The sequence below is a fragment of the Clostridium sp. genome, assembly GCF_036642255.1.
GTDB lineage: Bacteria > Bacillota > Clostridia > Clostridiales > Clostridiaceae > Clostridium_J.
In genome coordinates, this window is record NZ_JAVWDJ010000011.1 from 1 (window position 1) to 57,671 (window position 57,671).

50 protein-coding genes (1 of these 50 running past the window's edge) are annotated in these 57,671 nt (G+C 29.0%); 15 read left to right on the forward strand and 35 right to left on the reverse strand.

Going from position 1 to position 57,671, the window contains the following annotated elements:
- The coding region (deoC, locus tag RR409_RS08055; protein ID WP_332557226.1) for a deoxyribose-phosphate aldolase at positions 1-381 on the forward strand (381 nt) is incomplete at its 5' end.
- 502 nt (positions 382-883) lie between these two features.
- Positions 884-2,359 carry a Na+/H+ antiporter NhaC family protein gene (locus RR409_RS08060; RefSeq protein ID WP_332557227.1) on the forward strand — a complete coding sequence of 492 codons (1,476 nt, stop codon included), beginning with the start codon at positions 884-886 and terminating at the stop codon, positions 2,357-2,359.
- A 156-nt stretch (positions 2,360-2,515) separates the two neighbouring features.
- Here RR409_RS08060 and RR409_RS08065 read toward each other — a convergent pair whose 3' ends face one another.
- The 15 genes from RR409_RS08065 to RR409_RS08135 all read right to left on the reverse strand — a co-directional run bounded on the left by RR409_RS08065 (position 2,516) and on the right by RR409_RS08135 (position 16,370).
- On the reverse strand, positions 2,516-3,397 hold the full coding sequence (locus tag RR409_RS08065; protein WP_332557228.1) for an SDR family oxidoreductase: 882 nt from the start codon (positions 3,395-3,397) through the stop codon (positions 2,516-2,518).
- Positions 3,398-3,525: 128 nt separating this feature from the next.
- The gene (locus tag RR409_RS08070; RefSeq protein WP_332557229.1) at positions 3,526-3,783 is read right to left on the reverse strand and encodes a DUF1292 domain-containing protein; all 258 of its coding nucleotides are present in this window, start codon (positions 3,781-3,783) and stop codon (positions 3,526-3,528) included.
- Positions 3,784-3,829: 46 nt separating this feature from the next.
- On the reverse strand, positions 3,830-5,206 hold the full coding sequence (locus RR409_RS08075) for a polynucleotide adenylyltransferase (RefSeq protein ID WP_332557230.1): 1,377 nt from the start codon (positions 5,204-5,206) through the stop codon (positions 3,830-3,832).
- 104 nt (positions 5,207-5,310) lie between these two features.
- Positions 5,311-5,988 (reverse strand): deoxynucleoside kinase, encoded by a 678-nt coding sequence (locus RR409_RS08080; protein WP_332557231.1) that lies wholly within the window; start codon positions 5,986-5,988, stop codon positions 5,311-5,313.
- A gap of 341 nt (positions 5,989-6,329) precedes the next feature.
- Positions 6,330-6,494, reverse strand: a complete 165-nt coding sequence (locus RR409_RS08085; protein WP_332557232.1) for a hypothetical protein — start codon at positions 6,492-6,494, stop codon at positions 6,330-6,332.
- 32 nt (positions 6,495-6,526) lie between these two features.
- Positions 6,527-6,766, reverse strand: coding sequence for a DUF1292 domain-containing protein (locus RR409_RS08090; RefSeq protein ID WP_332557233.1), 240 nt, complete (start codon positions 6,764-6,766; stop codon positions 6,527-6,529).
- Between the two features lie 59 nt (positions 6,767-6,825).
- The gene (locus RR409_RS08095; protein WP_332557234.1) at positions 6,826-8,007 is read right to left on the reverse strand and encodes an alanyl-tRNA editing protein; all 1,182 of its coding nucleotides are present in this window, start codon (positions 8,005-8,007) and stop codon (positions 6,826-6,828) included.
- A gap of 280 nt (positions 8,008-8,287) precedes the next feature.
- Complete coding sequence (locus RR409_RS08100; RefSeq protein ID WP_332557235.1) at positions 8,288-9,661, reverse strand: replication-associated recombination protein A; 1,374 nt, start codon at positions 9,659-9,661, stop codon at positions 8,288-8,290.
- 63 nt (positions 9,662-9,724) lie between these two features.
- A complete protein-coding gene (locus tag RR409_RS08105) occupies positions 9,725-10,891 on the reverse strand; it encodes a glycosyltransferase family 4 protein (protein WP_332557236.1) in 1,167 nt (388 codons plus the stop codon).
- Positions 10,892-11,236: 345 nt separating this feature from the next.
- Positions 11,237-12,256, reverse strand: a complete 1,020-nt coding sequence (locus tag RR409_RS08110) for a molybdopterin-binding protein (RefSeq protein WP_332557237.1) — start codon at positions 12,254-12,256, stop codon at positions 11,237-11,239.
- 275 nt (positions 12,257-12,531) lie between these two features.
- Positions 12,532-12,834 (reverse strand): hypothetical protein, encoded by a 303-nt coding sequence (locus tag RR409_RS08115; RefSeq protein WP_332557238.1) that lies wholly within the window; start codon positions 12,832-12,834, stop codon positions 12,532-12,534.
- A 103-nt stretch (positions 12,835-12,937) separates the two neighbouring features.
- The gene (locus tag RR409_RS08120) at positions 12,938-13,636 is read right to left on the reverse strand and encodes an MgtC/SapB family protein (protein ID WP_332557239.1); all 699 of its coding nucleotides are present in this window, start codon (positions 13,634-13,636) and stop codon (positions 12,938-12,940) included.
- Between the two features lie 117 nt (positions 13,637-13,753).
- Positions 13,754-14,863, reverse strand: a complete 1,110-nt coding sequence (locus tag RR409_RS08125; protein WP_332557240.1) for an Ldh family oxidoreductase — start codon at positions 14,861-14,863, stop codon at positions 13,754-13,756.
- 138 nt (positions 14,864-15,001) lie between these two features.
- Positions 15,002-15,943 (reverse strand): SPFH domain-containing protein, encoded by a 942-nt coding sequence (locus RR409_RS08130; protein ID WP_332557241.1) that lies wholly within the window; start codon positions 15,941-15,943, stop codon positions 15,002-15,004.
- A gap of 1 nt (position 15,944) precedes the next feature.
- Positions 15,945-16,370, reverse strand: coding sequence for an NfeD family protein (locus tag RR409_RS08135; RefSeq protein WP_332557242.1), 426 nt, complete (start codon positions 16,368-16,370; stop codon positions 15,945-15,947).
- 1,035 nt (positions 16,371-17,405) lie between these two features.
- Here RR409_RS08135 and RR409_RS08140 point away from each other — a divergent pair.
- On the forward strand, positions 17,406-17,984 hold the full coding sequence (locus tag RR409_RS08140) for a hypothetical protein (RefSeq protein ID WP_332557243.1): 579 nt from the start codon (positions 17,406-17,408) through the stop codon (positions 17,982-17,984).
- Between the two features lie 158 nt (positions 17,985-18,142).
- Here RR409_RS08140 and RR409_RS08145 read toward each other — a convergent pair whose 3' ends face one another.
- Together RR409_RS08145 and RR409_RS08150 are read right to left on the reverse strand one after the other, a co-directional pair.
- A complete protein-coding gene (locus tag RR409_RS08145; protein ID WP_332557244.1) occupies positions 18,143-19,258 on the reverse strand; it encodes an amidase domain-containing protein in 1,116 nt (371 codons plus the stop codon).
- A gap of 374 nt (positions 19,259-19,632) precedes the next feature.
- Positions 19,633-20,196, reverse strand: a complete 564-nt coding sequence (locus RR409_RS08150; RefSeq protein ID WP_332557245.1) for a hemerythrin domain-containing protein — start codon at positions 20,194-20,196, stop codon at positions 19,633-19,635.
- Positions 20,197-20,609: 413 nt separating this feature from the next.
- Between RR409_RS08150 and RR409_RS08155 the strand changes: the two genes are divergently transcribed.
- Complete coding sequence (locus RR409_RS08155; protein WP_332557246.1) at positions 20,610-21,062, forward strand: ferritin-like domain-containing protein; 453 nt, start codon at positions 20,610-20,612, stop codon at positions 21,060-21,062.
- Positions 21,063-21,149: 87 nt separating this feature from the next.
- On the opposite strand, the gene yfcE is transcribed toward RR409_RS08155, so the two are convergent.
- On the reverse strand, positions 21,150-21,692 hold the full coding sequence (gene yfcE, locus RR409_RS08160) for a phosphodiesterase (protein ID WP_332557247.1): 543 nt from the start codon (positions 21,690-21,692) through the stop codon (positions 21,150-21,152).
- A gap of 754 nt (positions 21,693-22,446) precedes the next feature.
- On the opposite strand from yfcE, the gene RR409_RS08165 reads away from it, so the two are divergent.
- The 5 genes from RR409_RS08165 (at position 22,447) to RR409_RS08185 (ending at position 29,395) form a co-directional block, all read left to right on the forward strand.
- Entirely contained in the window at positions 22,447-24,186 is a 1,740-nt protein-coding gene (locus RR409_RS08165; protein ID WP_332557248.1) for an ABC transporter ATP-binding protein, read from the forward strand.
- A 1-nt stretch (position 24,187) separates the two neighbouring features.
- Positions 24,188-25,975 carry an ABC transporter ATP-binding protein gene (locus tag RR409_RS08170; RefSeq protein WP_332557249.1) on the forward strand — a complete coding sequence of 596 codons (1,788 nt, stop codon included), beginning with the start codon at positions 24,188-24,190 and terminating at the stop codon, positions 25,973-25,975.
- 296 nt (positions 25,976-26,271) lie between these two features.
- A complete protein-coding gene (locus RR409_RS08175) occupies positions 26,272-26,526 on the forward strand; it encodes an NAD(P)H-dependent oxidoreductase subunit E (RefSeq protein WP_332557250.1) in 255 nt (84 codons plus the stop codon).
- Positions 26,517-28,223: a [Fe-Fe] hydrogenase large subunit C-terminal domain-containing protein gene (locus RR409_RS08180; protein WP_332557251.1), complete on the forward strand. Its 1,707-nt coding sequence runs from the start codon at positions 26,517-26,519 to the stop codon at positions 28,221-28,223. Before RR409_RS08175 ends, RR409_RS08180 begins: the two co-directional genes overlap by 10 nt.
- Entirely contained in the window at positions 28,220-29,395 is a 1,176-nt protein-coding gene (locus RR409_RS08185; protein ID WP_332557252.1) for a SpoIIE family protein phosphatase, read from the forward strand. The genes RR409_RS08180 and RR409_RS08185 overlap by 4 nt, the downstream gene beginning before the upstream one ends.
- 253 nt (positions 29,396-29,648) lie before the next feature.
- Here the strand turns inward: RR409_RS08185 and RR409_RS08190 are convergent, their stop codons facing one another.
- Genes RR409_RS08190 through RR409_RS08200 form a run of 3 tightly spaced genes read right to left on the reverse strand, consistent with a single transcriptional unit; the run spans position 29,649 to position 32,881 of the window.
- Complete coding sequence (locus tag RR409_RS08190) at positions 29,649-30,599, reverse strand: LicD family protein (protein WP_332557253.1); 951 nt, start codon at positions 30,597-30,599, stop codon at positions 29,649-29,651.
- 57 nt (positions 30,600-30,656) lie between these two features.
- Positions 30,657-32,198 (reverse strand): murein biosynthesis integral membrane protein MurJ, encoded by a 1,542-nt coding sequence (gene murJ / locus RR409_RS08195; protein ID WP_332557254.1) that lies wholly within the window; start codon positions 32,196-32,198, stop codon positions 30,657-30,659.
- Complete coding sequence (locus tag RR409_RS08200) at positions 32,195-32,881, reverse strand: TIGR01906 family membrane protein (RefSeq protein WP_332557331.1); 687 nt, start codon at positions 32,879-32,881, stop codon at positions 32,195-32,197. Before RR409_RS08200 ends, murJ begins: the two co-directional genes overlap by 4 nt.
- A 1,033-nt stretch (positions 32,882-33,914) precedes the next feature.
- On the opposite strand from RR409_RS08200, the gene nhaC reads away from it, so the two are divergent.
- Together nhaC and RR409_RS08210 are read left to right on the forward strand one after the other, a co-directional pair.
- Entirely contained in the window at positions 33,915-35,318 is a 1,404-nt protein-coding gene (nhaC, locus tag RR409_RS08205; protein WP_332557255.1) for a Na+/H+ antiporter NhaC, read from the forward strand.
- A gap of 260 nt (positions 35,319-35,578) precedes the next feature.
- A complete protein-coding gene (locus tag RR409_RS08210; protein ID WP_332557256.1) occupies positions 35,579-36,019 on the forward strand; it encodes a hypothetical protein in 441 nt (146 codons plus the stop codon).
- Between the two features lie 251 nt (positions 36,020-36,270).
- Here the strand turns inward: RR409_RS08210 and RR409_RS08215 are convergent, their stop codons facing one another.
- On the reverse strand, positions 36,271-36,720 hold the full coding sequence (locus RR409_RS08215) for a hypothetical protein (RefSeq protein ID WP_332557257.1): 450 nt from the start codon (positions 36,718-36,720) through the stop codon (positions 36,271-36,273).
- A gap of 207 nt (positions 36,721-36,927) precedes the next feature.
- Between RR409_RS08215 and RR409_RS08220 the strand changes: the two genes are divergently transcribed.
- The 3 genes from RR409_RS08220 (at position 36,928) to RR409_RS08230 (ending at position 39,954) form a co-directional block, all read left to right on the forward strand.
- Positions 36,928-38,193, forward strand: a complete 1,266-nt coding sequence (locus RR409_RS08220; RefSeq protein ID WP_332557258.1) for a patatin-like phospholipase family protein — start codon at positions 36,928-36,930, stop codon at positions 38,191-38,193.
- Positions 38,194-38,362: 169 nt separating this feature from the next.
- On the forward strand, positions 38,363-38,818 hold the full coding sequence (locus RR409_RS08225) for a CBS domain-containing protein (RefSeq protein ID WP_332557259.1): 456 nt from the start codon (positions 38,363-38,365) through the stop codon (positions 38,816-38,818).
- A 224-nt stretch (positions 38,819-39,042) separates the two neighbouring features.
- Entirely contained in the window at positions 39,043-39,954 is a 912-nt protein-coding gene (locus RR409_RS08230) for a DMT family transporter (RefSeq protein ID WP_332557260.1), read from the forward strand.
- Positions 39,955-40,086: 132 nt separating this feature from the next.
- Here RR409_RS08230 and thiI read toward each other — a convergent pair whose 3' ends face one another.
- The 3 genes from thiI to RR409_RS08245 form a co-directional block, all read right to left on the reverse strand.
- Complete coding sequence (thiI, locus tag RR409_RS08235; protein WP_332557261.1) at positions 40,087-41,229, reverse strand: tRNA uracil 4-sulfurtransferase ThiI; 1,143 nt, start codon at positions 41,227-41,229, stop codon at positions 40,087-40,089.
- Positions 41,226-42,365 carry a cysteine desulfurase family protein gene (locus tag RR409_RS08240; protein WP_332557262.1) on the reverse strand — a complete coding sequence of 380 codons (1,140 nt, stop codon included), beginning with the start codon at positions 42,363-42,365 and terminating at the stop codon, positions 41,226-41,228. The genes thiI and RR409_RS08240 overlap by 4 nt, the downstream gene beginning before the upstream one ends.
- 345 nt (positions 42,366-42,710) lie before the next feature.
- A complete protein-coding gene (locus RR409_RS08245; protein WP_332557263.1) occupies positions 42,711-43,019 on the reverse strand; it encodes an HNH endonuclease in 309 nt (102 codons plus the stop codon).
- Positions 43,020-43,384: 365 nt separating this feature from the next.
- Between RR409_RS08245 and RR409_RS08250 the strand changes: the two genes are divergently transcribed.
- Complete coding sequence (locus RR409_RS08250; protein WP_332557264.1) at positions 43,385-44,149, forward strand: YdcF family protein; 765 nt, start codon at positions 43,385-43,387, stop codon at positions 44,147-44,149.
- A gap of 249 nt (positions 44,150-44,398) precedes the next feature.
- On the opposite strand, the gene RR409_RS08255 is transcribed toward RR409_RS08250, so the two are convergent.
- From RR409_RS08255 to glsA, 10 genes are all read right to left on the reverse strand, one after another.
- Positions 44,399-46,606, reverse strand: coding sequence for a heavy metal translocating P-type ATPase (locus RR409_RS08255; RefSeq protein WP_332557265.1), 2,208 nt, complete (start codon positions 46,604-46,606; stop codon positions 44,399-44,401).
- Positions 46,607-46,626: 20 nt separating this feature from the next.
- Entirely contained in the window at positions 46,627-48,039 is a 1,413-nt protein-coding gene (locus RR409_RS08260; RefSeq protein ID WP_332557266.1) for a glycosyltransferase, read from the reverse strand.
- Positions 48,040-49,254, reverse strand: coding sequence for a HEAT repeat domain-containing protein (locus RR409_RS08265; RefSeq protein WP_332557267.1), 1,215 nt, complete (start codon positions 49,252-49,254; stop codon positions 48,040-48,042).
- A complete protein-coding gene (locus RR409_RS08270) occupies positions 49,247-51,406 on the reverse strand; it encodes a family 2 glycosyl transferase (protein WP_332557268.1) in 2,160 nt (719 codons plus the stop codon). Before RR409_RS08270 ends, RR409_RS08265 begins: the two co-directional genes overlap by 8 nt.
- Before the next feature lie 550 nt (positions 51,407-51,956).
- Complete coding sequence (locus RR409_RS08275; RefSeq protein ID WP_332557269.1) at positions 51,957-52,454, reverse strand: hypothetical protein; 498 nt, start codon at positions 52,452-52,454, stop codon at positions 51,957-51,959.
- 511 nt (positions 52,455-52,965) lie between these two features.
- Positions 52,966-53,820 (reverse strand): AmmeMemoRadiSam system radical SAM enzyme, encoded by an 855-nt coding sequence (gene amrS, locus RR409_RS08280; protein ID WP_332557270.1) that lies wholly within the window; start codon positions 53,818-53,820, stop codon positions 52,966-52,968.
- A gap of 21 nt (positions 53,821-53,841) precedes the next feature.
- Entirely contained in the window at positions 53,842-55,245 is a 1,404-nt protein-coding gene (gene amrA, locus RR409_RS08285) for an AmmeMemoRadiSam system protein A (RefSeq protein ID WP_332557271.1), read from the reverse strand.
- Positions 55,246-55,851: 606 nt separating this feature from the next.
- Entirely contained in the window at positions 55,852-56,556 is a 705-nt protein-coding gene (locus tag RR409_RS08290) for a hypothetical protein (protein ID WP_332557272.1), read from the reverse strand.
- A 97-nt stretch (positions 56,557-56,653) separates the two neighbouring features.
- A complete protein-coding gene (locus tag RR409_RS08295; protein WP_332557273.1) occupies positions 56,654-57,127 on the reverse strand; it encodes a hypothetical protein in 474 nt (157 codons plus the stop codon).
- A 153-nt stretch (positions 57,128-57,280) separates the two neighbouring features.
- Positions 57,281-57,671 carry the 3' end of a glutaminase A gene (gene glsA, locus RR409_RS08300; RefSeq protein WP_332557274.1) on the reverse strand. Its footprint extends 524 nt past the window's final position, so the window shows 391 of its 915 coding nt (coding positions 525-915); the start codon falls outside the window, past its right edge; the stop codon is at positions 57,281-57,283.

Genomic DNA, 57,671 nt, shown 5'->3' on the forward strand with positions numbered 1-57,671 from the left:
TTAAAAGATAAAAATTATGATTTAGTTTTAAATGATATAAAAGAAGTTGTAGAAACTGCTAAAGGAAAGGCAATTGTAAAAGTTATACTTGAAACTTGTTTATTGAACCAAGAAGAGAAAGTAAAAGCTTGCCAATTGGCTCAAGAAGCTGGAGCAGATTTTGTTAAAACCTCAACTGGTTTTAGCACAGGTGGAGCTACTGTTGAAGATATAAAACTTATGAGAGAAACTGTAGGTCCTAATATGGGTGTAAAAGCTTCCGGTGCTGTTAGAACAAAAGAAGATGCACTTGCAGTTATTGAAGCTGGTGCAAATAGAATCGGCGCTAGTTCTTCTATTGCTATAGTTGAAGGATTAAATAACACTAGTTCAGGTTATTAAAATTTAAATAATATTATATTTTACTTATAAGAGCATAATATATTTCTATATTATGCTCTTTTTAAGATTACTAATCTTTGATAAGTCTCTCTCACTTTTAATAAACAATTCTAATAAAAAAAAGATAAACAATACAAGATTTTGATTATTAAATTACTTCTCGTATTCCTTATTGAATAGAATTTTTTTAATAATTAGTAACTTTTTATGATGCTTTTTTTAATCAGTATCTAAATTGAATTTAAATATTTTACTGGATATAGTGATTTTTGAAACTTTCTTTGATACTCTTTTAACAAATAAAATATCGAAATATTTAGAAAATTTGAATTATATTAATATTTTTAATAAAATAATTCAAAATACTTATCAGATTTTTCAAAATATGTTGAAATATATGCAAAATTTAGATATAATAAGTATGAACTAAATAATTGATTTGTAGAAATGTTATCATAATAAAGAAAACGTTTTGACAAGTCATATGGGGGGTATCATACAAATGATAGCATTATTAAAAATTTCCCCTGTCTTTTTAATGGCAGGACTAATGATGAGCAATGTAGATGCATTAGTAGCAGCACCAATAGCTACTATATATGCAGCAATCATTGCAACTCTAACTGAAAAATTAAAATTGAATGATATTGTAGATGCTGCAGTAGAAAATGTAAAACATTTACAATTAGTTTTCTTTATTCTTATGTTTGCATATGCAATGGCGGAAGCCTTCATGGCAACTGGCGTTGGTGCCGCTATAGTTAACATGTCTCTTTCTCTTGGACTAACTGCAAGAACTGTTGCATTAGTTGGATTTTTAGTAACATGTGCTTTATCAGTAGCTACTGGAACTTCTTGGGGAACCTTTGCAGCATGTGCTCCAATTTTCTTGTGGTTAAACCATATCGTTGGAGGAGATATTCTATTAACAACTGCTGCAATAGCAGGTGGTGCATGCTTTGGAGATAATATAGGTTTAATTTCTGACACGACTGTTGTTAGCTCAGGGATTCAAAAAGTTGAAGTTATCCACAGAATTAGACATCAGGGAGTTTGGTCTATCTTATGTTTAGTTATTACAGCTATCTTATTTTATGTAGTAAGTAATGTTATGGGGCTTCCAACAGAAGCTTCTACAGCTACACAAGCTATTGAAGCGATTCCTCAATCAGTTTGGGGACCACTTGAAGAAGCAAGACCTTCAGCCGTTTTACTACTTAACCAAGTTAAAGACGGAGTGCCTGTATATATGGTTATTCCACTTCTTCTTGTTATTGGATTTGCAATCAAAGGAGTGTCAACTCTTGCCTGTTTAGGACTTGGAATTGCATCTTCTATTATACTAGGATTTTTTGCAGGAACAGTTGAATCAATGGGAGCTTTCCTTAGCATGATGGAAACTGGATTCTCTGATGCTGGTTCTTGGGTTATTGTAATGATGATGTGGGTTGGAGCTTTTGGTGGAATCATGTCAAAAATCAATGCCTTCAGACCATTATCAAATCTAGTATTAAAGATATCTGGAAATGTAAGACAATTAATGTTCTGGAATGGAGCCCTATCATTAATTGGTAATGCAGCTCTAGCTGATGAAATGGCGCAAATAGTTACTGTAGGACCAATTATAAAAGAACTTGTGGAAGAAAACGTTGAAGGTAGCGAAGAGGCAATGTACAAGCTTCGTTTAAGAAATGCTACATTCTCAGATGCTCTTGGAGTATTTGGTTCTCAATTAATTCCATGGCATGTTTATATTGGATTCTATGTGGGAATAGCAACATCTGTTTATCCACTACACCAATTCGTTGCATTAGATATAATAAAATACAACTTTATGGCATACGTTGCTGTAATCTCAATCTTACTTTTAACTTTAACTGGTTTAGATAGATTAGTACCTTTATTTGGTCTTCCAAGAGAACCAGAAGTTAAGTTAAAGAAAAAGTCAGCTTCTAATAATAATTCAATATCTGCTTAATAATCAAAGACCTTCGCCTCTGGCGAAGGTCTTTTCTTTTGTGTTTCTATAATGTTTAATAACTTAATTATGATTATAATTAAGTTATAATTTTTCCTTCTTACTTATTTTTCTTGTTTATTACATATTCTTTAATAAGGGGCTTTTGCTATAGAATTAACTACTTACCATTATACCCCCATTAACATGGATAACCTGACCAGAAACATAAGAAGCTTCATCACTGGCAAGAAATACATAGGCTCCAGCCAATTCTACTGGTTGCCCAGGCCTTTTCATTGGTGCTGTACTACCAAATTGACCTACCTCAGCAGCAGAAAAACTCGCTGGGATTAGTGGTGTCCAAATTGGTCCTGGTGCTACAGCATTTACTCGAATGTTTTTTTCTACTAAGTTCATATGAAGGGATCTTGTAAAAGTTACTAATGCACCTTTAGTACAAGAATAATCTATCAAAGTCTTATGCCCCTCGTATGCAGTAACTGAAGTTGTGTTTATTATACAGCCCCCACTTTTCATATATTTTAAAGCAGCCTGTGTCATGTAAAACGTTCCAAAGATGTTTGTTTTAAACGTTCTTAATAGTTGATCACTTGTAATTTGTTCAATAGAATCTTGAGTATGCTGTTCGGCTGCATTGTTTATTAAAATGTGTATGTCTTTGAATTCAGATATTACCTTCTCTATTGCATTTTTGCAGAATTCTTCGTCACCAATGTCTCCAGGTATTAGAATACATTTAGCACCATAGTTCTCAACAATAGTTTTAGTTTCATTAGCATCCTCATGTTCATCTAAGTACATTATTGCTAGATTTGCACCCTCTTTTGCATAAGCTACTGCTACAGCCCTTCCAATACCACTGTCTCCCCCAGTAATTACTGCAACTTTATCTACCAATTTACTCGATCCGACACAGTTTGTATCTTCGAAAATAGGTCTAGGATTCATAACTTTTTCGATACCTGGTTGTTTATCTTGATGCTGTGGAGGCAATGCTTTAGGAAAATCTAAAGGATTTAATTTCTTCGGTCCCATATATATCTCTCCTTAATAAGTCTTCAAAGATATTATGCGTACATTTTATAGAAATTAAACGAAAGCAACTACGTAATTTAATAAAAATTCTTATTTTTATTAAATTAAAAAAACCTTGCAATGCAAGGTTAGTTTTCCATTTCTTCATCAAATAATCTATCGTATTCTCCAACTACTGAATCAAATTCTTCTTCGTCTTCTACCATTTCATAAGATGCATCTGCGCCTTCTCCAACAACTCTATAAACAAATGCCTCATCATCATTATCTAGTGGTGCAAGAAGAGCATATTCTTTGCCATTTACAGTTAACTCCTCTATAATTTCAAGTTCAAGTTTTTCATTTGTATCTGGGTCTGTTAAAGTAATTATGTGTCTATCATCCATTTTTGTATCTCCTTCCAATTTTGCGTATAATTTGAAACTAAACTAATTATAAATTATTTTCCTTTACTTTACAATGTTTCTTTGCAAGTTCTAGTAATATTTCTTTTTTATTCAAATCAGGATTCTGCAATACTTCTAATAGCAAGTAATTAAGTGTTTCACCTATAAGCTTGCTTTTTGGCAACCCTAAATCAATTAGGTCATTACCTGAAATTAATAAATCTCTTACATATAAAGGTTCCCTATTTTCTAATATTTCATAACATATATCTTCAACTTTTCGTATATTTTTATAATGAAAATCATTGTTAGTGGTACACTTTATATCTGCAAAAACTAAATTGAAAAAGTACTTTAGATTTTCTTCACCAATTTTTATTATAAAGTTTTTAATTTCTTTTTTAGAGTTAAGATTCTGTGGAAGCATATATTCTTTTACTAGTAAAGAAACTCTATTTATTGTTAAATTATCAAACTTTAATTTTATTAAAACTTCTCTTGAAATTCTCTCACTCACTAAATTATAACCTTGAAAATGCTCAGAAGTACTTTTATCATCAATTAAAGTTTCAAGTTTACCTATATTTAAGAGAAGTGCACTAAGTCTTAATGCCAAGAAATTTTCTACATTATCCAATACATTCATAGAATGAGAATAAATATAATTATTACCATCTTTATTATTTTGATTAAATTCTCTAAGTGTTAGAATTTCTGGAATTATATAGTTCATTAATTTTAATTTGCACAGCTTTTCTATGCCATATGAAGGTAAAGGTGATACTACTATCTTAATAAATTCATCTCTTATTCTTTCTGCACTTATACTTTTTAGTAAACTATAGTTGTTTTTAATGGCTTCTTCTACATCTCTAGGTATTGAGAATTTTAAGGTTGAGGAAAACCTAATAGCTCTAAGCATCCTGAGAGCATCCTCTGTAAATCTATCTTCTGGATTTCCTACTGTACAAAGTATTTTAGCTTCTAGATGTTCTAATCCTCTGTAAAAATCCACTAATCCAACTTTATCATTATAAGCCATTGCATTAATAGTAAAATCCCGTCTTAACAAATCTTCTTTTAAATCATTTGTAAAGATAACTTCACTGGGTCTTCTATTATCCAAATAGTCTCCATCAATTCTATATGTAGTAATTTCATAAGGCTCCTTATGAATTAATACAGTTACTGTTCCATGTTTTACTCCGGTTTCTATAACTTTAAACCCTTGATTTTCAAATATAACCTTTACATTCATAGGGTTTGCATTTGTGGTTATATCCCAATCTGATGGAATTCTTCCCATAAGGGAATCACGAATACAACCACCCACAGCGAAAGCTTCAAAGTTGTTATCATACAAATTATTTATTATAGTTGTAACATTAAGTGGTAGTTTTATTTTTCTTTCTAGATTAATCATACTAATTATCCCTTTAGCTCAATTTTTATTAAGAAAACTATTCAAAGCGCATAGGTGAAGCTCGAATTATTTTAGTGGCCATTAAAAATAAACTTATTAGTTATTTAAGCTGTGACTTCTTCTATATTATGGATTTCTTTTAGCTTGTTATGTATTAATTTTAATAAATATGATCTATGTTGTGGATTATTTTCAAAGTCCATATTATCTACATTTATTTTTAAAATAGGTGAAATACTATATTTTTCAAAATAATTTCTATAATTGCTATTAAGCTGTTCCCAGTATTCTCTTTCAACTACTTTTTCATAGTCCCTTCCCCTTCTATTAATTCTTCTCATAGCTTCATCTACACCAACTTCAAGATATACTAAAAGCTTCGGTGCCTTGCAATGCTCAATCATATTTTCAAAGAGCTCTATATATAAATCAAATTCTTCATTCGACATCTCACCAGAATCATTTAACATTTTTGCAAATATAATGTCTCCATATATACTTCTATCCATTACAGCATTTTGAATCTTTGATGCATCTTTAATATTTTTAAATCTTTTATTTAAGAAAAATATTTGAAGGGGAAAACTGTATCTTTCTCTATCGTAATAAAATTTCTCCAGTATGGGATTATCTACCACTGGCTCTTCAAAAGGAATATACCCTTCTTCTTCTAAAATATTCATAAGTGTACTCTTCCCTACACCAACAACTCCATCAATAACTATCATATCCCAACATCCTCCTTGTCCAATTTTACTTAAGCAACTTTCGTAAAACTCCATGTTTTTAACTCCTTATGATTCATATATAATTTACAACTTCTACACAATGAAACATTCACCTTACAAACTTTAACTATTAAGTAACCTTATTAATATGATTACTTTCATAAAAATAATATTTTTTAATTTTATTATAAACACAAATTAGTTATATGTATATATAATATAGTTGATTTATTACAATTAGAAATATTCGTCACTAGGCAGTATAGCAAAGTTTTAAAATGCATGCATTTATAAGTATGAAAACATATTGACTCTTTTTCAAGTACAAAGTTAAATATATCGGTTATATAAAAATTCAAGGTTTGTTAATTATTAACAAACCTTGAATTTTACAATTATATTTTATAACCGTCTTTACGAGTGTATTCTACTGATTTATTTAATTCTGGTTCCTCAATGGTGGAAACAAATTGATTATTACTAATTTGCTCCTGGCTTTTCATTCCTTTTTTTATGAAATCTCTATTATTATCTGCTTTTGCTTCTTTTCTTGTTTTCATTGATTTATACCTCCATCTTTAGATTGATTAACTTAATGCCCTTGAGAATTAAACTTTTCTAAAACCCTATTAAATTCTGCCCCTGCTCCAATAGACATGTATTCAATTTCATTGTTATTTTTGCTAATAGCTTTGTATGCATAAGCTTCATTAGAATTTCTAGGACCAGCTATAACATATTCATTTGAACCTATACTTACAACATCAATAAGCTCTAATTGGACCTCTTTACCCATATCATTGTAAACAGTTAAAATTTCATTATGCTTCATCTTATAACCTCCTATTTTATTTTTACATTTATAAGATGTGCACAAATCCTTTTTTATATTTATACTTTTTTAATATTACTTATATAATTTTCTACGAAGTTATAAAACCTTAAAAGATCTTCTGTTGTAGAAAAATTTCCTTGAGCACGGTTATTGCTTCCTCCACCCTTACCGTTAAATTCCTTAATATAATTCTTAAATAATTCACCACAGTTAATAAAACTCGTTTTAGGAATTATAAGCAAAATCCTATTTTCCATAGTTGTACATAATAACACGCTTAAATTTTTATGAGAAATTAATTTACCTATACAATCTATTTCCTCAAAACTTTTATCCGAAAACACATTCTTGTATATTTCACCATGAAATTCTTGCATCAACTTATCTGTTTCAATTTTGTATATTCTCTCCTTTAGCTCTCTAATTGTTTTACTATTTTCTTTAACTGCATTATTTAAATTTCCTACACTATTTAAAATATTACTTTCATCAGATGATAGTAATTTCATTAATTCTGTTATTGTATAATGTTTATTAGAATAATCCTTTAGAGCTCGCTCACCACATTTAAAGTATATTCTAGTATTTCCTTTATATTTTTCAGTTTTAATAATTTTAATTAATCCAATTTCCCCTGTTGTATTAACATGAGTGCCACAGCAAGCACTATAATCTACTTTACTTATTTCAACTATTCTTATATCTTCTGAGATAGCTGTCTCTTTTCTTATTGGAATTTTACTTAGATCGTCTCTTTCTATAATATAACACTTTATAGGTATATTTTTATATATTATTTCGTTTGCATTAGCTTCAACCATCTTAGCCATGTCCTTTGAGAAGTTTGGTATAGAAATATCTAATGTGACATAATCTGTTCCTAAATGAAATCCCACATTCTTACCATTATATAACTTAAGTAATATGGATGATAATAAGTGTTCTCCACTATGCTGTTGCATATGATCGAATCGTCTTTTAAAGTCAACAGTACAGAATATACCTTCCCTACTTACATTTTCATTTAATACATGATATACAGCATTATCTTCTTCATAAACATACTCAACATTTATTCCATCAATTTCTCCTAAGTCGCAAGGCTGGCCTCCTCCCTCGGGATAAAAAGCTGTCTCCTTTAAAACTAAATGATACTTATTATCTATATATTTTGTATGAATTACCTCTGTTGTAAACTCAGTTATGTATGGATTATTATAAAATAACTTAATAGTCATATTTTATCCTCCCTTTATAATTTCTATGGTATATTCACTAAAATTAAAAATTAAAGTTATAATATAATTTTATTATATTACTAAACATTGCTGAAATAAAAAGATGACTAACTCTCTAAACGCTAATCATCCTAAAAATCTTTTATGTATTAATACTATTATATTAGTTGAGCATTTGAGTTTATGAAACTAATAAAGATCAACTGTAATATTGTGCATTCTAGTTTTAAAATTGAAAATGCTATAATTATTATTTTAACTTATGTTTTATTAAAGTAAATTATTTACTTGTTTTAAGAAAATTAATTCTTTCTATGATCCTTTTTTCATACCCAGCATTGGTAGGTTCATAATATATTACATTTAAAAGTTCAGTTGGCATATATTGCTGCTTAACATAATGATTAGTATAATCATGAGGATACTTATATTCTTCCCCATTTCCTATTTTATGAGCAACGCTATAACTCTTATTTCTCAGATGTATAGGAACTTGTCCGATGATCCCTTTTTCTACATCCTCTAATGCTTTATTTATAGCATTATATGCAGCATTACTTTTAGGAGCAGAGCTTATATATGTAACAGCTTGTGCAAGTGGTATTCTGGCCTCTGGCATACCTATATTTTTAACAGCATTCATAGCAGCATTTGCTACTAAAAGCGCATAGGGATCTGCATTTCCTACATCTTCAGAAGCAGCAATAACTAACCTTCTAGCAATGAACTCCGGATCTTCTCCAGCGTATATCATTCTAGCCAAGTAATGAATAGCAGCATCTGCATTACTGCCTCTCATACTTTTTATAAATGCGGAAATTACATCATTATGATTATCACCAGTTTTATCATAGTTAATATGTTTTTTCTGCATACATTCTTCCATGACTTTTAGGTCTAAGTTTATAATTCCATCATTGCTTCTAGTAGTTGTTAAAACGCCTATCTCTAAAGCATTCAATGCTCTTCTTGCATCACCGTTTGAGTTTTCGCAAATAAATCTTAGCGCTTCAGCAGTTAAATTAATGTTGGTGTTTCCATATCCTAATTCTTTATTACTAAGTGCATTATAAATTATCTTTTTAATATGTGATTCATTAAGTGGTTCAAGGCTAAAAATCATAGATCTTGACAATAATGCCTTATTTACTTCGAAATATGGGTTTTCCGTAGTGGCACCAATTAAAATTATAGTGCCCTTCTCTACATGTGGAAGTAGTGCATCTTGCTGACTTTTGTTAAATCTATGAATTTCATCAATAAAAACTATTGTTTTTTCATTTCTCATTCTTAAATTATTAAAAGCAACTTCTACCACTTCTCTAAGTTCTTTAAGCCCGCTAGTTACGGCATTCAATTCAATAAAATTAGATTTTGTTGTATTTGCAATAACTTTAGCTAAACTAGTTTTTCCTATACCAGGAAGTCCGTGAAGAATTAAAGATGTTAATCTATCACTTTTAATAGCCCTATAAAGTAGCTTATCTTTGCCCAATATATGTTCCTGTCCAATATAATCCTCCAAAGTAGAAGGTTTCAATCTTTGTGCTAAAGGTACATTTTTATAATTATTAAAAGCATCTTCATCATTAACAACAGGAATACTCTGATGCTCTAGTTGAAATAATGAAATATTCTCAAAGCCTTTTTTCATATGATTCACCTTATGATTATTAATATATTTTGTAAATTTTTTATATAATTATTATGAAAATGTTTATTTAGCTAAAGGAAATTTAATTACTTTAACTAATTCATACTGTTCACTTACTTTTTCACCAAATACTTCTTTTGAAAACTCTTTTGCTTTACTCAAAGCATTCTGACTTAATTTATTTCTATAAGCAGCATCATTTAGAATTTTTAATGCTTCATTAATAAATTCTTCTTTTGTCCTATAAGCATATCCATTATATGTATTAACAATTACATTATCAATACATTGGTCATATTTACAAAGCACCGGAAGCCCACAACTTAATGCTTCCACATAGGTGAGACCTTGTGTTTCACTTGTAGATGCTGTAACAAAGACATCTCCTATTTTATAGTACTTATAAATTTCTTTTGGAGTTACCATTCCTGTAAAAATAATTTGATCTTGTATCTTATTTTCAATGGCAACACCTTTTAGTATTTCTAAATATGGTCCTCCACCTACTATAATTAATTTCACTTTCTTATCTATGTTATATAACTCTGAAAAATTAGTAATAACCTCTTCTATGTTTTTTTCTTCTCCAATTCTTCCAACATAAACAACAACCTTTTCATTTCTTTTAATATTAAGCATGCTTCTTAACATTTGTTTTTCCTCATCATAAATATCTATCATAAATTTTGATAAATCAATACCACTTGGAATAACAGAAATATGTGTGTATACTCCATAATTTATTAATGTTTCTTTTACTTTTACTGTGGGTGCAATTATTAAATCCATTTTATTTAATAATCTTCTTACAATTTTTTTTAAGTTTTCTTTTTTCAATAACTTACCTTTAAATATATATTTCAAGTAATCTTCATACATAGTATGGTATGTGTGCACATGCGGAACAGAAAGCTTTTTTACAATATATCTTGCATACACTAAAGTTGAAAATTCAGTTTGCGAATGAATAATATCTGGCTTCCATTGTATTATATTCTTAAGTAATTTATCATTAATAGTAGCACCTATTCTAGCTCCAGGATAAACTCTTACTGCAACAGATTTTAGATAATATATATCATTTTCAACATAAGATTTTCCTGTATTTGAAAGTGTCAGCACCTTCACATCATGTCCTTGCTTCTTCAACTCTTTATACAAATTTATAGTAGAAGTGACAACACCATTGACCATTGGTGAGTATGTATCACTTGTTATTAGTATTTTCATTAATATACCTCCGCAAAATCCTTACAACCTTTAATAATAACATTAATCATAAAGATATATTAAAAATATAGCTTTAAATATATTATTTAAACTTAACAAATTCCCAATACAATATTACTATATTTATTTGATCTATGTGAAATATTATACCACTACCACTATATGGAATCAATTATTGTTAATCATAAATGTATCACATATTACAATAAACCAATTATAAGGATAGCACATTTTCTTTAGGAGTTTAATCTTTATTATTTTTTTAGTACATTTTTAAATAAAACTGAGTTTTGTCTAACATTTATACTATAACCCTTAACTAAACTAAGGTATAAGAATGAAAGTTTATTTTCCGAATGGGCAAACGGGATATTTGCACACTTCGCATTTTAAACACAGTCCTCCATGTGCCAATCTATTAATTTCTCTTTTACTAATTCTATCTTTAGCCATTACTCTAGGTAGTACTAAATCAAATACTGTAGTTTTATTAAACATTCCACAAGCTGGCAATCCTATTATTGTTGCAGATTTAGAATAAGCAAGCATAAACATTGCACCTGGTAAAACAGGTGAACCATAGGATATTACTTCTTCACTACACTCTCTTATAGCATTAGGTGTTACATCATCTGGATCTACTGACATTCCTCCAGAAGTTATTATCACTTCTGCTCCGTCATTAATAAAATCTTTAATGGCTGATGTTATATTATTAAGGTTATCTGGAACAAAAGTTTTTCCCATAATACTACAATCATATGAATTTAGCTTATCTTCAATTACAGGTGCAAATTTATCTTTAATTTTTCCTTCATATACTTCTGTTCCTGTTATCACTATACCAACCTTTTGATGTTTTAATGGCATGATAGAGATAACATTATTACAATTTTTACAAATATTTTCAACTTCTTCTATATACTTCTCTTCCAATGCTAATGGAATAATTTTAGTACCCGCAACTATAGTATTTTCATCTACAATGGAATTATTATGTAAAGTACTTAAGATGATATTATCAATATCATTTATTTTATCTAAAGCATCTAAGTTTATTTTAAGAATACCTCTTTTTTCTGCTTTTATATTTACCTTCCCTTCACTAGGATCTTCGAAAAAAGTTCCACTTCCTGTGATCGCTTGTCCTATTCTTAACGCACATTGATCCTCATGTAAGAACCCATTAGATAAATTTACTACATATATATGGTTTTTGCCTATTTTCTTTAAGTCTTCAATATCTTTTGGAGTTATTATATGTCCTTTTTTAAATGCAACTCCTTTAAATTCTCCTGGTACTATTTTTGTTAAATCATGCCCAATTATCATGCCAATTGCATCTTCTACTTTCACTTGTTCCATATAAATACCCCCTAATATTATACACAATTATTATGATAATAATATCATAAATGGTAATATTTGTATATATTCACCAAAAAAACTTCTTACTAAGTAAGAAGTTTTTATAAGTTTAGTAGAGTATAAAAGACTTTGTTAATTATAAAAATACACTTAATTTAAATTAATTGTTTCTTAGATTAATGTTTATATTATTATAATAGGACTTTCTTAACTTATTATTTTAAAATTCTTCAGAATAAGAAAACAAAGTATTTTAAATCTTTATAATAATATTATTTTTTATTATTTATTAGAATTAAATTATTAAATTGTATATTCTTGCTTGTTATTCTTAGAATATCTTTGTATACCTTTTTATTTTTTACCTCTACTATTTCACCCATTTTTATTTTTTCAACAATACGCTCTAATTTTTCAGGTGGATTAACCTTTCTATACGGATTATTTTCCCAAACAATTAGATGTTCAACTTCTTCTAATGTTAAAACTTTTCTGTGCTTATCTTCAAACCTTTTTAAAAGAATTATAATACTATATAGTGTTATAATTAAAACCACAAAACTGGCATACTCCATAAAATTCTCTCCTTTGTTAAACTCCATTATATTTTGCCCAAATATTTAGTGAAAATACGATAATTTTTATTAAACATCTGTTCAATTAATTTTTGCCTTCACCCTAGCATAATACTTTACAATAGTTAGTTTCTTTTATTAAACTAAGATTACTTATTAAAGAAGAGGTTGATAATGAACTAGGTACACTAATAGCATACTCAAATTTAAAAATTTTATTCTCATGATTTTCCATACTCATAGTAACGTGTAAAATGTCAATAGATAATTCTTCAAAGTATTTACAAAGCTCTTTATTTCCACTAATACCATCATAGAATTCAATATATAATTTTAAGTTCCTTTTTTTATAAATCAACTTGTCTTCAAATTTCTTAAATATTATGAGAGTTATAAATATTATTAAAGCAGAAGTTGTTGCTAAAAAGTAGTAACCTAAGCCCACAGCAAGTCCTATACAGGCTACCGTCCAGATAGTGGCAGCTGTTGTTAATCCTTTAACTGATCCCTTTAAATGAATAATTGTACCAGCCCCTAAAAAACCTACTCCAGTAATAACTTGCGCTCCCAGTCTTCCATAATCTATTTTTAGAACTTCTTTTAATGATTCGTTATTTAGCACTTGTTGCATCACAGATTCCCCTATAGAAAGTTGTATCATCGAAACAACAGCAGCTGCAACACAAACTAAAACATGAGTTCTAAAGCCAGCTGGTCTTTGTTTATACTCTCGCTCATAACCAATTAATCCACCTATTAATACAGCAACTAATAATCTAATAATAATTTCATTATGACTCATAGACTTCACCCTTATATATTTCTATTATACAACATAAAATAACTGTTATATAATAGAATATACAAAATTATCATTTTTGCTAATTTATTATTTAATTTTGGGATAAATGATTATTATTTAATTTTCAAAGGGAAATTGATAGTTATATAATTTAAGCTCCTCTTTCATAGAAAGTATGTCCGCTTGCAATGATTTATTTATAGGGATACCTTTATCTTTTCTTGTGAGCCAGGCCTCATATTCTTTCTCGCCAGCTGTGTAAATTCTTTGCTTGTCTGGAGCCTTCTTTGAGTTTCTTAAAGTTCTTAATATATCTCCAGTGATTTGCTTAAACTTACTGATTTCTGTAAAGAATTCTACATTTATAGCTATGAAAAAATGTCCCAACTTATAAGGGACTTTTTTACCATTTTCATATCCTAACAACCCCTTAAGATAAGCTCCATGTTGAAGCGCAGAAGAAAGAATTTCTACCACAGTGGCATAACCATAACCCTTATACCCTGCCCCCTCTTCCCCTATACCACCAAGAGGTGTAAGTGCTGCTGTACCATTTATTAGATCCTTTAAAATTTCATGAGTATCAGTTCTTGTATTTCCCCTATCATCTATTACCCAACCTGGGGGAATCTCTTTACCTTCCCTATGAAAAACTTCTATCTTACCTCTTTGACTGGTTGATGTAGCGCAATCTAGTATAAATGGAAATTCCTCATCTGTGGGTATTCCAAAGGTTAATGGATTTGTACCTAACATATTTTCAATTCCAAAGGTTGGTGCAATTGATGGCCTTGCATTAGTCCCTGTGACACCTATCATATTTTCTTTTATAGCCATATTAGCATAGTATCCTGCAATTCCGTAGTGAGAAGAGTTTCTAACCGCCACCATTCCTAATCCATACACTTTAGCCTTTTTTATAGCAATTTCCATAGCCGCTTTTCCAATAACATGTCCCATCCCATTATTCCCATCTAACACTGCTGTGGTAAAGGTTTCCTTCACGATATCAATTTTAGTATTAACACTTAGTATTCCATCCTTTATTCGATCATAATAAATATGTTTTAAACGCCCGATACCATGAGAATCTATACCCCGTTTATCTGCTTCTATAAGTACCTCGGCACAGATTTTAGCATCTTCTTCTGACATATTTAGACCCTTGAACACATCAATCATGAAGCTTTCTAAGTATTTAAAATCTAACCAAAATATTGAATTCACTTATCCCACACTCCTAATTATTTTTGGTGAAATCCTCACTTGAACTTTATAATATTAATATATGTTTCTTTCTATTTTAGGCCAGTGAATATTGTATTAATAATAAAAAAATAGACGGTTTACACCGTCTATTCACGTTTATTTATTCATTTTTAAAGTTTCAGCTATTGCAGAAATACTTCCTAAAGAGGATAACATATCAACTGGAAGTATTAGCTTATTAGCAGGATTCTTAGAAAGTTCAGTTAATGCCTCAATTTGTTTTAAGGCAATTACAGTTGAGTCAGTTCCTGACTCAATTATAGCCCTGTTAACTTTATCAATTGCAATAGCTTCTGCTTGTGCAATTATATCAATAGCTTTAGCTTTACCTTCTGCCTCAAGTAGTTGGGATTCTCTAAGACCTTCAGCCCTTCTAATATTAGCTTGTTTTTCAGCTTCAGCTTGGAGAATTTTTGATTGTTTTTCCCCTTCGGCTCTTTCAATTGCGCTTTGTCTTTCACCTTCTGCATTTAGAATCGCAGCTCTTTTACTTCTTTCAGCCTTCATTTGTTTTTCCATAGCGTCTTGAATTTCTGCTGGTGGGACTATATTTTTGATTTCTACAGATAATATTTTTATTCCGTAAGCATCAGTTACATTATCAACAATTTCAAGTAGCTTTGAATTAATAAAATCTCTTCCTGCTAGAATTCCATCTAGAGTCATATCTCCAAGGATATTTCTCATATTAGTAACAGTAGAATACATAATACCGGAAACATAGTTTTCTATATTATAAACTGCATCCTTTGAACTTAACACTTGATAAAAAATAACATTATCTACCGAAATATTTACATTATCTTTTGTAATAACATTTTGTGGCGGAATATCGAGTATTTGTTGTTTCATCGATACTTTTCTTCTAACAAAATCTGCAAAAGGAATTGTTAGATGCCAACCTGGTTCTAAAACTTTATAAAACTGACCAAATCTTTCTAAAACATAAACATAGCCTGTATTTACAACTTTTACTGATGCAATAATCAAAATCAATACAAGTGCTAATACTACTAAAAACCCAATAAATGGTGCCATATTATTCATCTCCCTTTTTTATTATTAATTTATTATCTCTAATTTCTAAAACCTTAAAGGATTCACCTTTTTCTATCTTTTCACCAATATTTTTTACGCCCCAGAACACTTCGTTTATTTTTATTCTTGTTTCTTTGTCAATAGTTTCATTTGCAATAAATTCTCTTCCCTCATACTTTCCAAGTAGTAACTTTTCTTGGATTATATTTGTATTAATATACTTCTTTGAAAATTTAAGACCATAAAGCAAAGAAACTACACCAATAACTAGTGCAATTACTACCTGAATTTCAAAGCTTAAAAAGAAGCCAAGAAAGAATGCAGGTATAAATCCTAATGCAAGCCATGAGTAAGTAAAATTGCTTGTTAGTAAATCTACTATTAAGACAAATATTATCAGCGCAAACCAAATCCAGTTCAATCCCACATTAATCACCCCACAATTTTAAATTTGTAATTTTAATCAGAAAGTATAAATCTGTAAAATATTTCTAATATTATTATATCAAACTTTTTTAATTACTACCAGTAAATACTTAATATTTTAAAAGTATATTCAGTAATATGAATATATATTACTTACATAAACTATAGTTAAACAAAAGCACTTTCTTTTTTATTTTGTTAAAGTTAGTTGCTAAATTTAGTGTATCTCTTTAGATTTCTTCATTACCATTGTTAATAATTTAATTACTTTTGTTAGAAACAATTTTCAAATTTGCTAGAACAATATGTTATAGATTCCATAAAATGAACTAACAATTCAAATTAATGGTATATTGGGTGATAACATGAGAAAACTTTCTAATAAAATATTCATAAATCTTATACTAATTATTATTACCATGATAATCAGCTATTTTTATAACTTAGTAACAGAACATTCTATGTGACCAAACATGGAATGTTCCATTTTTTAATCCACCAATGGATCATTCTATTGATATATGTTCTTGTTCTGTCTATTACCACTCTCATTTCATTTGTTTTAGTGTTCCCCTAACACTAAAACATTGAAAAAAAGCAAATAATCTTTTAACACATGTAGTGCTATGAACATAAGACACACTTAAAATTTTACTTGATGCCTTCTAATTACATTTTTACAATTTTTAATTTAACAATTTACTAACCTTTTGACACCATTTTTTTCTGCTCATTATAACTCACATCCATAGGTTTTAACTTATTATCTTTGCAAAACTAATAAGATATCATGTAATAGGCTTGTAAATAATATTTAACGTCTAATCAAAAATTGAATTATTGAGTTTAATAAGTAAAGATTTCAGAAAAAAAGGTAAGAATACTTGATTTTTTCTTTTTATGGACTATAAAAAGAATATTAATACATGGGGAAATATATGTGAGCATATGGTTTGTAATGAAATAGATACATATTTTTTGCCAATTGGGCAATACTGTTTCTGAGATAAATTAATATTAACAAGGAGGACTTTCAATGAAAACTAAATCAGTAGCAGTAACATTAGCTCTATTATCTTTTTTAATTTCTGGTACTGGCTGCGGTAATAATCAAACTGAGCCAAATCAACCTGCCCCATCACAAACAACTCCAGCAGAAACAACTCCTGACGTAAAAACAACGGCTTCCATTGTAAATGAGGCAGCTGCTTTTGAGAAGGCAATAAGCAATACAGGTACATGGATTATTGCAACAACAAAGGATTTAACTATCGATAAAGATCTTGTACTAGATGGCGAATTTAAAAATGGCAAAAAAGACGATGCTGGAAAAGATATTATACAGCGTAAAATAGCCCTATATGCTCAAGATGAAAATAAAAAAGTAACGGCAAGATACAATCTTACAGCACCAAAACTAACTATTAACAGTCTTAATGCTAGAATTCAAAGTGGAACCTTCAAAGGTGACGTATATGTTTCTGCTAAAAACTTTCAATTAGTAGATGCCACAGTAGATGGAAATGTATATTTTACTAATGAAGAAGCGCAGTCTACATTCAAAGCCGATGAAAAAAGCAAGGTAACTGGAAAACAAGAGTTAAAGAAGCAATAGGATTATAATTTTTTTCTCTTATTTTCAATGCATGCTTACTTCAGAAAAATAAAAAACTAATCTAGACTTAGAGTTTTATATCTCAGTCCAGATTAGTTTTTTATTTACTCTTAATAAATTAAGCATTGACTTGTATAACTTGTCAGCATATCAGTTTTTTAGAAATGTACACGAACTAGCCAAAACTTTATCTTTTTATCACTCCATCCCAGATCCCAAGGAACCTTGTTTCTATCACTGTTGTGGCAAGTTACTAAAGAATATCCTTTAGAATCAGCACCAGTAACCATAGAAATATGGGTTATATCACCTTTTTTTTCATATGCCACAAAGTCTCCTGGTAAGAGTTTATATGAAGCTTTATAAACCTTCTCATAACTTCCATGGGCAATCACTGAAGCTCTTCCACTGTTAATCATATAATTTTTGAACCCATCAGCATTTACCCAGGCTCTTGTTGCCCCACTTTTATCATAATTCCAGCCACCATTTCTCCTGAATTTTCCACCCTCAAATAATATTTGAGATGCAAAATTTGCGCAATCTCCACCCTGTGGATTATAGTCTCTATACTGTTTATTATATTTGAATCCAAACTGTTCTTCACTAGCAGCACCACAATATTTTTCAGCATATTCTACTGATTTGATTCTTCTTTCATGAAGCTTTGAAAAATCTCTAGGAGTTTGATTTGATATAAATTCTTTAATTGAATCAGTTTTTATATTATCTAAATCTAATGAATCTGCAAAAGGGTCCTTATACCACTCTTTAGTAATAAACCAAATACCATCTGTATTGCACAGATTTAAAACATGATAAGTACCAATTCTAGAACTATTAACATTGTCTCCCTGATCTCCATATACATATTTATATTCTGTTGAACATAATAAGTTTATTGAATACTTACCTTCTGTCCCTTTAATACTTCTTATTACAACAGTTGGGATTATCTCTATAAATTTAACACCTTGCTTTTCCTCCCAATTATGTAGATATTTCATTTTTCTTTTTTCATGCTCCATAGCCCAAGTGCCATATTTTGTTTTTGTATCATAAATTGAATCTATAATCTCAACATCTTGATTTAAAATTGCTTTATTTCTATTTTGAAAGATTTGTATAACTGCATTTGTGATTTCTTCTTTAGAATGTATTGGTTCAGCTAATACTTCTTTTACTGAAAATACATGGATTATTAAAAACGTTATTGTTAATATAAGAATACTTGATTTCAATAATTTAAATTTATAAATTTCAATAGCTTTCATATCAACACTCCCTTTTATATAAAACCTTTTCCAATCAATTGTTGAAAATTATAATTATCATCAAATGGCTTTAAATTGTAATCCAAGATTTTGTACAGAGTTTTCTACTAATCATTTCTATTTATAAACTTTACTATGATTTCGTTGTAATTATTTCTTTTTAATTATTGAGTTTTAAATTGCATGTAGTAAAAGTATGCTACAAAGTGAAGATTTTTATGAAGAAATGTTTCTAAAAAAGCAATTAAAATTATTCCTTTTTTCCCAGTAAAGCTAGGATGATTTTATTTTGAAGAAATAAACCAATTTTGAAATCAAAAGAGAAGTTCCGATTTATTTTATCTGAACTTCTCTATAACAATCTAATATTAATTTTATTTAATACTGGCTACTTTATTCTCTAATTCATTTATTAATTCTAAATATTTATTTTGTAATTTCTCACCTTCTGCTTTTAATTCGAAATCTGAACACTCCTCATCTAGTTTATCTAATGTTCCTTTTGAAAGTTTATTTTCTGCAAATTTATAAACAACGTCATCTTCTTTTGCTATGTGCCTTTCCAATAAGTCAGCATAACCTACAGAATTTGCAATGATATCAACTCTGGAATCCATATTACCTGCTTCATATGATTTTAGGGCAACTTCCAAGTTTTGAATAAATAATCTTCCTAAATCGTGTTCAACAAGCATTCCATGTTTTACGAGCTTCTCAGCTGGTCCTTTTATTTCATCTATCATTTTGTTAAATAAGAAAACCTCTTCTTTCCCATGATGATGTTTATCTGCATAGATTCTTACAAAATCTATAATTTTATAAAAATCTTTATAATCTATCTCCTCACCATTTAGAATATTTACACAGTATTTTCTTATCACTTTAAGAACTCTTTTTATATTTCTATGTTCTTCAACCATTAAATCTATTGCTTTCATTAGAATCACTCCTTAGCATATTTTAAATTTTATACCACTAATATAATTTTATTTTACAATAAGTTATGTTTATTATCGGTACCTTTTGTTACCAAAATATATAAATACATATTTTAAACATATAAGTTTATTTATAGAAGATTATTATTCTATCCAATTATAATTTCAATGATTTTACGTTTACTTATTTACACAGAAAAATATTAAGTTTAAAACTTATTGTGGGAATTTTATTAGCGTAAAGTTTGATTGCGATTCTTTTATTACTTTAGAAATCTACTAAATTTATATAACTATGTTTTCCTAATATTTATTTTTTATTACTACAGTTACTCTAGTAACTAAAAATTTCAAGTAACATAATATATTGTAGTGCTTTAAATAGCGTAATATTTTATTCAGGAGGATCTCTGATGTATCAAAATGAAAATAGAAATTATGCTGAAATGAACAATACCTCTAAAAAATTCATTGATCTTTTAATAGATGCAATGAAAGATGAGAGGTACGATAGGATTAAGTACAAGAATATGATGGAGATGACAAAAAACGATAAAGTAAAGGAACAGCTTGTATTTGCTTATGAAGATGAAGGTAAACACTATAAAATGTTCCAATACATTTTCTATCAATTCACTGGAAAAGAAATAGACATACCTGTCCCAGAAGTACAGGAATATGATGAATTAATTGATGCTGTAGAAGCTAGTATTAATGGAGAATTAGAAGCTGTGGAGATGTATAGAAGAATCCAATCAATGCTTCCAACCATAGGATTAAGGGATATGCTTTTTGAAATTATTACAGACGAGCAAGAGCACGCAACTAGACTTACTTATATATTTAGTATATTGAATGAAGATTAACATTATAAAAATCATTCATATAATATAAAAAGCTAGATAAAAATAGAGTGCCTTAAGTTTGGCACTCTATTTTTAAATTATATCTTTTTAAAAGTTAGTTTCCATATACAATTTTTCATCAAAGGTTTTTATTTGAAAATTATTGTCCTCCATAATGCCATAGGTACTTGGATGATTTTCTTTAGGAAGTGATATAGATCCAGGATTAAATATATATACACCATTAACACTTTTTGCCATGGGTATATGTGTATGACCATAAATTAGAATATCATTCTTAGATAAATTTGGTAACCTATTTTCATCATATAAATGTCCATGGGTAACAAAAATTCTTTTGCCACTGTGCAAGATTATACTATAATCTGCCATACATGGAAATTCTAAAATCATTCCATCAACTTCAGCATCACAGTTTCCCCTTACACTTACAATTATATCCTTGTGCTTGTTAAGCAGGTTTGCAACTTCTTTTGGGTTATATTCCTCAGGCAAGGAATTTCTTGGACCATGGTACAATAAATCACCTAGAAGTATTAAATAATCCGCTTTCTCTTTTTTAAAAGCTTCCAGTCCCTTTTGTGCATATTTTAAGGAACCATGTATATCTGACATAAAAAATAATTTCATAACACTCTTCCCTCTTTTATGAAAATTTAGTATTTTATTATTTAGTGTGAAAAAATTAATTTATATTTACAATTATAGTACTTAACTTTAATTTGTGAAGATATAAATAAAAATTTTTTAATTGAATTTTATATATATCCTTATAATCATTAAATTTTAATTTCAGTTTTAGTTCTAGAGATAAAAGTTACCTACTGTTTAAGTATTGAAAAATTATATGTATTAATATTTAAAATTAACTAAACAAATACTTTTAAAAACAAACAACACGTGAGTTTTGATAAAAAAATACAAAACGTTACAAGCACAAGATATATAAAAATATTTTTTTCATATTTTATAGATATAATTATCTTTATAAGCTTAATCATACAATTTAAACTTGTTATACTTTAATGAAAAACTATTATCAATATAATTCCTTATTCAACACCAAAAATATTTCAAAATATTATTGACAATATTTACTAAAATTGGCTATACTTTAAATAGAGCAAATATTTTAAAAGGAGGTAGGAAAATGTTAAATAATAGATCTGTTTATAAATTATTTAAATTTAATATTGAAATTAAATGTACCCTACCTCAAAGTATAGGTTTTTAAAACATGTTTTTGTAATAAAATCCTAGGGTAGCTCCCTAGGATTTTTTATGTATAAATGTATTTATTGCTGTATTCCTATAACTTTTTTGGGTTATTCGAATGCAGCTTTTTTATTGTAGCAGTTACATGCACTATAAGGGGGCGGATAAAATGAAAAAAATTCTAAGCTACACTAAGAATCATAACCTTCTCACTTTTTTTGGTACCATCTCTATGATTATTGTCATCGTTGCAGACTTAGTAAATCCTTATCTTATAAAAGTTCTTACCGATGAAGTTATCATGAAAAGTCAGTATCATCTTTTAAGCACTATACTTTGGGGTATCGGAGTAATTACTATAACTAAATTTGTTTTTGGTTATTTAAAAGAGTTTCTCTTTGATTATCTTGCATCAAAGGTTGCAAAAGAATTAAAGCAAAAACTTTTTAACCATATTCAAAGCTTATCTTTCTCATATTTTGACAAAATGAATACTGGAGAATTAATGTCAAGAGTTGGAGAAGATGTAGATAATATTTGGATGGTTTTAGGTTTTGGATTACGATTATTCATTGAAAATATAGTGTACTTTATTTTAGCATCTATTCTTTTGATTAGAATTAATTTACTTTTAACAATAGTAGCGCTTATAACTATGCCTATTATAGCAGTTATCACATTGAAACTTGAGAAAAAACTTGATAAGGTCTTTGAAAAAATTAGTGATCATACTGCACAGCTTAATACTACCGCTCAGGAAAATATAGCCGGGGTAAAACTAGTTAAAGCCTTCGCAAGAGAAAAACATGAAATATTAAAATTTTTAAAATATAACAATAAAAATTTTGATTTAAATATGGAACGAGCAAAGGTTTGGGGAAAATTTTATCCTATAGAGGAATTCTTAGGTAACTTATCTATAGTACTAGTAACTTGTTTTGGAGGAATTTTAGTTATTCAAGATGAAATGACGGTTGGAACACTTTTGGCTTTTATAAATTATTTATGGTTATTAATCTGGCCAATGAGAATGCTTGGATGGCTTGTTAGCTTACTATCACAAAGTAGCGCATCAGCAAAGAAGATTGATGATATTCTAAAGGTAAATCCTTCCATAGAGAACAATGGAAACTTATCAATGTTAAGTGATATCAAAGGTGACATATCTTTTGAAGATGTTTTCTTTCGATATAAAGAAAAGCCTGCACTTAAAAATATAAATTTAGATATTAAAGCTGGAACTACAGTAGCTATAATGGGAACAACAGGTTCTGGAAAATCATCACTGATCAGTCTAATTAATAGAAATTATGACATTTTTAAAGGTTTTTTAAAAATAGATGGTGTTGATATAAAAGAAATAGATTTGAATACTCTTAGAAGTTCAATTTCAATTGTACCTCAAGATTCCTTTCTATTTTCTGATACTATTGAAAATAATATTAAATACGGTAAGCCAAATGCAACTCTAGAAGAAGTACAAAAGGCATGCAGACTTGCTTGTGCAAAAGAATTTATCGATGAATTAGAAGACGGTTATAATACTTTAATTGGAGAAAGAGGCCTTGGACTTTCAGGAGGACAAAAACAACGATTATGTATTGCTAGAGCATTAATTCGCGATTGTTCTATCTTAATCTTAGATGATTCCACCTCTGCACTAGATATGGAAACAGAATATGAGCTATTAAAGAATTTATATCATAACGATAAGAAGGTTACTACCTTTATAATTGCTCATAGAATATCAGCAGTAAAAAACGCTGACATTATTGTTTATATGGAGAACGGAAGAATAGTAGAAATGGGAGATCATAATAGTTTACTAAATCAAGGCGGTAAATATTTTGAGATCTATAGAACCCAGTTTAAAGACTTTTTATCACTTCAAGAAGAGGAGGTGTGCTAATATGGGGAAAAATACAGTAAACCAAGATGAAAAAGTAGTCTCCTTAAAAAATAAGGTGATACTTGGAAGGTTATTTAACTATTTAAAACCCTTCAAAGCTAAGGTTTCTTTAATCATTGCATTAATGATTGTTATTATGGTAGCTGGACTATTAAGCCCGATGATTTTACAAATTGCTATAGATAATTTTATTAAGGTAAAAAATATCAAAGGGATGTTATTAATTAGCGGAGTTTTATTAATAGTAAATATTATTAGTATGTATGCGAGTAGACTATCAATCTTACAAATGAATAAAATTACAAATAAAATTCTATTAACAATAAGACAAGAATTATATATTCATATACAAAAGCTTTCATTTTCATTTTTTGACGAGAGACCCGTAGGCAAAATCCTCGCAAGAGTTGTTGGTGATGTAAACTCTTTGTCTGAACTTTTTTCAAGCTCAGTTACTACCTTAATACCTCAAAGTCTAACAATTCTATGCGTTACGGGTATTATGTTTTATCTCAATATAAAACTTGCACTTCTATCAATAACTGTTGTGCCCTTCTTATTTGTATTTCTATTTGGATTGGAAGTATTTATTAGATCAAAGTGGCAAAAATACAGACAAAAACGTTCAAATTTAAATGGATTTACCCACGAAGCTTTTTCCGGAATAAGAATAATTCAAAACTTCACTCATGAAATAGAAACTTCTAAGAATTTTAGAGATTCTGTTAATGATTTAATGGGTTCTTTTGTTAAAGCTGTTCTCTATAATGATTTCTTTTGGCCAATAGTGGATTTTTCTTGGGGACTTAGCTATATAATTATATTCTGGTATGGTACAGTACTATCACAATCTGGTTCAATTTCTGTAGGTACAATAGCTGCTTTTATCTCCTACTCTGGCATGTTCTGGAGACCAGTTTTAAATATAGCTTCTTTCTATAATACTTTGATTACGAACTTTGCAGCAGCCGAAAGAATATTCGAGATTATGGATATAGTTCCTGATATTAATGAATTAGAATCAAACGAAAAGATGCCCTTTATTAAGGGCTCAGTAGAGTTTAAGAATGTAACTTTTGGTTATGAAAAGCATATACCTGTGCTTCATAATGTAAATTTTAAAATAAAGCCTGGTGAAACCGTTGCACTTGTTGGCCCTACTGGCGCTGGCAAGACTACAATTACAAGCTTAGTAAGCAGATTTTATGACACTACTAGAGGTGAGGTTCTCATTGATGGAAAAAATGTTAAGGAAGTCAACTTACATTCTTTAAGAAATCAAATGGGAATCATGCTCCAAGACACTTTTTTATTTTCAGCTTCTATAAAAGAAAATATAAAATATGGAAAGTTAGATGCAACTGATGAAGAAGTTATTGCTGCTGCAAAAGCTGTTAGTGCCCATGATTTTATAATTAGTCTTGAAGATGGATATGATACACAAGTTAATGAAAGAGGATCAAGACTTTCTGTAGGTCAACGTCAACTTATTTCTTTTGCAAGAGCACTTCTTGCAAATCCTAGAATATTAATATTAGATGAAGCCACCTCTAACATTGATACTGCTACTGAAATCTTGGTTCAAAAAGGAATTAACAAACTCTTATACGGAAGAACATCCTTTGTTATTGCTCATAGACTTTCAACCATTAGAGATTGTGACAAGATTATGGTAGTTGACGAAGGTGATATTGTTGAATCTGGAACTCATGAAGAGCTAATTAATAAAAAAGGTTTTTACTATAAGCTTTATATGGCTCAATACAGATTTTTAAATGAAGGTGCCTAGAAGTATTCTATTTTCAAAACCTTTTCTGCTTAAAAATTATTTTTACTTTTTATAGTCAATCTTATGAATTGTCCTGTGTTAAATTTAAGCACTATTAATAAGTTTATTAATAGTGCTTATTTTTATTTAAAATATTTAATGTAGGTTACTACTTATAAGTAATTTTGAAAACAAAAGTTTATTTTATTTCTTTAATATATTTTCTAGCAAAACGCTCTTTTATTCATTAGTTAGATTGACCAAACTTTCACAAAGTTCTATAATGTTATTATAATCCAATAAGGAGGCATAAAAATATGGTAGTGAAAGTTTGTGTAGGAAGTGCCTGTTATGTAAAAGGATCCCATAAGGTCATAAGTAAAATGAAAACTTTAATAGAAGCTAATAAATTAATTGAAAAAGTTGAACTTAAAGCTGCCTTTTGCTTAGGCCATTGCACCAACGCTGTGTCTGTTTCAATAGATGACGATGCAGTGTATGAAGTAGATTGTGATAATGTAGAGGAGTTTTTTAATATCTACATAAAGGAGAAGATAGATTTATGCAAGTGATGAATTTTACGAGAGCCAACTGTAAAAATTGTTATAAATGTGTCAGAACTTGTAGTGTTAAAGCTATAGAAGTAAAGGATGACCAAGCACAAATTGTTGAGGAAAGATGCGTTACTTGTGGTCATTGTTTAGTTGTTTGTCCGCAAAATGCGAGAAATATCTTATCAGATATTGATAATGTGAAAGCTGCTCTTAAGAGTAAAAGAAATGTTATAGCGCAAATTGCTCCAGCTTTTAGAGGCTTCTTTAAAGATGCTCCTAAAATTGTAACTGCCTTATATAATTTAGGTTTTTCTTACATTGAGGAGGTTTCTATCGGAGCTGAAATGGTTTCAGCAGAGTATGAAAACATAGTTGAATCTAGTTATGAAACAGAATTTTTAACGAGCTGTTGTCCTTCAGTAGTAATGCTTATTGAAAAATACTATCCCGAATTACTTTCAAAAATTATTCCAGTGGTTTCACCAATGATTGCTCACGGTATGAGCATAAAAAATAGATACAAAGACCCTTATGTCGTTTTTATTGGTCCATGTATCTCAAAGAAGTGTGAAGCTTTATCTGAAGATAATGCTGAAATCATAGATTCAGTACTTACTTTTGATGAAATTATAAAACTATTAAAATCTGAGGATGTTGATTATAATACTCTACCGAATAGTGAAGTTACTTATGGAGGTACTAGCCGCGGGGATAAATACCCTGTAGTTGGAGGAATCCTTACCGCTATATCTCCTACCCTTAAGGGCAGGCACTTAGATTTAATCCGAATACACGGCATGGAAAATTGTAAAGAAGTTTTAGAAGAGCTTAAAAAAGGAAGTTTAAAAAATGTATGTATAGAATTAAGTGCATGTAATGAAAGCTGCCTTGGAGGTCCAGGTGGGTCTACCTCAGGTGACAGCATTTATAATAGAATCCAAAGACTTCAAAAATACTTAACTAATGATAAAAGTGATAAACACACTTTGATTTCTCCCCTAAAACTTCCTTTAAATAGAACCTTTACAAATAAGAGAATAAGCTTTCATATTCCTCAAGAAGAAGAAATTATTCAAATTTTAAACAAGATGGGTAAATATGAAAAGGAAGATGAGTTAAATTGTGGAGCTTGTGGATATAACACTTGCTATGAAAAAGCAATAGCTGTATCTCAAGGTATGTCACAAACCGAAATGTGCGTTCCATATATGAGAAGCATGGCTGAACGTACTACTAATGAAATATTTAATCATTCCCCTAATATTATATTAATTTTAGATAAAGCATTAAATATCAAAGAAATTAATCCTATAGGTGAAAAACTTTTTAATATGACAAAAGATGAATTACTAGGGACACCAATCAACTCTTTAATTGCTGATAATGATTTTCAGTTAGTAGTTAAATCCTGTGAAAGTATGATAAAAAACAAGATCTATTATAGTAACTATAATTATCACGCATACAGAAGCATTATTTATATGGAAAAACAAGCCGCACTACTTGTGATCTACACAGATATAACCGCTGAGGAAAAGCGCAAATTCGAGCTTTCGAAGCTTAAACATAATGCAGTAGATGTAACACAAAGCATTATAGATAAGCAAATGAGAGTTGCGCAAGAAATTGCAAGCCTTCTTGGTGAAACCACCGCAGAAACTAAGGTTGCTCTTATGAAGCTTAAGAAAGTTTTGCAAGAGGAAAACGAAGTATGAAAAGTTTTTTTATAGATGTAGCTAATTTTAGTTTAAATAAATTTGGTGAAGAACTCTGTGGAGATAACGTTGAAGTGGCAAACACAAAAGATGGATTAATAGTAGTGATGTCAGATGGATTAGGTAGTGGTGTAAAAGCTAATATTTTAGCTACCTTAACATCTAAAATTGCAGTTACGATGCTTAAGGAAGGAGCTACTATTGATGAAACTATAGAAACAATTACAAATACTTTACCAGAATGCCAAGTTCGAAAGCTTGCCTACTCTACTTTCACTGTGATTAATATAAAAAACAATGGTGAAGTATATATGGTGGAATATGACAACCCCCCTATTTTTTTCTTTAGAAATAATAGGGCCAGTGATCTTCTAAAGGAAGAAAGAAAGATAAATAATAAAATTATCTTTGAAACCAAGTTTTTTATGAGTGAAAATGATACTCTAACTATTGTAAGTGATGGTGCAGTTCATGCTGGGGTGGGACAACTATTAAACTTAGGTTGGCAATGGGAACACATTAATGATTTTTTGAAAAACCTAGTTGGAAAAGAGAAAACCTCTGAAAATATTTGTAGACACTTACTTGAAGTATGTAAAAATCTATACGATGACAAGCCTGGTGACGATACAACAGTAATTACAATAAAATTAAAAAAAGCGCAGTATATTGATATATTTACTGGGCCACCCAAAAATAAAGAGGACGATACTTACATGATAAATGCTATAAAAGCAGCTAAAGGTAAAAAAGTCCTCTGTGGTGGTACTACAGCAAATATAGTCTCAAATGCATTAGGTAAACCAATAAATATAGATTTGCAACATTATGATGCTGAGGTTCCACCTATGGGGTATATGGATGGCATAGATCTTGTTACAGAAGGACTCTTAACTTTAAATAAGACTAGAGAAATCTTGTTAACTTATCTAAGTGAAAGAAGAAAAAAAATTATCCCTAAAATTATTGAAGGATATGATGGTGCCTCTCAATTGTGCAAACTTCTCTTAGAAGATGCCACCCACATTCATATTTGGGTTGGTGAGTCTATTAATCCTGCTCATCAAAATCCATTATTTCCCAAAGATTTTAATCTTAAGGTGAAAGTAGTTAAAGAACTTGAGGCTATATTGAAAGAGTTAGGAAAAATTGTTGAGATATCATTTATTTAACGTCCCTTTGATACTATCTTATGAAATATCACATATTCCCGAACTAAACTTTTGATAATTAAAAGTTTTAGTTAATGAAAGCAGCTGCAAAGTTATAAACTTTATAGCTGCTTTCATTAATTTTTATTAGTTTATCTACTGATATTTTAGAGGAATAAAAAAAGCCAGATAATTACTTACGGAAAGTCATTTTATACATTAAATTTCTTTATGTAAAATATATTGATACTTTCATATTTAAAACTAATACATATCAATTTAGTGTTTTTTCCTTTAATACATAATCAAATCCTTTATTAATTCGTTCAGCATCCTCCTCGGAAATTATAGGTTTCATTAAAGTATTATGTGGAATTCTATTATGTTCTGGAGGTGGAGTCATAAAATTTTCACCATATAATTTAGTTAATATAATGTTATATTTATTAGGTACTGGAAATTCATTACCTTCAAATTTTAGGTATTTTAATGGAAAAATCTCCTCAGAACTAAACTCTTTGTTCCAATTTAATATATCTGTTCCATATCCATAATTTGTTTTAGGATTCTTCATTATTGAACATATTCTTTTGTCCCTTGATTTTAAGCTTCTCTTATATATTTTCTTATGTGTAAAAATAGAAAATACTATAGTAAGTCTTAGAATAAATCTTATAATATTTTTTAGAAGATTGCTTCCTTTAAAGTAAGGCTTCTTAAATGGTGCATTTACAAGAAAAGATTTAATAAAAAGATGTTTATGCAGTTTCTCGTAAAAGTTTTTTTTCATAAAGTTAGTACTAAAACTGTCAAATGGAAATATATCAACATACATACCAGGATGACATCCTTCAGCTCCCTTTTGGTCTATAAAAGATTTTCTGTCTTTTATTTGTGCCCAAGTACTAACAGATTTTTTTGCAGTCTCAGGACATTCAATAAATAAATCAGCAGGGAGTTCCTTAGGAGCAATAGCTATAAATTTAATATAATCTTCTCTTGTCATTCCAATATCAATATCGTCATCCCATGGTATAAATCCTTCATGCCTTACAGCCCCAAGTAAAGTTCCTCCATCTAGCCAATATTTAATATCATGTTTTTCACAAATATAATTTACTATCTTGAGAATTCTCAACATAACAAACTGGCTCTGTCTAAGAACACTCTCTCCCTCATTTTCGTATCGTTTATCAGGGAATAATTCTTCAAATACATCTCCCATATAATCACCTCTAAAATCAATTCAAACTTAATAAAACACTATTACTGAACCCACCATTTATCTCTTAACTTTCTTTCTTAATTCTCTCCAAATTATATTGAATTCGTCAACCTTTAAAACTAATAAAGCTAAGGAATACACAGCGATACCCATTATTGATGAAATAACCAAACCAAATAATATTCCTAGGGTTCCACCCACTGTATGGTAAGTAACTTTGTATATAAACCAAATTACAATCCCCATTATAACAGAGGACAAAGTAATTTTAAATGTTGTTTTAAAAATTGATTTCTTCTCAATGTTACCAATTTTGTTATCCAAACTTTTAAACAACAAAATAGCACATATTGCAGCGGCTATAGAAGAAGAAAATGGCAGAGCACTTAACCCCATAAAATTAATTAAAACAAGATTTAAACCAATATTAATCAATACCGAAATTATTCCATTATAAGTTGAAGTTTTAGTATCTTGCATTGCATAAAGTGCCCTATTAAATATGTCTCTTATACTATAAAATGGAAGTCCTATAGCATAGAATGTTAATACATTAGAAGTCATATAAACTGAATTGTCGTCAAAAACTCCCCTTTTAAATAATATTGTTATAATAGGAACACTTAAAACTAAAATGCCTACAGTGCATGGAATCATAAATAAAAATATATTATTTACTGATGATGTAATATATTTTTTAAACTCATTTTTATTATTATCATTAATAGCTCTTGAAAGTGCTGGAAAAACCACTGTGACTATTGCTACAGCAAAGATGGAGTAAAACACGTCAGATACTCTGTCACCGAATCCCAATGCTGCGATACTTCCTTTGGGTAATCCTGAACCTAAAGCATTATTAACCAGTCTATTAATCTGATTTGCACTTGCTCCTATAATTACAGGTAAAATCAACTTAACCATCTTTTTAACTCTATGATCTTTTAAATCAAAGATAATTATAAACTTAAAGCCATGTTTCATTAAAAATGGAATCTGTGCCAACGTTCTTAAAGACATACCAATTACAGTAGCAACTGTTAGTCCAACTACACCACCTTTGGCCCCTAAAATTATATAGATAATTATTGGGAGATTTAAAAGCACACCTACAATTGCAGGACCTAAAAAATCATCCAAAGTTTGAAGAACTGCAGTAAACGTTGCGTTAATTATGAGAAAAACTAAACTAAATATACTGATCTTTGTTAGTTGAACTGCGAGGGTATAAGTTTCATCCTTAAATAAAGGTGCAATTATCCTAACAATTTGAGGTGCGAAAATGAATCCTAATGTTACTAAAAAAATAGAAATCAGTAATAGAATATTAATAATGTTGTTTGCAAACCTAAACATTTCTTCTTTGCTTTTTTTAGTTAATACCTCACTGAGAATTGGTATAAAAGTAGTGGTAATAGCTAAGGCAATCATTATAAAGAGAATATCACAAATTTGCATTGCCATATTATAAGCATCAGTTTGATATGTTGTCCCAAAAGCACTAGCTACCAATGAATCTCTTAAAAAACCAACTGCCTTATTTATTAATGTCATAATCATAATAACGGTAGCAGCTTTTGCTAATCTTGTTTTTGTCATTTTAATCTCCAATTAGATTTTATATTTTTTTTGTTTATGTACCTATAAATAAAATAAAGCAAAAAACCTACAAATGCCGATAATAGTATAATAGCTAATCCACAGTGAGCGAAAAACTCTTCCGGCATCATGTTTATTATTGGATCAGTTACTGGATTTAATAACCACTTATCGTTATTAAACATTATTTTATGAAAAATAGTAAAAGCATTTGTGAAATCTACATTAATCAGTAAAAGAGATATTAAAGGAAGAGTTAATAATGTTAGTCCACTATATTTAAGAAAATTAATATTAATTTTGTTTTTCCATAAAATATAAATTAGTATCAATGCTGCAAATACTGCTACTATTAATAATTTAATTCCTAAATTAAATAAATCTCTTACTTCTTTAAAATGTTGTGATCCATCCAATGATGATGGCAAAGTTGGCGGCTTAAATTCCTCAATAGAATTATCAAAAATATAATTAATCGTATAATCATAATTTCTCTTTATTTCACTGATTTGGATACCAGATACTTTAGAAATATTTAAGTAGTTAATATCAAAATAATATATAGTTTTAATCTTGGTGATAAAAATAGTTGACATCATTAATGTCGAGTAAATAAGTAGTACTGTTAATAGTGTGGTAATTATACCTTTAAACTTACAGATAATAATCCCTCCAAATATTATTTTATTTTTAGGAACCTACACCCTTTTATCATTAATGACACTAGTATTAATGATTTTGAAGTGTAAAATTTGTTCATCTCAATTTTACTTTTTAATACAATATTATTCAATAATATTCTTATAAAAACTAAAGAATTCTACTAACTTTCTTTTAAGAAACTTCAATGCATGAAAACAAAAGTAATTTCTCAGAAGTATAATACAATTTTAGCATTCAAGTTAATGTTTAATATTAAGTTTGCATGAAAAATCAGATTGATATATTCTTTTCTAAAAACTTAAAGTTAAATTTCAACTTGGATCATAGTTGGCAAAAACTACATACTTATAAATTCTTTAAATCCTATTGACTTATATTTAAAAAAACATTATACATATATAAGTGGTTATTTTTATGCATAATATACTTGCGTTTATATTTAATATACTAATCGTACATGGCAAACTTATTGATAGGACTAGCATTGGTTTAATTTAGCTATATATAAAAATAGATTTTTTATGTATGTATATTCATAAAAACTGAATAGTGAGATGCATAATTATTTGCACTCTAAATAACGGTTAATATACTTATTTTTCAATTATGGAAATATTCATTTAATCAAATCTATATTTAAAAAGAATCTATTTATGAGCACATAATCTTTACTATTCATCAACATACCAATATTTATCTTATTATAGAATAATTGTAAAGTATTTTTAATTTTTTGTATTATTTGATTGTTAATTTATTGATTATATTTCTGCAATCAAATTAAGATGTCTAAAATTGTAGGTGTATTTATATAATTTTGCGCAATACTTTTTGCAGTTTTGCATGAAATATATAAACTTTTTCTATAAAACATCAAAATACATCATTTATACTACCATTTTTTTCTGTTTTTTTGCATCAATGAAAACTAAAGATTGTTATTTTTAAAATTATTCAGAATATTATTGAAATGTTTACATTAATACTGTAAAATAAGTTTAAACAAGTTATCAATTTATTCATTTTTTTACTTTAAAGGAGGCGTATTTATTAATGAAAGAAATTCGTAAACCGAAAATGTGGGAAGCTTTAATCCCAATATTAGCACTTATTATTTCTCTTTCAGTTGGAATCATGGTATATGATGCTAGCCCACACATTCCTCTAGTTCTTGCAACAGTTATTGCTGTTATAATGGCTCTTAAGGTTGGTTATACTTGGGCAGATCTAGAAGACGGCATAATAAACACAATACAAATGTCTATGCAAGCAATTCTAATACTTATGATAATAGGTATGGTTATTGGAGCATGGATTGTAAGTGGAACAGTACCTACTATGATTTACTATGGTCTTCAAATTTTATCCCCTGGGATATTCCTAGTAGCGACATGCATAATTTGTTGTATAGTTTCATTAGCTACAGGTAGTTCTTGGACAACCGCTGGTACAGTTGGTATAGCACTATTAGGTGTTGGAATAGGCCTTGACATTCCAAAAGAAATGGTTGCTGGAGCTGTAATCTCTGGAGCTTATTTTGGTGATAAAATGTCACCTTTATCAGATACTACAAACTTAGCACCTGCTATGGCTGGCGCAACGCTATTTGACCACGTTAAGCACATGATATACACTACTGGTCCAAGCCTAATTATTTCATTAATTATTTTTGGAATAATGGGATTCGGATTTTCTGGTAAAGAAATCGATCAATCTCAATTACAGATTATTTTTGATGGATTAAGTGATTCATTTGTAATTAGTCCAATATTATTATTACCTCCTGTGGTTGTAATAATTTTAGTTGTAAAAAAATTCCCTGCTATTCCTGGATTATTTATTGGTGTACTTCTTGGTGCAATATTAGCAATGTTAGTACAAAAAACTGATTTTGGTGGAGTACTTTCAGTTTTAAATGATGGTTATGTTGGTGAAAGTGGAATTGAAATGGTAGATGAACTGCTTAACCGTGGTGGTTTACAAAGTATGATGTTTACAGTTTCATTAATTATTTGCGCTATGACTTTCGGTGGAGTAATGGAAAAAGCCGGATTCCTTGAGTTAATGGCAGAAAAGTTATTAAGATTTGCTGTAAGTACTGGCTCATTAGTATTAGTAACTATAGTATCTTGTATTGTATGTAATATTCTTGCTGGAGATCAATATCTATCAATTGTTATTCCAGGAAGAATGTATAAAAATGAGTTTTCAAAAAGAGGTCTTGCAGCTAAAAACCTTTCAAGATGTCTTGAAGATGCAGGTACTTTAACTTCTCCTCTTGTTCCATGGAATACATGTGGTGCCTTTATGAGCACAACTTTAGGGGTTGCTACTTTAGGGTACTTACCATACTGTTTCTTAAATCTAATCAACCCAGTAGTTTCAGTAATCTTAGGATACACTGGAATCACTATGGAAAAGGTTAAGCCAGCTGAAAAAATTGCTGCTGAAGCATAGTTGAATTTAATATATTTAAGATATAAATTTTAATGTAAAAAAGGAGATCAAAATTATATTATTTTGATCTTCTTTTTTTATGCTCTATTAAATAATATAGCTTTGTTTCTACTTATAAGACATTTGCTTAGACTAATTACTTTAGGTTCACATCTTCTCGGATTCGCTATTTACGCGCATATTTTTTTTCTTTTCGACAATACTAATTTAAAATAAACTTTCTTTTTTCAAAAGTTTACTTTATATAAGGAGAGGAAACCATGGAAAATAAATTGGTAATTAGTCAACTAGAAGAGTTTTTAAGAAAGATTCAAACGGATCTATATTTCTTTGATGATTATAAAAAAAAATCCTCTAATGAACTGTTAAATTACAGTATATCAGAGATGGAAAAGGATTTTAAAGCTCAATTGATGACTTTAAGTTCCCAAGTTAATAAACTTGGAGGAACCTGGTCAAATAGTATAAATTTTTATATGGAAAACCCAACAAATTTCAGTCCGGAAATGAGTAATTTAGGATTAAGTTATAATGACAATATATTAACTGAGGCATATAATTTAGCAAACGAAGGTATCATGATGGGTAATAGATTGATACAGGAAAATCCAAATTTGGATCATGATAGTTATAGAATGGTAACCTTAATTCTTAAGACCTATCAAAAACATATGTACACTTTAATGAGGTATTCTTATTAGAACTAATATTGAGCATAAGAGTTTAAAAAATATCATAAAAATATTTTTTTCTTTGCTTAATTTGTAACCATGAACGCTGAATTTTTGCATTATTATTTAAAGCATTATATATGAACCATATTCATTAAGTCGATTTTAGTTTTGACAATGTAATTATCAAAAATCCCCTATTAAAATAGTAAAGGGACTTTTGATAAGTAATACTCCATATTTTATATATCATTCGGATCTCTATGTAAGAATTTTCAGATTTATTTATTCCACTTTTTGCCTAAAGCAAAACCAATAATCAACCCTATTCCCAAAGCTACAGTTGTTTTAAGTTTTTCAACTTGTAGTTCCATATCTGTAACTGGCTTAGTATTATTAATTATTACTGTATCATTATAGTTTTCTCTTGGGTAAATGTGCGCTCCTACTAAGCAAGCATGTTGAAATCTAACTTCGGAAAAATTTTCTTTTAAATCCTTCAAAATATTTAAGAAATATTCTTTATTCCAATGTTCAGTATCTTTAAATTCCTTATTATTATGTGAATCAAATATCCCCTCTAATAACTCTTTAGAATAATTTACTGCTCTCATTATTTCTTCTATATTTCCAGGTTCTCTTCTAATATACTCACATAAAACTTCTCTCACTTCTTTTATGTTTTCCGAAGCAATTGCTTGTATTAATGAAGCTTCAGCTTTAAATTCCATAGTTATACCTCCTATTTAATATTATCTCTAAAGTATATAGTTAAATTTTACTATAGTCAACAAACTTTGAGCATAAAATTACCTACATTATGGTTACAAATAAATTAGAATAACTATTGAGTACTAAATTTGAATTTTTTGTTATCATTTATTATTTCTTTTGAGTAAAATAATAATAAGACTACTTATATTAAGGAGGATACCATAATGACGTATGGACTAGTTTTAGGCGGGGGTGGTTCTAGAGGTTCTTATGAGCTAGGTGTTTGGAAAGCATTAAATGAACTCAACATCGAAGTTTCGGCGATTGCGGGCTCATCAATTGGTTCAATTAATGGGGCTCTTTTTATTCAAGGAGGCTTCAATCTAGCAAATGAACTTTGGTTAAATTTAGATTTTTATAGATGTTTTATAGCAAGTGAAAAAACTTTGACTCATAGAGATAAGCTTGTTATTAAAGATATCCCAAACTTAATTAAAAGTGCTTTTCAGAATAAAGGTATTGACATTACTCCTTTTAAAAACTTACTGCAAGACTATTTAGATGAAGAAAAAATTAGAAATTCAAATATTGATTTTGGAATTGTTACCTATTCACTAAGTAATTTCAGACCTTTAGAAATCTTTATAGAATCTATTCCTCAAGGACAACTTATAGATTATCTAATGGCTAGTTCTTGTTTTCCTGGGTTTAAGCAAAGTGAAATTCAAGGTGAAAAGTTTGTTGATGGTGGAGTTTACAATAATATACCTGCTGAAATGCTTTTAGAAAAAAATATATCAGCTATAATTACTGTGAATATTCACGGTCCCGGAAAAGTAAAAAAGTTTCCAAAAGAAAAAAAGAACATAATTGAAGTCGAGTGTTCTGAGGATCTTGGCCCCCTTTTCCACTTTGAAAAAGATAAACTAATTCGAAATATTGATATTGGGTATTTTGATACTCTAAAAAAATTCAAAAGAATTATTGGTAATTATTATTATTTTCATGATGAAAAAATAAAAGATAACTCACTTTTATTGCCATTAAATGATGAAGAATTAAATCTTATATTGAAATCAATTAATTACAAAGCATATAGTAAAAAGAACCTAATTCTAAGTAGAGTTATTGCAGAAATAAGTAAATATACACAGAAAATACCTGATGGGAACACTACAATCTTAACCGCGCTTGAAATTACGGCTGAAGTGCTGAATATTGAAAGATGTAAAATCTATCATTATGAGGAACTTTTAGATTTAATACTTAAAACAACACTTTCTCATGATTTAAGTTCAGGAAATATACTAAAGATTAATACAAACAATAAGATTATAAATATATCTGTTATAAACTATGATTTATTAATTAATGATGAGAATACTATAAACATTAGACGGTCATTGGCAATTACTTCGCCAAAATACTTTATATCATCTATATTTATATCTTTAATAAAATATAGAATTAATAAAACTTCATATAATTAGTGTACACTGTAACATTCTTTAAAATTTATCATTTTGTTAAAACAATGTTTTTAAAATTAGGAGAAAAAATGGTATAATAGAATTATTAGTTTTACTCTAACGAAACTAATTATGAAAATAAACGTATTCTATTGTGAAAACATAAAAATTAATCGGAGGATGATTATATATGAATATTGCCTTTTTTCTTACTCCTAAGAGCGAAGTTATCTTTGAAAAGATAAGCTCAACAATGAGAAGAGCTATGGAAAGGATGGAATATCATAGATATACTTCTATACCTTTGTTGGACGACCGTGGAAGATATGTTGGAACTTTAACTGAAGGTGATATTCTTTGGAAACTCAAAAATACTCCTGATTTTAATCTTAAAGACTCAGAGAAAGTTCTTATTAAAGAAATACCCAGACACGTATGTAATAAGGCCGTCTCTATAAACTCTGACATCGAAAGTCTAATTTTAGCAGCTAAATCGCAAAACTTCGTACCTGTGGTAGATGATTCAAATACCTTTATTGGTATAATAAAACGTAGTGATATTATTTCTTATTGTTATAATAAGATTTTTAATGAAAATTACTCAAAAATCCAAGAACTTGAAGAGCTTGCTCAAATTGCAAATTAATAAAATTATATTATTAAAATGAAAAAACCGCTACTACTTTCCTTGTGAAAATTCAATAAAGCTGAAAAACTTTATCATATGATTACAAACACCATAAAAGCTAAATTTATGGTGTTTTAGTTTTTATAAGTCCATGATTATGAATTTACATAAATATAGAATTTTATTATACTAGTTATTATAGTGAATAATTAATAATATTTATTAACGTGGGAGGGATTGTGTTGGAAAAACTTTTCAAAAAAAATAGTATATTTGCTGATATCGGCTTACTTCTAGTAGCTGTAATCTGGGGAGGTGGATTTATTGCCGTTAAGGATTCATTAAATGTAATTACTCCTTTTTATCAAATGGCAATTAGATTTGGTCTATCCACTGTTCTCATGTATATTGTTTTTTACAGTAGGGTAAAAAAAATAAATAAAACTCAACTTAAAAATGGAACAATAATTGGAGTGTTTTTATTTTTAGGCTTTGCATTTCAAACTGTGGGTATTAATTACACCTCAGCAGGTAAAAGTGCCTTCCTAACTGCAGTTTATGTTGTCCTTGTCCCATTTTTACAATGGTTATTATTAAAAAAGAAACCTGATAACTATTCTTTGGTTGGAGCAATCATATGTTTACTCGGTATTTCGTTTTTGACACTCCAAGGTGGATTTTCCATTGGATACGGGGATACATTAACCTTAATATGTGCCTTTGCCTTTGCAGGGCAAATAATTGCAATTGGAAAATATGTTGAAGCTGATGATCCACTAATTCTTACCATAGTTCAACTGGGTGTAGCAGCTATATTATCTTTCATTGTAGCAATATTTTTCGAACCACTGCCAGTTAACATGACTTTAAGAGCTGTTGGTTCTATAATCTATCTAGCAGTATTCAGTACTACTTTAGCATTCTTAATTCAAAATATTGCACAAAAATATACAAGTTCTACTCACGCAGCAATTATTCTTTCTTTGGAATCTTTTTTTGGAGCAATATTCTCAATAATATTCTTCAAAGAAATTTTCAACATAATGATGGTTTTAGGATGTGGTTTAATATTTGTAGCAATTATAACTACTGAAACTAAATTAGATTTTTTAAAAAAGAAAAAGATTGTTAATGAGATAGAAAAAGCAGGCTAAATATATACCAAAAGAAAAGCATAGATAATATCATCTTAGGACGATATTATCTATGCTTAAATATTTTTATGTATGATTTAACACAAATGTTTTTCGTTTCTATAACATCTATTTATTCCATTACAAAATTAATTATCTGTATATTTCTAAGCTTTCGATTGCATCATCTACTAACTTTTCGATGTCTAGTGCTGCTTCAGACTTAATTATTTCTTCAAGTCTAGGCTTAGTTTTAGGATGTTTTGGGACAAATATTGTACAACAATCTTCAAATGGTAAAATAGAAGTTTCATAAGTATCTATTTTTCTTGAGACATCCATTATATCTACTTTATCCATAGCAACTAAAGGTCTAAATACAGGTCTATCACTACAATCGTCACTAACTACTAATGCCTCCATAGTTTGCGATGCTACTTGACCTATACTCTCTCCAGTGGTAACTGAATGTATGTTGTACTTTTCAGCAAGTTTACAAGCTATTCTCATCATAAATCTTCTCATAATAATAGTTAACTCGTCTTCCCTGCATTTTTCAATAATTTGTAATTGTATATCCGTAAAAGAAACTATATATAAATTATAATTACCAGTATATCTTTTTAATATATCTGCCAGCATTTTAACTTTCTCTTTTGCTCTCTCACTAGTATATGGAGGTGAATGATAATATACAGCATTTAGCTCCACTCCCCTTCTAGCCATTAAATATCCAGCCACTGGTGAATCTATTCCTCCAGATAGCATTAGCATTGTGGAACCATTCATTCCATATGGTAGTCCACCAGCACCTTTTATTTTTTTTGCAATTACATAACTTGAATTTCTAATTTCAATGTTAACTATATATTCTGGTGTCTTTACGTTCACCGTTACTCCTTCAAGGTTGTTCAAAATAGTAGCACCTATTTCTCTTGAAACTTCCATTGAATTTAGAGGAAATTGCTTGTTAGCTCTATTTGTTTCTACTTTAAATGTTTTCGCTCCTGTTTCTTGCAATACCTTTAAAGCTTCTTCACCAATTGCTTCCATGGAATTTTCTATTTGGCGTACAATACAAACTTCCATGATTCCAAAAATCTTTGTAACTCTTTCAATAACTTCTTCAAGATTATCGGATTTTATAAACCATCTTCCACTATCTTCAACAAAATCATAATTCATATCCTTTATAACAAACTTAATGTTATCCTTAAGTTTTTTTTCAAATTTCCCCCTATTAAGTCCCTTTAAAAATATCTCAGGGGCATATTTTATTAGTAATAACTCATTCATCTTTTAGTCCTCCTTAAAAACATTAAAACTACTTTAAGCTTTTCGATTACATAATCCACTTCTGCTTTTGTATTACTCTCACAAAAACTAAATCTTATAGCGCCTTGTTGTTCAACTAATGTGAGTCCAAAGGCATTCAATACTTCAGAGGTTTTCGCAGCTTTTGCTGAACATGCTGATCCTGTAGATACATATATATTATGTTCTTCCAAGGCATGAAGTAAAACCTCTCCTTTTACTCCTATAAAACTTACATTTAGTATATGAGGAATAAAATGTTCTTCTAAATTACTATTTACTTTTATATATGTAAAATCCTTTAGTTTTTCAATAAAGTATTTTTTAATTTCAAAAACCTTTTTATAGTTATCATTTAAATTTTTATTCATAATCTCTACAGCATTGCAAAATCCGGCTATAGCTGGTAGATTTTCAGTACCTGATCTGAAGTTTCTTTCTTGTCCTCCACCAATCATTAATGTAATTGGGACAAGACCCCTTTTTATATATGCAAAGCCAACTCCTCGTGGTCCATGAAGTTTATGAGCACTAGTACTCATTAAATCTATTTTACATTTAACCACATCTAAATGAATTTTCCCATAACTTTGTACTGCATCTACATGATATTTAATTCTAGAAGACTTTTCTTTTAAAAGCTTCCCAATCTTTTCAATATCCTGGATTATTCCAACTTCGTTATTTACGTGCATAATACTAACTAAAACAGTATCTTTTTCAATTGCATTTACTAATTCATCTAAATTTATTTTTCCATCAGTGTTTAAGCTTATATATGTAACCCTTATACCTTGACTTTCTAAAAACTTAAAAGTATTTCTTACACTTGAATGCTCTATGTTTGAAGTAATCACATGATTTCCTGGTTTGCAAAATCCCTTAATAAGAAAGTTATTACTTTCAGTTCCACCTGAAGTAAATATTATTTCGTCAGGGGTAGCATTTATAGTTTTACTTATAGACTCTCTGCACTTCCTAAGCTTTTGTTCTGCTTTAAATCCCAGTGTATGAGCAGAGGATGGATTAGCATAAAAATGTCTCATTGTACTAGCTACTTCTTCTATAACTTCTTCATAAGGTTTAGTAGTTGCGCTATTATCAAAATAAACTTCCATTATATCACCTCACAGAGGAACATTATATCACAAAATTAGTTAACTTAAGTATAAAATAGCAAATTTTATTATTAAACTGACAAATAAACATTAAAAGTGTTTATTATTCACTTCTTCTATTTACTTCTTAATATTATATCTTTGATTCTTAATCTATCCAAATTAATAAAAATTACTCACTAAATCACTGTGAAAAACGCTTTCTACTACTTACAGATTTAAAGTTGAATTTTGAAACCCTAGATTGACAGAAGCTTAATGCATTCCTTCGCCAAACAGAACGAAAATATTTACACATTAGTTAATAAAAAAATACCGATGAATAATTCATCGGTAATTACATTTCTATTTACGGTGTCTTTTCCTTACATGTCTTGACTTTTTTATTGTAAACTCTGCAGTTGATGGTTGCTTTTCAACCCATCTTAAATATCTCTTAATTTTTTCATCTTCAAGTAATTTATTTAAAGTGTTTAATTTTACACCTAATTCTTTATTTGTAAACAATGCATGTATTTGCTTATGACACGTGGTACAAAGTAATGCGATATCTAAATACCTACCCCCTACTTCTCTGGGAGTAAGATGATGCTCTGTAAGTTCTACTCCATCTCTTCTACACAACTCACAATTTATTAAATCCTTTGTACTCAATAAATTCACCTCTCATCATGAAATATAAAAGATAAATTTAGCAACCTGTTTTTATTGTAACATAATTTTTTTAAAATTAAAGCCCATGGAAAAATGTGTTAGTTATTGATATACTATAAATATGTGTTCTCATACTAAAGTTTTTTACAACAAAATCTAATTTATTTTAATAAAAAATTAACAGCTATTTCGATAATGAAGTTTTGATAAAGAGTGTTTCATTATTAAAATCATATCATACACAATTAGTGTTTTTTATTAAATACTTGTGAAATTCTAACCTTTGAATGCAGGTGTTATATTACTATCTGTTAATTTTTAATTTTATATAATATAAATAATTTAACAAGGTTGGTGATATTATATTGGATTTATTTAAAATTGACAAACTACTTTTATTTATTGGGATTTTATCAATAATTTATTTTGCAATGTTAAAATTCACACTTTGGAAGATGGCTTTTGCTGAGTTTTGGCTACTTCTCGGAATAGTACTACTACTTTTTTCTATATTATTAGGTAACGGATTAATTTCATTTAATACTGTAAATCCTAATTTAAAGCGATTTATTTTTACTATATTTTTTATTGGCATAAGCATATTTTTTATTTTAGAAGGTTTAATAATTTATAATGGAAGTATAAAAAACACTGAAAAACCAGAATACCTTTTAGTACTTGGTGCAGGATTAAATCATGATAAACTCTCAGCTTCCCTAAGGTACAGACTGGTGACCGCATTAGAATTCAACAATAAATATCCTGATGTAAAAATTATTGTTAGTGGGGGTCAAGGGAAAGACGAAGCATTATCAGAAGCATTAGCCATGAAGAATTTTTTAGTGTCAAACGGAATTGCTGAAAATTTAATAATTTTAGAGGATAAGTCCACTAATACTTACGAAAATTTTAAGTTCTCAAAAGCTATCATAGATAAGCAGAGTAAAAAAAGTGATTATCTTATTACCGTGATAACTAATAATTTTCATATGTTTAGATCAAAATATATTGGTGAAAATATGGGTTTTAAGGTCTTAAGATATCCTTCACCCTGTAATATGCTGAGTGCACCTAACTTTTATGTAAGAGAAGTTTTCGCCTCTATTAAAACTATACTCATCAATAATTAAAACATAACAACACTGATTCTAAGTAAATATTCTCTTCATTCTATCAAATTATGATTAAATCTCCTTCTAACATTCCAAATAATATCGGAACTTTATTTTGATAATAATAAAGGTACTATTAATAAGTTAAATATTAATAGTACCAACTTTATTTATTTATTTATTTATTTATTTATTTATTTATTTATTATTTTCAAAAGGTTCAACCATATGTTTTTATATATTATATTTAACAAAGTTACCTTTTGACTATTTAATAAAAGCTCCTAACTTATTACTCTTTATAAAATGAACAATATTTAGTAATGAAATTAAAGTTATTATCACATCAATAAATGCAGCACACCACATTGTTGCAAATCCTAGTATATTTAAATATATTATTATAGCCTTTAAAATAAATGTAATTAATATATTTGCAATTATCAATTTTTGCGTGTTTTTCCCAAATTTGATTGCTTTTGCAATATAGGTAGGGTCGTCTGTAATTATATCAATAAAATCATCTTTTTTATTAGAAAATGATTTTAGGTTGCCCATAGTTAACCCCAAATAGGATTTATCACACAATTCATCATTATTTTCATCACCAACAAATAATATTCTGCTATTTCTTCCCTTTATAGATTTTAATTCTTCTATCTTTAGCATCTTTTCATTCACTTCCATATCCGAATAAACTTCATCTATAGATAATACTTTACCTACATAATCCGAATTAATTTTATTATCGCTGGTAATCATGATCACTTTCTTTACTCCTATTGCTTTTAGATCATTAATGGCTTTGGGAGAAGTGGCCTTTATTTTATCAGCCATAACTATATAGCCTATGTAATTTTGATTAATTGCCACATAGACAATTGTACCAATCTCATTTATCTTTTCATACTGAATATCATACTCATCCATAAGTTTGCTATTACCTGCATATATATATCGATCTCCATAATAAATTTTCACACCCTTGCCAGGAATCTCTTTATATGATTTTATTCTACCTTTATCAATAATTGGATTTGAACTGTTTTTCTTAAATGCATTTATTATAGATTTAGCAATAGGATGTGTTGAATATATTTCGGCATAGGCTGCATATTCAATAAGCAAATCATCAGTTATAAATCCAATAGGAACAATCTTTGTAACTGTAAAAACTCCCTCTGTAAGAATACCTGTCTTTTCAAAAACTACAGTTTCTACTTTAGATAACTTCCCCATAGTGTTACCATTTTTAATAATTATTCCATTTTTAGCAGCACTAACTATGCCACAAGAAAAACTTAGTTGAATAGAAGAAACTAATACATATGAACAAGATATAAGGAAAAATACCAGTCCCTTGTATATCCAATAATCAAAGTTATCAGAAATAAAAATTGGTATCACAAGTGCTACTCCTAATGCTATAACACATAAAATTCCAGTGTAATATGTTGTAAATTTCGTCATTAACTTTCCAACTGATGTTTTTTTACTTGTGACATCTTTCACTAGACTTTGTATTCTAGATGCTATAGAATTTTTATAGGATTTTGTTACTTTGATTTCTAACAATTTAGTTTCATTAATTGTTCCAGATAATACCTCATCCCGTTCTTTAATTTTTATTGTTGAGAATCCCCCTATAAGCGGTGACATATCTACTTGTGAAGAGCCATTTACTATAATACCATCAACAGGAATTATATCCCCTGGTTTTACTTGAATTATGTCATTAACTCTTATTGCTTCAGGTGATATCATTTCCACTTTCTCTCCATTACTTCCAAATTTTTTATAATATGACTTAATGCTAAAGCTAGTGTCAAGGTAACTTTTAACCTTTTTTCCAATGAAAATTTGAAGATATTTACCTAACTTATAAAGTAACATTACTCCTAATGCTTCATAATATTCACCTATAAGAAAAGCTACCATAGTTACTAAGGTTATGATAAAGTTCTCCTCAAGTATTCTTCCTTTTAAAGTGCTTTTGATTGCTCTTTGTAATACTTCTACACCAATTATTAAGTAAGAAATTGCTGAAAATATAACACTAAATTTGTTATTCATTAGCACTGCAATTGCTGCTATGCTGATACCTAGAATTACAGGTGCTATTTTAATGTCAGTAAATTCATTATAGAAAACTTGCGTATCATAGTCTTCCATATCCTCATTCCTCTTAAATTCATCTTTATAATTCTTAGGAAACAAATTATTTGACGCTTCAACTCCCTGTATTTCTTTAAGAACTACTTGTTTTTCTACATTATTTACGATATCACTTAAACATGTTAATAATTCATCATTATTAACATGCCTTTCAAGTTCAATTCTCCCTCGGGAAGTTACAGAATTTATAATTACACTTTTTACATAGGGTATTTTTCTAATTTCACTCTCTATCTTAGCACCACACTCTATACTTTTCAGTCCCTGAAATTCATATAACTTTCTTAAATTTTCATCCATATGTGTATCCCCCTAATAAATCATTCCTCGGTAAAGCTTTTTCTCTCAATCTTCCCCCACTTGTTTTTGTTCTTTCTATATTTCACCATCCCACTTATTCTAAAAAAAACTATCAATTGCCTATACCCAAAATTTTCGAGGATACTAAAACCTGATAATTTTATCAATTGTTTTATGCTAGAATACTTATTAAAAGTAAATTGCTCTGTTAGTATTGCAGATAAGGATTGTATCATTCCTATTAATAGTGTGATAAAAATCAAAATCCAAGCCGGTGCTAATCTAATTATATCAAAATACATTAATATAGGAATAACTATAAAAATCCCTAAGTCTATCAATGGACCAAGAAATTCAAATATCCAGTAATAGGGTATTGCAATAAGTCCTATGAGCCCATATCTAGAATTGAAGAACATATCCTTATGCTTAATTAGACAATCCATAAGGCCTATTTGCCATCTTTCTCTTTGACTTTTTAAATCCTTTAACCTTTCAGGAACTTGTGTCCAACAAATGGGATCCGGCAAAAACAAAATCTTGTACTCTTCTTTCTCCATAGTTAAATATTTATGAATCTTCAGGATTAATTCCATGTCTTCACCTATAGTGTTTGGCGTGTATCCTCCTAACTTTACTATTGTTTCCTTTTTAAATGCGCCAAAAGCGCCAGATATTATAAGTAAAGAATGAAAGTAATCAAATGCAGCCCTTCCTAGAAAAAAGGCTCTCAAGTATTCTATAAGTTGAAACATAGAGAGATATTTTTGTGGAAGTTTTATTTTTTTAATATTACCATGTTCTATTTCTGATTCATTTGCTATTCTTACAACGCCACCAGCTGCAACAATAGTTTTATCAATAATAAATGGAAAGCTAATTCTAGTCAAAGATTCTTTGTCTAATATGCAATCTGCATCTACAGAAACAAATAAGGGATATCTAGATACATTTATACCACAATTCAATGCATCTGCCTTGCCCCCATTCTCTTTATCAATAATTATCAAATTAGGAATATTAACGTTTCTATACACTCCTCTTACGCTTTTAGTAGCAATTATTCTTCTCACCGGTTCCTTCATTTCCACAAGATCAAAGTTATGTATTAATTTTTCTAGTGTTGCATCACTTGACCCATCATTTATCACTATAATTTCGTATAGTTTATAATCTAGACTCAAAAAAGAATTAATACTATCCACTATAGTTACCTCTTCATTATAAGCAGGTACAAGTAAAGATATAGGAATCATACTCTCAGAATTTTTGTACTTCTCGTAATCGAGATAATTAGATCTTTTATAATTAAAGTCTATAATAGAAACTCCCATTACAATTTGAAGAAAGTGTAAACTATTATTAAAAATTAGATATACAATTACAAAATAATTAAAAAGTAAGGCTAATTGGATAAACAAATAAGTCATCATTTAATCATTTCCCTTTTTACTTTCAATATGATGCGCTATTTTCCTTTTAATACTACTATTATCTATCTTATCAATTTTTTTAGCATTGTCTAATATTGCAATAATTATATCTTTAGCGAATTTATCGTTCCCACTTAAAATATTATCTACATATTTTATATAGTCCTTTGAATTCATTAATGAAATGGCACTGTTATACCGAACTGTCCATACACTATCCTTTAATGACTTTAGTAAATAACCTTGGGCACCATCACGGAAGTTACCAAGAACTTTAGCTGTTATTGCTCTTACCACCCATTCTCCGTCATTTAAATTTGATCCTATTAAATCAATAAAGCTTTGATCTTTTAATTCTCCCAAAAATTTAATCGTTGCGATCTTTAGTTCTATATTGTCGCTTTTCAAATAATGTACGATATTATTCTTAATATAATTAACGGTACCGTCATTTAACTTTTTATTACTCACATGTAGTGCGTTACTTGCAGATTTTATAAATAATGAAACTATATCGCTGTTGGAGTGGTTAATCATCTTACAATAAATACTAGATAAATCACCTTGAAAGCTATCAATGATATGGATGATACTTCTATCAGTAAGATATTCTATTCCCTCAAGATAGTTGAAGGCTTCAATAAAATACTCCTCATCACCAGTTTTTGCTAAAGCCAAAAGTGTATTGTAACTTTCAAAGGTATTTCCTCTTTTTAAAACCTTAATTAAATATTTATTAGCACTTTTGCTACCTATCCTTCCAAGCTTTTCAACTGCTTCTGCAACTTTATGATGATCCTTTAAATGAAGATCCCTAACGTAGCCTTTCACTAATCCAGTTTCTTCAGCTAGATTGATTATAGCTTCCTTTGTTACTTTATCATTGCTATTTTCATAACTAAACAAGGAATTTTCAACTAAGTTTCTTCTAGAAGGTTTCTTAATAAAAGATTTTATTTGTTGTATGATAATCTTTTCTTCTTGCAAAGTATCATTAGTTATTTCTTGTAACTCATGATGCTTGTTTTTGTTATGAGTTTTATTTAATGCACCACACTCAATATATCTATTAACAAACGCATTAATTTCAGGTTGAAGCTTCTTTGCTTCCATTCTGTGAATATAGGAAACACCTTTATTCCATAGAATTGCTATATAAAAAAACATTACACCAGTAAAAAAAATTGATATTATGTAGATAATAAGCTTAGTCATTTTTTTCACCTAATTTATATTCAAATGTTTTCTGTATTGTCTTAAAATATTCTTGCATAATAAAATAGGATTTTTTTAATCTTTCATGATAAAATGGTTCTTCCCAGTTTTGCCATGTATAAAACACCATATCCGTATCAATAATCTTGTTTAAATTCCGTTTTATAATTAAGTTACTATTAAAACCCTCTATTTGTCGTGGTTTTATGCCATGCTTTTGCAGATCATCCATTATTATCTTTGTAGAAGGATCCATAAAATTTAGTAAGGCCCATGGAATTCTTAATTCTAGAACGTCGTCCTTAACCGAATAGTCAGTAAGAGAGCTAAAATCACTACTGTCTGGATTCCCTACACCTTTCACTAAAATTCCTGCCTCATATTTTTCAAAGGGCAAATTTATTTTATCAACTGGCAAATAAAGACTTCTATTTAACGCAAGATAAATTGGACTAAACTCTCCCGAATTAATGTTGCTAAACTCACTATTATTCTCTATTAAATTTAAAACTTTACCATATTGATAAGCAAAGGAATCATAATAGGAATCAATAAAAATTCTTGCCTCTTTTTTACTATCTATTTTTATTAAAAAGTCCACCGAAGACTTAAATCTTATGCCTTCAATGTTACTTGTACTGTTTCCTTGATTTGGTATTGTATCTAGTGGTATATATACAATGTTATCTTCTCTTAATAATTGTGATTTAACTAAAAAATACACATATCTTTCATCATGCTTAATATGCACTTTATTTTCTTCTATATGAGAATTATCATTGCTAAGCCACTCAGACATATCTCCATCTACATAGCATATAGATTTTTCTTTCCCTGGTTCAAAGTCTAAAATCCCAAACATTTGCTCATTTGTTTGCACGTTACTCCAATAAGGCCTTCTTTCAGGAATATCATAATCCATTGTGTTCCAAGTCCTTTTAAACCATTCATCCTGCCAAGTAAAAACTAAGCCACCAGCATAATCCTCCTCAAGTATGTCCTTTAATAAAGAATTATTTATCAGACCTTGTTCTTCTTCTGTATGATTACCTTGATTATAGTTCATATTAATATTCCTGTGAGCCATTCCTCTTGATGCTGGAATACCATATTCTGCAACTAACACTGGCATATTATGTTCCCTCTTCAACTCCCTCAAGTATGCTTTATATGTATTAATTCTTCCATCTTGATCTTTGAAAGTTTTATACTTTTCTTCATAATTCATAAAATCTGGATAATAGGGATATATATGATAGGATGCAAAGAGTCCTGGTTTAAAACTCTCCTTTGCTTTAATGTGTTCAATATTTACAGCAACTAAATCTTCTTTTTCTAAAGGTTCATTAGGATGTTCAAGCATATCAGTAGTAACCCAATTTGTAAAACTTAACGGTCTCTGCGAGCCATATTTTTCTGTTTCAAAGGCAATTGTTGTATCACCTATTTCACTTAAGAAAACTTCAAAGGGACTAGCATTTTCAGAATATAGAAATATACCATCATAATTAACCTTTTCCTTATTTTTTTCATTACTGCCAATAACAAAAGAAGGATCCCATTCTATCCCCAATATCCAGCCTACTACATAATTAGATATATCGTAGGTATAGGTTCCACTGGCGTGGCCCTTTTCAAAAGAAACTTCCGCATTTCCATGGATAACATCAATTATTTGTTTTATATCCTTTGAAAATTCATCTTTTATCTCTGGTGCATAGGCGTTTTCTAACTTAGAAATTTGCTCTTCATCAATCCAGACACCGTGAAAAATATATAGTGGTTTTAAAGACTTTTTATTATGTTCATATAATGCTTCATAAAACTCTGGTTTAAGTAGCGTATATACTCTTATGGAGTTTACATTAAGCTTTTCAATGCAATCAAACCATCTCAAATAGTCTTCTTTGCTAATACCATGTTCTCCAGGAAAGTACCCAGGTTTTGCAGCACCTATGTTCACCCCTGTAATAAAAGTTTTATACCAATTTCCAAACTTATATATAGAAAAGTATTTATTATCAACTCTGAAATTATATATTATATTATCCTTTTTCTGAGTCCAAAGAAAATCTCTTACATCTCCATAGTTGTCTATTAGGAGAAATATTAACGTAGTAGCTACAAAAATGGAAATAAAATATTTACGCATAGATTTTCACCTCTTATCCATTATATTATGGATAATGATAAAATTTTAATCATAAAAAGCTATGTTTAATGAGAATGATTGTTATAAACATAGCTCAAAAACATAGCTTCATAATTTATTAATTTTTATTATTAATATTCAATTTCAAACTTTTTTATAGAAGTTTTTAAACTTCCTGCTAATTGTTCTAAATTATCTGCAGAATTAACGATTTCATGTAATCCAGCAGATTGTTCCTCAGTGGATACGCTAACTTCTTCAGTAGTAGGTAGCAGCCGTTTCCTGATATACTATGAAGTTTGTCAACAAAATCATCCTTACAAGAATTAACCTGACTAAAGGTGTTGTTAACAAAATCAATATAAATGAATTTAAATCAACTTTTCTCAAAACCAGGTAAACTAATACAAATTATACCAAAATCAAAATGCTTATAATTAAATTATAGGCTCATTTAGTTTACCATTTTATAAAAATAAAGTTGTAAATAACATTTATTTACAACTTTATTATAAACATCTCAATTTTATTTTATATATTTTACTATTAACTAAATAATATCTTTGTGCATATTAAATTCTTGATACATTTCAATGGGAACAAGTACTTTACTTAATTCTTCAACTGTCACTTGAAAGAAACTTCTTCCGATATTTAGGGGTTTAATTTGGGAAAGTACATAATCCTGATGAAATGCCCACATGATTAAATCCGAGTGCTTATATTTTTTCGGAGTTAAAATTGCAAAATTCTTAGGAACAAATATTTCATCTTCATGTACAATTGCTGCTGTTAAATCTCCTTTTATAAAGTTTTGTTTAAGACAAAGAATGATGTCGCCTTTAAAAGCTCTATAAAACTCTTCATTATCTTTTGCCTCTGCTTTAAAAGATTTTGTTTTAACAATTTTACACTGCCTCTCATCTATACAATCGTTATCAACTAATGGATAGGTTTTCATAGGCTCTAAACATAGTTGGTTAATTCTAGACGATAAATTTACATCACAAATTTGATATAAGTATAAGGCTTCATAATTAGGTAACATTTTGTCTCCCCCTATATTAAATTTTAAAATAATTTTATATATTATAATTACTCACCTATTTTATTTTAACATACTTAAATAACCTTTATAATAATTATGTTATTCTTAACAGTAAGTTCACAATTTAAACATTTAAAATTTTAATATACAAGTGCGGAATCATTTCACACTATAAAATCACCATAAACAACTTATATTAAAGAAAATTCAAAACAAAACTAAATATTTATGCAGTTTCTTTATTGCATTATATACTTCACAAACAAACATAGCAATATACTTTTACAAGATTTATTTGTAAAAGTATATGCTAAAATTACTCATGTAGATAATTAATAAAAATATTTACCTTTAGCTCCACCATCCATAAGTTCACTTTTTAGTATCTTCCTTAAGTCCGCAAAAGATCATTGCTAAAATAATAAAAGTGATTGCTATAAACTCACCCATCTTAGACCTCCCATCAAGAATATACCTAATATATTTATATTCTTAAAAGGTCTACTTATTCTTATATATTTCCCAGTGATACATAATTTAGATATTTTTCAGCTATCTCTTCAGCTCTATACATTGTCTCAATAGATGTTGCTGGATTATCCATTTTATACATAGGAAAGTATCTAGATAGATGTAAAGGAATATTTTTATCAATACTGCTTAAAAATTTAGCTATCTCTTCTACTTCATCCATAGAATCATTTTCATTACTTACTAGTAGCGTTGTAATTTCCACATGACAGCTCTCTGAAGCTATTTCGATCGTCTTAAGCACAGGCTTTAAACTTCCTCCGCAGACTTTATTATAATACTTGTTACTATAACTTTTAAGATCAATATTCATAGCATCTACATAAGGCAAAAGTTCTCTAAGTGGTTCTTCACTTATAAAGCCATTGGTTACAAGTACAGTTGGAGCCTTTTCGTTTGTTTCTTTAAGTAATTTGACGGCATCATACACATATTCATACCAAATTGAAGGTTCATTGTATGTAAATGCTACTCCAATATTGTTTTCTAAGGTCATTATTAATTCCACTAACTTTTCCTTAGGCATATATTCACTTGTTGCCTTTTCTTGAGAAATTCTATGATTTTGACAAAATCCACAAGTAAAATTACATCCAAAGGATCCAACGGATAATATTTTTGTTGAAGGCTGAAAGTAATGAAGTGGCTTTTTTTCGATAGGATCAAGGGCAATGGACGTGACTTCACCATAATTCACTGTATACAAATTACCGCCTTCATTTATTCTAACCTTGCACTTCCCTACCTTGCCCTTCTCAATAATACAATTATGGGGGCATAAAAAACAATGGATTTTATTTTCTAATTTTTCATAAAACATTGCATCTCTTTTCATAGGAATTCCACCTTCTTAAGTTTACTCCTCGATATGCCTTATAATTTCAAACCTCTCAATTGAGTAATCCTGTGTATTTATATTTGCTTTTCTAAGTGCAATAGACAGTTGTTCCTCAACGGTATCAACACCTTCTAAGTCTGGAAGAAGCAGCCCTGTTTTTCCGTTACTCCTTACTATAACTCCATATATTTTGGGATTTAGTTCCTCTTTCTTTACCTTTTCGGGCTCTGTTAGCACGTCCACAGAAAAATCTATCTCAATTAATTCATTTTCCTCCACTCTATCAAACCTAGAGTCATCTATACCTGCTTCTATTGCATTTCTTATTACCTCTTGCGCTAAGCTATTTGTCACTGGAAATATTGTACCTATACAACCTCTTAACTCACCATGCTTTTTCAGTGAAACAAATACACCTCTTTTTATATTTTTCATTTCTTCAGGCACAAATTCTGGAATGTTTTCCAGCTCTTCTCCCATAGTTAAGTAGTATGTGAGACTTTCTCTCGCTAGTCTTACATATGGATTCTTTTGATGATTTTTTTTCTCGACTAAAGATTGTTTTATTTCTTCAAGATCAAATATTTTAGACTCATCTTTTCCAAGGGGTATTAAATTCATTACTCCATATCCCACACCAAATGTATCTTCATAACTAAGTAATTCACCTCTAAATCTAGTTTTATCTAAGGAACCAAGCAACATAATTACTGATCTTCTACCACATTCACCAGCACTTGCTACAAGCTTTTTATCAATGCTAATTGCTCCTATTGGATTACCAAGTTGTGTTTGCTTTAGAAACTCTCTATCATAAATTTTTCCCAAGGGACTATAATCATATGACCCCTCATCTTTGAGTCTATGAGACAAATCCCCGCTTGCAATAAAAACTATATCAATGCCAAGCTCTTCAACAGCTTTATTTATACACATACCAAACTTATAAATCTCCATATCACTAAGAGGTGCATATGTAATATGTACAAGTTTATAATTATTAAATACCTTATTTATAAAATATAACGGTACAAAAGCTCCATGATCTAAAGTGACCTTCGAATCATAATTTCTAAGTAACTCATTTGTGCACATAACAGCTGGTATATTTTCTTCAATGGCAAGCTCATAAATTTTACTAGTAAGTTTTTTATCAATGTCTAATTCCATTGTCATACCACTAACCCCAAAATTACTCATATTTCCTGTAATTTTATCACTATGGCTAAGTGCTATGGCATCTCTAAACATTGTTCCGTGAGGAGTAACAATTATTATTGTTTGTGGATTTTTTCCTTTTATATCATTTGCAATATTGTCTAAAGCATTTGCTGTATTTGCAATTTTAGTTTCTTCACCTCTTCCAATCTCTGGAATAACAATAGGGGGATGGGGCATTAAATAAAAACCTTGTATACTCATATAATCACCTCAAAATATAAATTAATATTATAAAAAAACATAAAATACTAACATGATAACTTAATTATTATAATTTGCTTTTAAACTATAATATATTCTAAACATCTTTAATGAATCTACTGGTATTTTAAATTACACAATTAGAATTTTATAAAATAATAAAATATATAAAATTAGAAATACATAAATAACCAGACAAATGTGTGTCTTCTATTAATGTTACCTTGCTGAAAGTTAAGATATACTAGAGGAAAAAATAGTTGGTTTAATACTTATGTACGTCGCCAGTTTATGAAATAATAATACTCCAAGCTTCAAAATATCTTGACAATGTTATTAGGCCATTGTGTTTATTGTGATATCAAGAAACTTTGGTTTCATAGAGTGAGGCTTCAACCATATATATTTTAAAAGCAACTACATTGCATTTAAAAAACTATTTAGATTATAAGGTTAAATCGTATTATTCTTTGAAGTAATAATAAAAAAATAAGAAAACAACTAGTAGGCTTAACTCTTAGTTGCTTTCTTATTTTAGATTATTCTAGATAATATTTTTCAAATACACACAATTGCTAAAATATAAATGCTTAAACTTTAAAAATGTTATACCGATTTCTCTGAACAATACAAATCTGACTTCTTAGGAAGTATTTTAAAACCTGCTCTCTTACAATACTCCTTAATAGTGTTTACATACCAATCCTGTGCACGTGGATCTATAACAATATCCTCGATAAATTCTATTGGATCTAGGCTTATTTCAATGTGTGAGAGCTCATCATATTCATTGATAGTACCTATATCCTTTCTAAGCGCAATTAGTCTGACTTCCTTTTCATGCTCAAAGGCTTTTCTTTTAAATAAACCTTGAATTAGATCATTATTTACCACTTTATTTAGGGCTAAACCTTGTAATACTTCCACTAGATTCTCATAATATATCACTGGTGATAAAACCCCGAATTTAACTTCTTCAATTAATTGAAATTTTTCTACAGTTGTTTGAATCAGTATTCCTTCGCTTTCCCTTGAATATATTCTCCATAGTGCATCAGATACACCTTCCAAGCTCCAACATTGCCCATATAAATCATTTAAATTATAAGTATTATTATATAAACATTGTTCTCCATCATCAAAGAGCTTTCTTGTTGGAACTTCCCATGTATCCTCCCAAAATAACAGCTTTGTCAGATATGTTTTTCTTTGTTCAATAAAACTAATGAATTGACTTAAAGACATGTATCTGTATAATTTTGTATCTAATTTCAAAGCTTTATCTATTATCACTCCATTAAAATTAGCCATTTATCTCCTCACTAATTTCCAAGTATTCTTTTTATTAAAAATCTATAAAAAATTTAATCTAATTTTCGAATTTCTAGTTTTACATTATAGAATAGTTTCAAAAATATAAGTATTCCTTTATATCATCTATAAACTCTACGAAATTCAAAACTCTGGTAGAATCAAAAATTAGTGTAGCACTGCTAATTAATTTTTTATCCTCTGTAACTAGTATAAATTCCTCGTGTCTGTTGCAAATGCAAAGAAGATTAAAATCACTTGTTGATATCTTATTATCATTTATAATAAAAACCCCAGCTCTCTCATTCCTCTTTATATTTACATTAAGTTTATCTTCAAGAACATTTACTTCTTCTTCTAAAACATGCCCTAATATATTCAAGAATTTATCAGAAAGTATTTGAATTCCATTATAAGTCTTAAACTCTTTTTGAGATAATTCCCTTGCTATGTCTTTGGATATTATGAAGTCAACATAATTATTTTTCTCAATATCATTGAACAAGTTAGGATATTTTCTCCAAATTATTATTACAATGTTAGAATCTAATAAATATTGTCTACACTTCATCTAGTAGTCTCCTTTTCAGAGTTTCATTAACATCATACTTTAAATATATAAATTTTAGTATTTCCAACAGCTGTATTTTCATTACAATAAACAACAAAAAAATATACCTCATATTAAGTATGAAGGTATATTTTTCACGATGAATAAAACTGCTTAAAAAATGCTAAGATCAAATTCCTGAGATAAACCCTCAAGTATTTTTATTCCAGCAATACTATTTCCTTTATGATCCAAAGCTGGACCAAGAACTCCTATGCCCATTCTTCTTGGAACTGCAGCCATTATACCTCCACCTACTCCACTTTTTGCTGGTATTCCAATATGTACTGCAAATTTACCGGAAGCATCATACATTCCACATGTAACCATTATAGTTTTAATAATTCTGCATGCTTCTCTTGATATAACTCTTTCGTTATTAAATAAAACTCCCTCATTTGCAAGCATTGCTCCGATTCTTGAAATATCCTTGCAAGTAACTTCCATAGAACAAGCTCTAAAATAAACATCTAAAACGTCTTCTACATCCCCCTGTATTATACCA

Bases quoted from the DNA above. Each gene is read 5' to 3' on its own strand.
- RR409_RS08080 (WP_332557231.1), bottom strand. From the start codon at position 5,988: ATGGAGTTTTACGAAAGTTGCTTAAGTAAAATTGGACAAGGAGGATGT.
- RR409_RS08065 (WP_332557228.1), bottom strand. From the start codon at position 3,397: ATGGGACCGAAGAAATTAAATCCTTTAGATTTTCCTAAAGCATTGCCT.
- RR409_RS08265 (WP_332557267.1), bottom strand. From the start codon at position 49,254: ATGACTAAGCTTATTATCTACATAATATCAATTTTTTTTACTGGTGTA.
- RR409_RS08060 (WP_332557227.1), top strand. From the start codon at position 884: ATGATAGCATTATTAAAAATTTCCCCTGTCTTTTTAATGGCAGGACTA.
- RR409_RS08145 (WP_332557244.1), bottom strand. From the start codon at position 19,258: ATGAAAGCTATTGAAATTTATAAATTTAAATTATTGAAATCAAGTATT.
- RR409_RS08275 (WP_332557269.1), bottom strand. From the start codon at position 52,454: ATGTTACCTAATTATGAAGCCTTATACTTATATCAAATTTGTGATGTA.
- murJ (WP_332557254.1), bottom strand. From the start codon at position 32,198: ATGACAAAAACAAGATTAGCAAAAGCTGCTACCGTTATTATGATTATG.
- RR409_RS08210 (WP_332557256.1), top strand. From the start codon at position 35,579: ATGGAAAATAAATTGGTAATTAGTCAACTAGAAGAGTTTTTAAGAAAG.
- RR409_RS08180 (WP_332557251.1), top strand. From the start codon at position 26,517: ATGCAAGTGATGAATTTTACGAGAGCCAACTGTAAAAATTGTTATAAA.
- RR409_RS08110 (WP_332557237.1), bottom strand. From the start codon at position 12,256: ATGGAACAAGTGAAAGTAGAAGATGCAATTGGCATGATAATTGGGCAT.
- RR409_RS08095 (WP_332557234.1), bottom strand. From the start codon at position 8,007: ATGACTATTAAGTTATTTTATAATAATCCATACATAACTGAGTTTACA.
- RR409_RS08240 (WP_332557262.1), bottom strand. From the start codon at position 42,365: ATGGAAGTTTATTTTGATAATAGCGCAACTACTAAACCTTATGAAGAA.
- thiI (WP_332557261.1), bottom strand. From the start codon at position 41,229: ATGAATGAGTTATTACTAATAAAATATGCCCCTGAGATATTTTTAAAG.
- RR409_RS08070 (WP_332557229.1), bottom strand. From the start codon at position 3,783: ATGGATGATAGACACATAATTACTTTAACAGACCCAGATACAAATGAA.
- RR409_RS08225 (WP_332557259.1), top strand. From the start codon at position 38,363: ATGAATATTGCCTTTTTTCTTACTCCTAAGAGCGAAGTTATCTTTGAA.
- RR409_RS08075 (WP_332557230.1), bottom strand. From the start codon at position 5,206: ATGATTAATCTAGAAAGAAAAATAAAACTACCACTTAATGTTACAACT.
- RR409_RS08185 (WP_332557252.1), top strand. From the start codon at position 28,220: ATGAAAAGTTTTTTTATAGATGTAGCTAATTTTAGTTTAAATAAATTT.
- RR409_RS08105 (WP_332557236.1), bottom strand. From the start codon at position 10,891: ATGAAAATACTAATAACAAGTGATACATACTCACCAATGGTCAATGGT.
- RR409_RS08130 (WP_332557241.1), bottom strand. From the start codon at position 15,943: ATGGCACCATTTATTGGGTTTTTAGTAGTATTAGCACTTGTATTGATT.
- RR409_RS08085 (WP_332557232.1), bottom strand. From the start codon at position 6,494: ATGAAAACAAGAAAAGAAGCAAAAGCAGATAATAATAGAGATTTCATA.
- yfcE (WP_332557247.1), bottom strand. From the start codon at position 21,692: ATGAAATTATTTTTTATGTCAGATATACATGGTTCCTTAAAATATGCA.
- RR409_RS08155 (WP_332557246.1), top strand. From the start codon at position 20,610: ATGTATCAAAATGAAAATAGAAATTATGCTGAAATGAACAATACCTCT.
- RR409_RS08140 (WP_332557243.1), top strand. From the start codon at position 17,406: ATGAAAACTAAATCAGTAGCAGTAACATTAGCTCTATTATCTTTTTTA.
- RR409_RS08270 (WP_332557268.1), bottom strand. From the start codon at position 51,406: ATGCGTAAATATTTTATTTCCATTTTTGTAGCTACTACGTTAATATTT.
- amrS (WP_332557270.1), bottom strand. From the start codon at position 53,820: ATGAAAAGAGATGCAATGTTTTATGAAAAATTAGAAAATAAAATCCAT.
- RR409_RS08290 (WP_332557272.1), bottom strand. From the start codon at position 56,556: ATGGCTAATTTTAATGGAGTGATAATAGATAAAGCTTTGAAATTAGAT.
- RR409_RS08165 (WP_332557248.1), top strand. From the start codon at position 22,447: ATGAAAAAAATTCTAAGCTACACTAAGAATCATAACCTTCTCACTTTT.
- RR409_RS08295 (WP_332557273.1), bottom strand. From the start codon at position 57,127: ATGAAGTGTAGACAATATTTATTAGATTCTAACATTGTAATAATAATT.
- nhaC (WP_332557255.1), top strand. From the start codon at position 33,915: ATGAAAGAAATTCGTAAACCGAAAATGTGGGAAGCTTTAATCCCAATA.
- RR409_RS08090 (WP_332557233.1), bottom strand. From the start codon at position 6,766: ATGAAGCATAATGAAATTTTAACTGTTTACAATGATATGGGTAAAGAG.
- RR409_RS08150 (WP_332557245.1), bottom strand. From the start codon at position 20,196: ATGAAAGCAATAGATTTAATGGTTGAAGAACATAGAAATATAAAAAGA.
- RR409_RS08100 (WP_332557235.1), bottom strand. From the start codon at position 9,661: ATGAAAAAAGGCTTTGAGAATATTTCATTATTTCAACTAGAGCATCAG.
- RR409_RS08220 (WP_332557258.1), top strand. From the start codon at position 36,928: ATGACGTATGGACTAGTTTTAGGCGGGGGTGGTTCTAGAGGTTCTTAT.
- RR409_RS08255 (WP_332557265.1), bottom strand. From the start codon at position 46,606: ATGGATGAAAATTTAAGAAAGTTATATGAATTTCAGGGACTGAAAAGT.
- RR409_RS08260 (WP_332557266.1), bottom strand. From the start codon at position 48,039: ATGATGACTTATTTGTTTATCCAATTAGCCTTACTTTTTAATTATTTT.
- RR409_RS08120 (WP_332557239.1), bottom strand. From the start codon at position 13,636: ATGAGTCATAATGAAATTATTATTAGATTATTAGTTGCTGTATTAATA.
- RR409_RS08170 (WP_332557249.1), top strand. From the start codon at position 24,188: ATGGGGAAAAATACAGTAAACCAAGATGAAAAAGTAGTCTCCTTAAAA.
- RR409_RS08115 (WP_332557238.1), bottom strand. From the start codon at position 12,834: ATGGAGTATGCCAGTTTTGTGGTTTTAATTATAACACTATATAGTATT.
- amrA (WP_332557271.1), bottom strand. From the start codon at position 55,245: ATGAGTATACAAGGTTTTTATTTAATGCCCCATCCCCCTATTGTTATT.
- RR409_RS08215 (WP_332557257.1), bottom strand. From the start codon at position 36,720: ATGGAATTTAAAGCTGAAGCTTCATTAATACAAGCAATTGCTTCGGAA.
- RR409_RS08175 (WP_332557250.1), top strand. From the start codon at position 26,272: ATGGTAGTGAAAGTTTGTGTAGGAAGTGCCTGTTATGTAAAAGGATCC.
- RR409_RS08190 (WP_332557253.1), bottom strand. From the start codon at position 30,599: ATGGGAGATGTATTTGAAGAATTATTCCCTGATAAACGATACGAAAAT.